5 protein-coding genes (1 of these 5 running past the window's edge) are annotated in these 57671 nt (G+C 73.8%); all 5 read right to left on the bottom strand.

What is annotated here, in order from left to right; translation table 11 throughout:
* Positions 1-5314, bottom strand: the 5' portion of a protein-coding gene (locus ACIP9H_RS32410; protein WP_401962425.1) for a type I polyketide synthase. 4331 nt of this gene lie to the left of the window's left edge; the window shows 5314 of its 9645 coding nt (coding positions 1-5314); it begins with the start codon at positions 5312-5314; its stop codon lies off the left edge, out of view.
* Positions 5315-5416: 102 nt separating this feature from the next.
* On the bottom strand, positions 5417-26566 hold the full coding sequence (locus ACIP9H_RS32405; protein ID WP_401962385.1) for a type I polyketide synthase: 21150 nt from the start codon (positions 26564-26566) through the stop codon (positions 5417-5419).
* 106 nt (positions 26567-26672) lie between these two features.
* A complete protein-coding gene (locus ACIP9H_RS32400; RefSeq protein WP_401962382.1) occupies positions 26673-42179 on the bottom strand; it encodes a type I polyketide synthase in 15507 nt (5168 codons plus the stop codon).
* A 359-nt stretch (positions 42180-42538) separates the two neighbouring features.
* A complete protein-coding gene (locus tag ACIP9H_RS32395) occupies positions 42539-47551 on the bottom strand; it encodes a type I polyketide synthase (RefSeq protein WP_401962380.1) in 5013 nt (1670 codons plus the stop codon).
* 92 nt (positions 47552-47643) lie between these two features.
* The coding region (locus ACIP9H_RS32390) for a type I polyketide synthase (RefSeq protein WP_401962378.1) at positions 47644-57671 on the bottom strand (10028 nt) is incomplete at its 5' end.

Raw genomic sequence — 57671 nt, 5'->3', positions numbered from 1 at the left:
GCAGCGCCTGGACCGCGAGGTGCAGGGCGACAAGCGAGGCGGAGCAGGCGGTGTCGACGGTGACCGCCGGGCCCTCCAGGCCGAAGGTGTACGAGATGCGGCCGGAGACGACGCTGCCGGCGCTGCCGGTGGCCAGATGGCCTTCGAGGCCTTCGGTCGCGGTGCGGGCGAGTTCGGCGTAGTCCGAGCCGTTGGTGCCGACGAAGACACCGGCCTGGCTGCCGCGCAGGGTCTGCGGGTCGATGCCGGCCCGCTCGAACGCCTCCCAGGACGTCTCCAGCAGGAGTCGCTGCTGCGGGTCCATCGCCAGCGCCTCACGCGGCGAGATCCCGAAGAACCCGGAGTCGAACTCGGCCGCACCGGACAGGAAGCCGCCCTCGCGGGTGTACGAGGTGCCCTGCGCGTCGGGGTCGGGGTCGTACAGCGCCTCGATGTCCCAGCCGCGGTCGGCGGGGAACCGGGAGAGCGCATCGCCGTCGGAGACCAGCAGCTGCCACAGCTCCTCGGGAGTGCGCACCCCGCCGGGGAAGCGGCACGCCATCGCGACGATCGCCACGGGCTCGGCGTCGAGGACCGCGGCACTCGGCGTCGGGACGGCGGACGCCGCGCCGCCCTCCCGGCCGAACATCTCCTCGCGCAGGTACCGGGCGAGGACGGTGGCCGTCGGGTAGTCGAAGACGAGGGTGGGCGGGAGCTTGAGACCGCTGGCGGCGACCAGGCGGTTGCGGAGTTCGACGGAGGTGAGTGAGTCGAAGCCCAGCTCCTTGAACGCCCGCCCGGCCTCGACCGCTTCGGGGCCCGCGTACCCCAGCACGGCGGCGACGGCGGTGCGGACGAGGTCGAGGAGCAGCCGCTCCTGCTCGGCCGCGGGCTGCCCCGCGAGCCGCCGGGAGAACTCGCCCGAGTCGCCCGCGCCTTCGGTGGCGTCGGCACGGATGCTCTCGACGGCGGCGCGCGCCTCGGGCAGGTCGTGCAGCAGCGGCCGGGACCGGCCGGAGGTGAAGGCGAGGACGAAGCGCTTCCACTCCATGTCGGCGACGGTCAGCGTCGTCTCGGCCCGGTCCAGGGCGTGCTGGAGCGCGGCGACGGCCCGCTCCGGGTCCATCTCGATGACGCCGTGGCGGCGCATGCGGTCGCCCACCGCGCCTTCCGCCATCCCGCCGTCGCCCCAGGGGCCCCAGGCGATCGCAGTCGCGGGCAGGCCCGCCGCCCGGCGGTGCTCGGCGAAGGCGTCCAGGAAGGCGTTGCCCGGCGCGTAGTTGCCCTGTCCGGGTGCGCCGAAGGTGGCGGCGAAGGAGGAGAAGAGCACAAAGGCGGACAGGTCGAGGTCGCGGGTCAGTTCGTGCAGGTGCAGGGTCGCGTCGACCTTGACGCGCAGCACCGCCTCCACCTGGTCGGGGGTCAGGGCCTCGATCACGCCGTCGTCGAGGACGGCGGCGGTGTGGACGACGGCGGTCAGGGGACGATCGGCGGGTACGGCACCGAGGAGCGCGGCGAGGGCATCCCGGTCGGCGACGTCGCAGGCGGCGACGGTCACCTCGGTGCCGAGCGCGGTCAGTTCGTCGCGCAGCTCGGCGGCGCCGGGGGCGTCGACGCCCCGGCGGCTCGTGAGCACGAGGTGCTCGGCGCCGTTCGCCGCGAGCCAGCGGGCGACATGCGCGCCGAGCGCGCCCGTACCGCCGGTCACCAGCACCGTGCCCTGCGGACGCCACGCGCGTACCGCCTTGGTCTCAGCGAGCCGCGCACGCACCAGACGGCGCGCGAACAGGCCGCCCGGGCGTACCGCGACCTGGTCCTCGGCCGCGTCGCCCGCCAGGACGCCGGCGAGCCGGGCCAGTGCCCGGTCGTCCACGTCGTCCGTGCCGGGCAGGTCCACCAGGCCGCCCCAGCGCTCGCCGTGCTCCAGCGCGGTCACGCGACCGAGACCCCAGATCAGCGCCTGCGTCGGGTGCTCCAAGCCCTCGGAGCGGGCGGCGGCGACGGCACCGCGGGTCACGCACCACAGGGGCGCGGTCACCTCGGCGTCACCGAGCGCCTGGACGACGGCGAGCGTGGTCACGACAGTGCCGGCCGCGGTGCCCGAGGGCGTCGACAGGCAGACGACACCGGACACAGCGGGCCCGTCGGCGAGCGCTTCACGTATGCCTGCGGCGAGTTCGGCGCGGGTGTCGTCGCTGTTCCGGACGATGGCGATCCGCCGCACGTCAGCGCCGCGGTCGGTGAGCGTGCGCTCGACGGCGGCCGCCCACTCCTGGTCCGCGCCGGTGAGCGTGTCGGGGACGGCGAGCAGCCAGGTTCCGGTGAGGTGGGCCGAGGCGGGCTCGGGCAGGGGCTTCCACGTGACGCGGTAGCGCCAGCCGTCGACGGTCGACTGCTCACGGCTCTGCCGGCGCCACGACGACAGCGCCGGGAGCAGCGCGGTCAGCGCCTGGTCGCCGTCCACGTCCAACTCGGCCGTCAGGGCGACCACATCGTTGCGTTCGACGGCCTCCCAGAAGCGGGCCTCCACGCTGTCGGCGGGGGCGACGGCCCCAGCGGCCTCGGGCGTTCCGCTCTCCAGCCAGTAGTGCTCGCGCTGGAAGGCGTAGGTGGGGAGGTCGACGTGGCGGGCGCCGGTCCCGTCGAAGACCGCCTGCCAGTCCACGGACGCGCCGTGGACGTAGGCCTCACCCAGCGACAGCCAGAACCGCTCCAGACCACCCTCGTTGCGGCGCAGCGAACCCAGCACGGCCGCCTCACGACCCGCGTCCTCGACGGTCTCCTGAAGACCCACGGTGAGCACCGGGTGCGGGCTGGACTCCACGAACACACCGAAGCCCTGCTCCAACAGCGTCCGAACCGCCTGCTCCAGCTCCACCGTCTGCCGCAGATTCCGGAACCAGTAACCGCCGTCCAGCTCCGGCCCGGACACCCACTCACCGGTCACCGTCGACAAGAACGGCACCTGCGCCTCACCCGGCGCGATCGGCGCAAGAAGCTTCCCGAGCTCATCTTCGAGCAGGTCGACCTGCGCGGAGTGCGACGCGTAGTCCACCGCGATCCGCCGCGCCCGCACACCGTCCGCCTCACACGACGCCAGCAGCTCCTCCAGCGCCTCAACCTCGCCGGAAACCACCACGGACGACGGGCCGTTCACCGCGGCAACCGAGATCCGGTTCTCACCCCACGCAGCGATCCGCTCCCGCACCTGCGCGGCCGGCAGCGCCACCGACACCATCCCGCCCAGACCCGCCAGCACCCGGCCGATCGCCTGACTCCGCAGAGCCACGACGCGGGCCGCGTCCTCCAGCGACAGGATCCCGGCAACGCAGGCCGCGGCGATCTCGCCCTGCGAATGCCCGATCACCGCCGCCGGACGCACACCGGCCGCCTTCCACACCTCCGCCAGCGACACCATCACCGCGAACAGCGCAGGCTGCACGACATCCACACGCTCCAACGAGGGAGCGCCCTCGACACCGCGCAGCACATCCACCAGCGACCAGCCCGTGAACGGCTCCAGCGCGCGCGCACACTCCCCTATCCGGGCAGCGAACACCGCTGAGGAATCGAGCAGTTCCACGGCCATCCCGACCCACTGCGAACCCTGGCCCGGGAACACGAACACCGTCTTGCCACCGACGACACGCCCGGTCACCACACCCGCCGCCGGCACACCCTGCGCCACCGCAGACAACCCGGTCACGTGATCGCCCAGCACCACCGCACGGTGCTCCAACGCCGCCCGAGACGACGCCAACGACCACCCCACCTCGGCCACCGAAGCCGCCGAACCGGCCTCACCGACCAGCCAGCCCGACAGCCGCTCCGCCTGACCCCGCAACGCCACCGCACTCTTGCCCGACAGCACCCACGGCACCACCGCAGGACCATCGGCCGACGACGGCGCCTCAGACTCAGCCTCCGGCTCCGGCGCCTGCTCCACGATCACGTGCGCATTCGTCCCACTGAAACCGAACGACGACACACCCGCCCGCCGTACACGCCCCGACTCCGGCCACACCACCGCATCCGAAGCCAACGACACCGCACCCGACGCCCAATCCACGTGCGGCGACGGCTCATCCACGTGCAACGACTTCGGCACCACACCATGCCGCATCGCCAGCACCATCTTGATGATGCTGGCGACGCCGGCCGCGGCCTGCGTGTGACCGATGTTCGACTTGATCGAGCCGAGCAGCAGGGGCTGTTCGGGCGTGTGCTCCTGTCCGTAGGTGGCGAGGAGGGCCTGCGCCTCGATGGGGTCGCCGAGCGTCGTGCCAGTGCCGTGCGCCTCGACGACGTCGACGTCCGCGGCCGACAGGCGCGCGTTGGTGAGCGCCTGGTGGATGACGCGCTGCTGGGACGGGCCGTTGGGGGCCGTCAGGCCGTTGCTCGCGCCGTCCTGGTTGATCGCGGAACCCCGCACCACCGCCAGCACCGGGTGACCGTTGCGCCGCGCGTCCGACAGCCGTTCGACCAGGAGCATGCCGGCGCCCTCGCCCCAGCCCGTACCGTCGGCCGCGGCCGCGAAGGGCTTGCAGCGGCCGTCCGCCGCGAGACCGCGCTGACGGCTGAACTCGGTGAACGTCGACGGGGTGGCCATGACGGTCACGCCGCCGGCGAGCGCCATGGAGCACTCCCCCGCGCGCAGCGCCTGCACCGCCAGGTGCAGCGCCACCAGCGACGACGAGCAGGCCGTGTCGATGGTGACGGCCGGGCCCTCGAGACCGAAGGTGTAGGCGACGCGCCCGGAGGCGATGCTGCCGCTGCTGCCGGTGCCGAGGAAGCCCTCGACGCCGTCGGGGACGGAGTCGAGGCGCGCGGTGTAGTCGTGGTACATGACGCCCGCGAAGACGGCCGTCCGGCTGCCGCGCAGCGAGGACGGGTCGATGCCGGCCCGCTCGAACGCCTCCCAGGACGTCTCCAGCAGCAGCCGCTGCTGCGGGTCCATCGCCAGCGCCTCGCGCGGCGAGATCCCGAAGGGGGCCGGGTCGAAGCGGCCGGCGTCGTAGAGGAAGCCGCCCTCGCTGACGTAGCTGGATCCCGCGCTGTCGGGGTCGGCGTCGTACAGCGACTCGACGTCCCAGCCGCGGTCGACCGGGAAGGCGGAGATGGTGTCCTCGCCGTTCGCGACGAGCCGCCACAGGTCCTCGGGGGTCTGCACGCCTCCGGGGTAGCGGCAGCTCATCGCGACGATGGCGATGGGCTCCTCGTTCTTCTCCTCCACCTCGCGCAGCCGCCTGCGGGCCTGGCGCAGGTCGGCGGTCGCCCGCTTGAGGTAGTCGCGAAGCTTGTCCTCGTTCTCCATTGCGTGGGCTCCATGCCTCAGAGGCGGTCGTTCCGGTCGGTCGTCGTCCGGGCGGGGCGGCGCGCCCGGCCGGGTCTCCGGTGGCGCGGATGGGTCGTGGGGCGGGTGGGGCGGCAGGAAGGGTCAGGAGGAGCCGAGTTCCTCGTCCAGCAGGTCGAAGAGCTCGTCGTCCGTGGCGGTCTCGAGGTCGCCGTCGTCGTCGGCCGTGTCAGGGGCCGTGCCGCCGGCTTCCTGCGCGTCCTTCCACTTGGCCAGGAGGGCCTGCAGGCGCATCGTGATCCGCGAAGCGGTGACGCTGTCCGCGTCGGACGCGCCCAAGGCCTCCTCGAGCCGGTCGAGTTCGCCGAGGACCGACGGCCCGTCGTCGAGGGGCAGCGCGGAGCGCAGGTAGCCGCTCAGCGCTTCGGGGGTCGGGTAGTCGAAGATCAGCGTGGCGGGCAGCCTCAGCCCGGACGCGGCTCCGAGGCGGTTGCGCAGCTCCACCGCGGTCAGCGAGTCGAAGCCCAGTTCCTTGAAGGCGCTGCCGGGTTCGATGGCGCCGGATCCGCTGTGGCCGAGGACCTGGGCCACCTGGGTACAGACCAGGTCGAGGAGGACCCGGTCCCGTTCGGCGGAGGGCAGTTGGGCGAGCCGCAGCGCGAGCGAGTCCGGGGTCGGCGCCGACGCGTCGCCCGCCCGGCGCCGCGCGGTGCCGCGGAGCAGGCCGCGCAGCAGCGGCGGTGTCCAGTCGCCGACGGCCCTGCGCAGTTCGGCCAGGTCGAGCCGGGCGGGGACCAGGAGGGACGCGGTCGCTTCCTCCCCGGCGGCACCGGGCAGGGCGGCGTCGAACAGGGCCAGGCCCTCCGCCGGGGAGAGCGGCAGCATGCCGCCGCGGCCCAGGCGCCGCCGCTCGGCCGCGTCGAGCGTCCCGGCCATGCCGGCCTCGTCGTCCCACAGGCCCCAGGCCAGCGAGACCGCCGTGAGTCCCTGCGCCCTTCGGTGCTGGGCGAGGGCGTCGAGGAAGGTGTTGCCCGCCGCGTAGTTGGCCTGTCCGGCGTTGCCGAGGACACCGGCGGCCGAGGAGAACAGGACGAACGCCGACAGGTCCAGGTCGCGGGTCAGGTCGTGCAGGTGCCAGGCCGCGTCGACCTTGGGCCGCAGGACGCGCCGCAGCCGGTCCGGGGTCAGCGCCTCGACCGTTCCGTCGTCCAGGACACCGGCCGCGTGCACGACCGCGGTGAGCGGGTGCTCCGCGGGGATGCCGGCCAGTACGGTGGCGAGCGCGTCGCGGTCGGCCACGTCGCACGCCGCCCAGGTCACCTCCGTGCCGGATGCGCCCAGTTGCTCCGTGAGCTCCGCCGCGTTCTCCGCCCCCGCGCCGCGCCGGCTCACCAGCAGCAGGCGCCGCACCCCGTGGACGTCCACCAGGTGCCGGGCGAGGAGTCCGCCCAGAGTGCCGCCGGCACCCGTGACCAGGACGGTGCCGTCCGGGTCGAAGGCGTCCGCCGATTGCGCGGGTGCGGTGGCGGCGCGCGCGAGGCGCGGCGTCCGTACGACGCCGTCCCGTACGGCCAGTTGCGTCTCGTCGGTGTCGAGCGCGGCGGTGAGCGCCCGGAGGGACGCGTCCTCGGAGTCGACATCGACCAGCACGAACCGGCCCGGGTGCTCGGCCTGCGCGGAACGGACCAGGCCCCACACCGCGGCGTGCGCCAGGTCTTCGACGTCCTCGTCGGCGTCCACGGCGACAGCACCCCGGGTGACGAGGGCCAGCCGCGACGCGGCGAACCGCTCGTCCGCCAGCCACTCCTGGACCAGCTCCAGCGCGGCGGTGACGGCGCTGTGCGTAGCGCGCGCAAGGTGGCCGGCGGTGGAGACGTCCGGCGCGAGGGCGACGAGGACGGTCTCCGGCACCTCGTCGGCCGGGACGGCGCCGATCTCTCGGTCGAGCGACGCCAGGTCCGGGTGGACGCTCTGCACGCCGAGGACGGCACCCAGCTTGAACGGGTCCCCGCCCAGCAAGGCCCAGCGGCCCGCGGCCTCCGGCTGCACGTCCCCAGACAGCGGCAGCACCGGCCAGTCGACCTGGAACAAGCTGTCCCGGAAGGCCCCACCGGGCCCGCCGGCACTGCCCGTGATCCCGTCCACGTTCAGCGGACGCAGGACGAGGGAGCCGACGCTGAGCACCGGCTGCCCCGTCTCGTCCGCGATCAGCAGGGAGACGGCGTCCTGTCCGGCCGGCGCCATGCGGACCCGCAGCGCGGAGGCGCCCACGGCGTGCAGCCGCACCGAGTCCCACGCGAAGGGCAGGCGGGCGCCCCGCTCGGCGCCGGGGAAGAAATCCCCGAGACCGGCCGCGTGCAGGGCCGAGTCCAGCAGCGCCGGATGGAGCCCGAACCGCGCGCCCTCCGGCCGGTCGTCGTCGGCGAGGGCGACTTCGGCGCAGACCTCGCCGTCGCCGAGCCGCCAGGCGCGCCGCAGGTTGCGGAACGCCGGACCGTACTCGAGGCCCATCGCGTCGAAGGACGCATAGAGCTCGTCCACGTCGCAGGGCTCGGCCCCGGCGGGCGGCCACGCGGCCGCTTCCTCCGCCGCGGGCGTCCCCTCGGTCGCGACCGCCAGGAATCCGCCCGCGTGCCGGGTCCAGGGCTCGTCCGCCGCGGACTCCTCCGGCCGCGAGTACACGTGGAAGGCGCGCCGCCCCGCCGCCTCGGGCTCCGCCACGGTGAGCCGGAGCTGCACGCCGCCCGTCTCGGGCAGCACCAGCGGCGCTTCCAGCGTCAGGTCCTCCAGCAGATCGCAACCCGCGTGGTCCCCGACGCGCACGGCCAGTTCGACGAGCGCGGCCCCGGGCAGCAGCGCGGTGCCCGCGACGCGGTGGTCGGCCAGCCAGGGGTGGGTGCGCAGGGAGATCCGGCCGGTGAAGAGGAACCCGTCGGAGTCGGGCAGCTCGACCGCCGCGCCGAGCAGCGGGTGATCCGCGCTGCCGAGGCCCGCGGACGTCACATCGCCGCTCAGGGCGTGTGCGGGGGCCTCCAGCCAGTAGCGCTGCCGCTGGAAGGCGTAGGTGGGCAGGTCGACGCGCCGCGCGCCGGTCCCGGCGAAGTAGGTCTGCCAGTCGACCGCGACGCCCCGGGTGTGGGCGTGGGCGAGGGCGGTGGTGACGGTCTCGGCCTCGGGGCGCGAGGAGCGCAGCACCGGGGCGAAGACGGCGTTCTCGCCGGTCAGGCACTCCTGGGCCATGGCGGAGAGGACTCCGTCGGGGCCGAGTTCGAGGTAGGTGGTGACGCCTGCGGCCTCCAGGGCGCGGATGCCGTCGAGGAAGCGGACGGCTTCGCGGACGTGGCGGACCCAGAAGTCGGGCGAGGTCATCTCGTCGCTGACGACGGTGCCGGTGAGGTTGGAGACGACGGGGATGCGCGGGGCGGCGTAGGCCAGGCCCGCGGCGACCTCGCCGAATTCCGCCAGCATGCCGTCCATGTGCGGCGAGTGGAAGGCGTGACTGACCGTCAGCCGCTTCGACCTGCGGTCCGGGAACAGTTCCACGACGGCCGTGGCCGTGTCCTCGTCACCCGCGATGACGACCGAGCGCGGCCCGTTGACGGCGGCGATGCTCACGCGGTCGTCCAACACCGGCAGGACCTCGTCCTCGGCCGCCTCCAGCGCGATCATCACGCCGCCGGAAGGCAGCGCCTGCATCAGCCGTCCGCGCGCCTCGACCAGCGTGCAGGCGTCCTCCAGGGACAGCACTCCGGCGACATGCGCTGCGGCGATCTCGCCGATGGAGTGGCCGGAGAGGAAGTCGGGCTTCACACCCCAGCTCTCCAGCAGCCGGAACAGCGCCACTTCCACCGCGAACAGTGCCGGCTGCGTGGAGGCGGTCTCGTTCAGCAGCTCGGCGTCGTCGCCGAACAGCACATCCTTCAGCGGCGCATCGAGGTGTGCGCAGACCGCGTCCAGGGCGTCCGCGAACACGGGACAGGCGGCGTACAGCTCGCGGCCCATGCCGAGGCGCTGGCTGCCCTGCCCGGTGAAGAGGAAGGCCACCTTGCCCGCCGCCGCCGTGCCCTGTGTCACTGCCGCGCTCGCCTCGCCGGCTGCCAGCGCTTCGAGCGCGGCGAGGAATCCCTCGCGGTCCTCGGCGACGACCACTGCGCGGCGGTCCAGCGCGGTACGGGTCGTGGTCAGGGACCAGCCGATGTCGGCCGGGGTCACGTCCGCGTTGTCGAGGGCGAACGCCCGCAGCCGTGCGGCCTGTTCGCGGAGGGCCTCGACGGACTTCCCGGACAGGGTCCAGGGAAGCGGGCCGGTCGGCCGCTCCGGTTCCTGCGGCTGTACGGGCGTGGGTTCGGGGGCCTGTTCGATGATGGCGTGGGCGTTGGTGCCGCTGAAGCCGAACGAGGACACCGCGGCGCGGCGCGGACGGCCGGTCTGCGGCCAGTCCCTCTGCTCGGCCAGCAGCGACACCGCGCCCTCGGACCAGTCCACGTGCGGGGACGGCTCATCCACGTGCAGCGTCCGCGGCAGCACACCGTGCCGCATCGCCATGACCATCTTGATGATGCCCGCCACGCCGGCCGCGGCCTGCGTGTGACCCATGTTCGACTTGATCGAACCCAGCCACAGCGGCTGCTCGTCACCGTGCTCCTGGCCGTAGGTCGCCAGCAGCGCCTGCGCCTCGATCGGGTCACCCAGCGTCGTACCCGTGCCGTGCGCCTCGACCACGTCGATCTCGGCCGCGCTCAACCGGGCATTGGCCAGCGCCTGCCGGATCACCCGCTGCTGCGACGGACCGTTCGGCGCCGTCAGACCATTGCTCGCACCATCCTGGTTCACCGCCGAACCCCGCACCACCGCCAGCACCGGATGCCCCTTGGCACGCGCGTCCGACAGCCGCTCCACGACCATCACACCCGCACCCTCGGCCCAGCCCGTCCCATCAGCGTCCGCCGAAAACGCCTTGCACCGACCGTCGGACGCAAGACCCCGCTGCCGACTGAACTCCACAAACGCCGCCGGCGTCGCCATCACCGTCACACCACCGGCCAGCGCCAGATCACACTCACCACTCCGCAGCGCCTGCACCGCCAGATGGAGTGCCACCAAGGACGAGGAGCACGCGGTGTCCACCGTGACCGCCGGGCCCTCAAGACCGAAGGCGTACGACAACCGGCCCGAGATGACACTCGCCGCGTTGCCGGTCCCGACGAAGCCCTCAACACCCTCCGGCAGCACGCTCAGCCGGGACGCGTAGTCGTGGTACATCACACCCGCGAAGACACCCGTCCGGCTGCCCCGCATCGTCGTCGGGTCGATCCCGGCGCGCTCGAACGCCTCCCATGACGTCTCCAGCAGCAACCGCTGCTGCGGATCCATCGCCACCGCCTCACGCGGCGAGATCCCGAAGAAGGCCGGGTCGAAGTGACCCGCATCCCGGACGAAGCCGCCCTCCCGCGCGTAGCTCGTCCCCTGCTGATCGGGATCGGCGTCGAACAACGCCTCCACATCCCAACCACGATCCTCAGGGAACCCCGAAATCGCATCCCGGCCCTCAAGGACCAGCCGCCACAGATCCTCCGGACTCTCCACCCCACCCGGATAGCGACAGCCCAGACCCACGATCGCGATCGGCTCGTCGTCGCGCGGAGCGACGGGCACAGCCGCAGTCACCACGGCTTCCGTACCGACCAGTTCGCCCCGCACGTACTCCGCGAGAAGCGCGGCGGTCGGGTAGTCGAAGACCAGTGTGGCGGGCAGGCGCTGCCCGATGGCAGCGGCAAGCCGGTTGCGCAGCTCGACGGCGGTCAACGAGTCGAAGCCCAGCTCACGGAACGACCGATCCGGCTCCACCCCCTCCGGACCCGCGTAACCGAGCACCGCCGCGACCTCGGAGCGCACCAGCTCCAGGACGTGAGCTTCCTGCTCGGCAACGGACAGTCCGGCCAGGCGCTCGGCCACGGACCCGGTGCCGGCCTTCGCGGCACGGCGGGCCGGGACGCGGACCAGACCGCTCAGCAGCGACGGCAGCACCCCGCCGCCCGAAGCCTGGGAGCGCAGGGCCGCCAGGTCGAGCTTCAGCGGTACGAGCACGGCCGTCGGCGAGGCGGCCGCGGTGTCGAAGAGGGCCAGACCCTCCTGCTCGGTCAGGGCATTCACGGCGCCCCGTCCGGAACGCGACAGCTCGCCGGCCATGCCGCCGTCCCACAGGCCCCACGCCAGCGACGTCGCCGCCAGACCCCGCGACCTGCGGTGCGCGGCCAGCGCATCCAGGAAGGAGTTTGCCGCCGCGTAGTTCGCCTGACCCGCATTGCCGAACACACCGGCAGCCGAGGAGAACAGCACGAACGCCGACAGATCCATACCCTGCGTCAGCGCGTGCAGGTTCCACGCCGCATCCACCTTCGGCCGCAGCACCGACGACAGACGCTCCGCCGTCAGCGACCCGACCACACCGTCGTCCAGGACACCCGCGATGTGCACCACCGCCGACAACGAACGCCCCGCCAGTAGCCCAGCCAGGGCATCCCGGTCGGCCACATCGCACGCCGCCCACGACACCGACGCACCCAGACCCGCCAGTTCAGCGGTCAGGTCCTCAGCACCAGGGGCGTCCCCACCCCGCCGGCTCACCAGCAGCAGATCCCGCACCCCGTACTCGGACACCAGATGACGCGCGAACAAACCGCCCAGCTCACCACTGGCACCCGTCACCAACACCGTGCCGTCCAGCACCAGCGCCCCGGCCTCCGGCTCCACCACCGCACGCACCAGACGCGGCACCAGGAACGTCCCCGTCCTGACCGCGACCTCCGGCTCACCCGAGCCCAACGCTGCAGTGACGGTCTCGGCGTCGATCTCGCCGTCGAGGTCGATCAGACCGAACCGGCCCGGATTCTCCGACTGCGCCGAACGGACCAGACCCCACACCGGGGCGTGCATCAGATCCGCGACCTCGTCACCCGGCACAGCAGCCACCGCACCCCGCGTCAGGAACACCAGACGCGACGCCGCGAACCGCTCGTCATCAAGCCACTCCTGCACCAGACCCAGCACACGACCGGACTCCGCATGCACCGCACCGGGAAGGTCGTCCGAAGCGGCCCGGTCCAGCGGTACCACCACGGCCTCCGGCACGGCCTGGCCGTCGCCCGCGAGGACGGCGAGTCCCGCGCTTCCGAGCCACTGCACCGTCGGCTGCCGGGTGTCCGACACGGGAGCCAGCGCCGTCCAGTCGACCTCGAACAGTGAATCCTGTCGTCGGTTGTCGTGCGCGGCGTCGATCTGGTCCGGCGAGACCGCGCGCAGCGCGAGCGACTCGACCGACACCACCGGGGCACCCGTCGGGTCCGCCAACTCCAACGACACCGCACCGTCCCCGGCCGACGCCACCCGCACACGGACCGACGACGCGCCGGCCGCATACAGCCGCACACCACTCCACGCGAACGGCAACCGCGCACCCTCATCCGAGCCCGCGAGAACACCACCCAGGGCCAAGCTGTGCAACACCGCATCCAGCAACGCCGGATGCACACCGAACGTGTCCGCGTCCCGCTGCGCCTCCTCCGGCACCGCCACCTCGGCGAACAGCTCGTCGCCGCGCCGCCACGCCGCACGCAGCCCCCGGAACAGCGGGCCGTACACAAGGCCCGCCGCATCCAACGCCTCGTACGCCGCATCGACCTCGACGGCACTCGCGCCGGCCGGAGGCCACACGGACAGATCGGCCGCACCCGGACGCACGTCGTCCGTCAGCACACCCACGGCGTGGCGGACCCACGGCGCGTCCGCGTCATCCGGACGGGAGTAGACCGCAACCGGACGACCGCCCGATCCGTCGACCTCCCCGACCACCACCTGCACCTGAACCGCGCCGGACTCCGGCAGGACCAAAGGCGCCGCAAGCGTCAACTCCGCCAGACCCGGGCAGCCCACCCGCTCACCGGCATGCAGAGCCAGCTCCACAAACGCCGTACCTGGCAACAACACCGACCCGAACACCACGTGATCAGCCAGCCACGCATGCGAACGCAACGACAACCGACCCGTGAACACCAGGCCGTCGGCGTCCGCGAGCGCGAGAGCCGCACCCAGCATGGGGTGGTCCGTCGCGCCGAGACCCGCGGACGTCACGTCCCCGGTCACGGCGAGCTCGGGGGCCTCCAGCCAGTACCGCTGCCGCTGGAAGGCGTAGGTGGGCAGATCGACGGTCTCAGCGCCGATGCCCGCGAAGTACGCCTGCCAGTCGACCGCGATGCCCCGGTTGTGGGCCTGGGCAAGTGCGGTGGTGACGGTCTCGGCCTCGGGGCGCGCAGAGCGCAGGACGGGCACGAAGGCCGCGCCTTCCCCGGCAACGCACTCCTGCGCCATCGCCGAGAGCACGCCGTCGGGGCCGAGTTCGACGTACGTGGTGACGCCCGCGGCCTCCAGGGCGCGGACGCCGTCGAGGAAGCGGACAGCCTCACGGACGTGCCGCACCCAGAAGTCCGCCGACGCCATCTCGTCCGTAACGACGGCACCGGTCAGATTCGAGACGACCGGAATGCGCGGCGCCGCGAACGTCAGCCCGGAAACGACCTCACGGAACGCCTCGAGCATGCCGTCCATGTGCGGCGAGTGGAATGCGTGACTGACCGTCAGGCGCTTCGACTTCCGGTCACCGAAGGACTCGACGATCGCGGCAGCGGCATCCTCGTCACCGGCAATCACCACCGACTGCGGACCGTTCACGGCCGCGATGCTCACGCGCTCGTTCAGCAGCGGCAGGACCTCGTCCTCCGAAGCCTGCACCGCGATCATCACACCACCCGAAGGCAGCGCCTGCATCAACCGCCCACGAGCCTCAACCAGCGTGCAAGCTTCCTCCAGGGACAGCACCCCGGCCACGTGGGCCGCGGCAATCTCGCCGATGGAGTGCCCGGACAGGAAGTCCGGCTTCACACCCCACGACTCCAGCAGCCGGAACAGCGCGACCTCCACCGCGAACAACGCAGGCTGCGCGAACTCCGTCCGGTCCAACACCTCAGCGTCATCACCGAACAGCACGTCCAGCCCCAGCCGCCCACCCACCGCGTCCAACGCCTGCGCGAACACCGGATAGGCCGCGTACAACTCACGCCCCATGCCCAGCCGCTGGCTCCCCTGACCGGTGAAGAGGAAGGCGAGCTTGCCGGTGCTCACGGTGTCCCGCGTGGCCGAGGGCGCCGAATCTCCGGCCTGCAGTGAGGCAAGGCCGCGCAGCAGTTCATCCCGGTCCGAGGCGACGACCGCCGCGCGGTGCTCGAAGGCGGTGCGCTGGGTGGCCAGGGAGGGGGCGACGGCGGCACTGACGTCGTCGGCGTCCTCGATGTGGGCGCGGAGCCGGGCCGCCTGGTCTCGCAGCGCGTCCGGGGTCTTCGCCGAAAGCACGTACGGCAGGACGTCCGTCGGGGCCTGCTCCCGTGCTTCAACCGGTGCGGGTTCGGGGGCCTGTTCGATGATGGCGTGGGCGTTGGTGCCGCTGAAGCCGAACGAGGACACCGCGGCGCGGCGCGGACGGCCGGTCTGCGGCCAGTCCCTCTGCTCGGCCAGCAGCGACACCGCGCCCTCGGACCAGTCCACGTGCGGGGACGGCTCGTCCACGTGCAGCGTCCGCGGCAGCACACCGTGCCGCATCGCCATGACCATCTTGATGATGCCCGCCACGCCGGCCGCGGCCTGCGTGTGACCCATGTTCGACTTGATCGAACCCAGCCACAGCGGCTGCTCGTCACCGTGCTCCTGGCCGTAGGTCGCCAGCAGCGCCTGCGCCTCGATCGGGTCACCCAGCGTCGTGCCCGTGCCGTGCGCCTCGACCACGTCGATCTCAGCGGCGGTAAGCCGGGCATTGGCCAGCGCCTGCCGGATCACCCGCTGCTGCGACGGCCCGTTCGGCGCCGTCAGACCATTGCTCGCACCATCCTGGTTCACCGCCGAACCCCGCACCACCGCCAGCACCGGATGCCCCTTGGCACGCGCGTCCGACAGCCGCTCCACGACCATCACACCCGCACCCTCGGCCCAGCCCGTCCCATCAGCGTCCGCCGAAAAGGCCTTGCACCGACCGTCGGACGCAAGACCCCGCTGCCGACTGAACTCCACAAACGCCGCCGGCGTCGCCATCACCGTCACACCACCGGCCAGCGCCAGATCACACTCACCACTCCGCAGCGCCTGCACCGCCAGGTGCAGGGCGACGAGCGAGGACGAGCACGCCGTGTCGACGGTGACGGCCGGACCTTCGAGGCCGAACGCATAGGAGAGGCGGCCCGAGATGACACTCGCGGCGTTGCCCGTGCCGAGGAAGCCTTCGACGCCCTCGGGGAGCACCGACAGGCGGGACGCGTAGTCGTGGTACATCACGCCGGCGAAGACACCCGTCCGGCTGCCCCGCATCGTCGTCGGGTCGATGCCTGCGCGCTCGAACGCCTCCCATGACGTCTCCAGCAGCAACCGCTGCTGCGGATCCATCGCCACCGCCTCACGCGGCGAGATCCCGAAGAAAGCGGGGTCGAAGTGACCCGCATCGCGAACGAAGCCACCCTCCCGCGCGTAACTCGTCCCCTGCTGATCGGGATCCGCGTCGAACAACGCCTCCACATCCCAGCCACGATCCTCAGGGAACCCGGAAATCGCATCCCGGCCCTCAAGAACGAGCCGCCACAGATCCTCCGGACTCTCCACCCCACCCGGGTAGCGGCAGCCCAGACCCACGATCGCGATCGGCTCGTCGTCACGGACCGGGACGGCGACCGGTGCCACCGCTGCCGGGGCAGCTCCGACGAGCTCCCCTCGCAGGTGCTCGGCCAGGACCACGGAGGTCGGGTAATCGAAGACCAGTGTGGCGGGCAGGCGCAGCCCGATCGCCGCACCGAGCCGGTTGCGCAGCTCGACGGCGGTCAGCGAGTCGAAGCCCAGCTCACGGAACGACCGATCCGGCTCCACCCCCTCCGGACCCGCGTAACCGAGCACCGCCGCGACCTCGGAGCGCACCAGCTCCAGGACGTGAGCCTTCTGCTCGGCAACGGACAGTCCGGCCAGGCGTTCCGCCTCCGGCCCCGCGCCGACAGCCTTCGCGGCGCGACGGGCCGGGACGCGGACCAGACCGCTCAGCACCGGCGGCAGCATCCCGCTGGCCGCCTGCGTGCGCAGCGCGCCCAGGTCCAGCTTCACCGGTACGAACTCCGCGTCCTGCGAAGCGGCGGCCGCGTCGAACAGGGCCAGGCCCTCTTCCTCCGACAGGGCGTTCACGGCACCGCGTCCGGAGCGCGACACCTCGCCGGCCATGCCGCCGTCCCACAGCCCCCACGCCAGCGACGTCGCCGCCAGGCCCTGCGCCCTGCGGTGCGCGGCCAGCGCGTCCAGGAAGGAGTTGGCCGCCGCGTAGTTCGCCTGCCCCGCATTGCCGAACACACCGGCAGCCGAGGAGAACAGCACGAACGCCGACAGATCCATACCCTGCGTCAGCGCGTGCAGGTTCCACGCCGCGTCCACCTTCGGCCGCAGCACCGACGACAGACGCTCCGCCGTCAGCGACCCGACCACACCGTCGTCCAGGACACCCGCGATGTGCACCACCGCCGACAACGAACGCCCCGCCAGTAGCCCAGCCAGGGCATCCCGGTCGGCCACATCGCACGCCGCCCACGACACCGACGCACCCAGACCCGCCAGTTCAGCGGTCAGGTCCTCAGCACCAGGGGCGTCCCCACCCCGCCGGCTCACCAGCAGCAGATCCCGCACCCTGTACTCGGACACCAGATGACGCGCGAACAACCCACCCAGCGCACCACTGGCACCCGTCACCAACACCGTGCCGTCCAGCACCAGCGCCCCGGCCTCCGGCTCCACCACCGCACGCACCAGACGCGGCACCTGCACCGTGCCTTCACGGGCGCGCATCTCCGACTCCCCCGCGGCCAGGGCGGCAGCAACTGCCGCCACGGGCAGCGCAGTCAGGTCGTCGACATCGACCAGGCCGAACCGGCCGGGGTGCTCGGTCGCGGCGGAACGGACCAGGCCCCAGACCGCCGCGCCGACAAGGTCCTCGGCCGCCGTAGCCCCCCGGGTGACGAACACGAGGCGGGAGTCGGCAAAGCGGTCCTCCTCCAGCCAGGCCTGCACGAGGGCAAGCGCCCGGGCGGCCCCGGCGTGCACCGCTTCCCGCACTTCGCCCTCGGCCTCTCCGAGGGTGACGAACACCAGGTCCGGCACGGCGTCGGACGCATCGGCCAGGGCAGCCAGGTCGGTGTGGATCGGGCCGTCCAGACCCGGTATCCCGGCGCCCACGACCGCCCACCTGGCCGTCACCGACGGTGAAGTACGCTCCCGCTCGGCCGGACGTCCGGTCCATTCGAGCCGGTAGAGAGAGTGCTGACGGTTGTCGTGTACGGCGTCGATCTGGTCGGGCGAGACCGCGCGCAGCGCGAGCGACTCGACCGACACCACCGGGGCACCCGTCGGGTCCGCCAGCTCCAGCGACACCGCACCGTCCCCGGCCGATGCCACCCGCACCCGGACCGACGACGCGCCAGCCGCGTACAGCCGCACACCACTCCACGCGAACGGCAGCCGCGCACCCTCATCAGCGCCGATGAGAACACCACCCAGCGCCAGGCTGTGCAGCACCGCGTCCAGCAAGGCCGGATGCACACCGAACCCCTTGGCGTCACCGTGCAACTCCGCGGGGAGCGACACCTCCGCGAACAGCTCGCCGTCACGCCGCCACGCCGCACCGAGCCCCTGGAACAGGGGGCCGTACGTGAGACCGGCGGCGTCCAGCACCTCGTACGCGCTCGCCGCGCTCACGGCGGTGGCTCCGGCGGGGGGCCACACGGACAGGTCGGTCGCCTCAGCCAGGATGCCCTCCGTCAGCAAGCCCGCCGCATGGCGAACCCAGGCCCCGTCGTCACCGTCCGGACGGGAGTAGACCGCAACCGGACGACCGCCCGATCCGTCGACCTCCCCGACCACCACCTGCACCTGAACCGCACCCGACTCCGGCACGACCAAAGGCGCCGCAAGCGTCAACTCCGCCAGATCCGGGCAGCCCACCCGCTCACCCGCATGCAGAGCCAGCTCCACGAACGCCGTCCCCGGCAACAACACCGACCCGAACACCACGTGATCAGCCAGCCACGCATGCGAACGCAACGACAACCGACCCGTGAACACCAGGCCGTCGGCATCGGCCAGGGTGACGGACGCGCCCAGCAGGGGGTGCCCAGCGGCGGCAAGCCCGAGCCCCGCGGCGTCTCCGGGAAGCGGGTGGGCGGCGTCGGGCCAGTAGCGGGCGCGCTGGAAGGCGTAGGTGGGCAGGTCGACCCGCTGCGCACCGGTGCCGGTGAAAAGGGCCTCCCAGTCCACGGCCGCACCACGAACGTGCAGGTGGGCCAGGGCGGTGAGAACGGTTTCGGCCTCCGGTCGGCCACCGCGCAGTGCCGGGGCGAAGCCCGCTCCGTCGACGGTCACGCACTCCTGCGCCATGGCCGACAGGACGCCGTCGGGGCCGAGTTCGAGGTACGTGGTGACGCCCGCGGCCTCCAGGGCGCGGACGCCGTCCAGGAAGCGCACGGTCTCACGGACGTGCCGCACCCAGAAGTCCGCCGAAGCCATTTCATCGGTGACCACGGCGCCCGTCAGGTTCGACACGACCGGGATGCGCGGGGCCCCGTACGACAGCCCGGACACCACCTCACGGAACGCGTCCAGCATCCCGTCCATGTGCGGCGAATGGAATGCGTGACTGACCGTCAGACGCTTCGACTTGCGATCCCCGAACGACTCCACGATCGCGACCGCGGCATCCTCATCACCCGCGATCACCACCGCCTGCGGGCCATTGACGGCCGCGATGCTCACGCGCTCGGTCAGCAGCGGCAGAACCTCGTCCTCCGACGCCTGCACCGCGATCATTACACCGCCCGCGGGCAGCGCCTGCATCAACCGACCACGAGCCTCGACCAGCGTGCACGCGTCTTCCAGGGACAGCACCCCGGCCACATGCGCGGCAGCGATCTCACCCACCGAATGCCCCGACACGAAGTCCGGACGCACGCCCCAGCCCTCCAGCAGCCGGAACAGCGCCACCTCGATCGCGAACAGTGCCGGCTGCGCGAACTCCGTACGGTCCAACGCCTCCGCGTCATCACCGAACAGCACATCCAGCCCGAGCCGCCCACGCACCGCGTCCAACGCCTCGGCGAACACCGGACAGGCCGCGTACAACTCACGCCCCATCCCCAGCCGCTGACTCCCCTGCCCCGTGAAAAGGAACGCCGTGCGGCCGCCCTTGCTGACCGTGCCGGCCGTGAGCCCGGGAGCGGGGTGGCCGTCGGCAAGGCCGTCGAGCGCGGCGGCGAGCGACGCGTCGTCCGAAGCGACGACGACGGCGCGGTGGTCGAAGGCGGCCCGGCCCGTGGTCAGGGAGTACGCGAGGTCGTGGAGGGAGGTGCCCGGGTGGGCGGCCAGGTGTGCGCGCAGGGCGCGGGCCTGGGCCGCCAGGGCGTCGGTGCTGCGGCCGGAGAGCCGCAGCGGCAGGGGGCCGTGCGAGGCAGTGCTCTCAGGCAGGGCAGGGGCGGCAGGAGCCTGCTCGATGATCGTGTGGGCGTTGGTGCCGCTGATGCCGAACGACGACACGCCGGCCCGGCGCGGACGGCCCGTCTCGGGCCAGGCGACGGCCTCCGTCAGCAGGGACACCGCGCCCGTCGACCAGTCCACGTGCGCCGAGGGCTCGTCGGCGTGAAGCGTCCTGGGGAGCACGCCGTGGCGCATCGCCATGACCATCTTGATGATGCCCGCGACACCCGCCGCGGCCTGCGTGTGGCCGAAGTTGGACTTGATCGAGCCCAGCCACAGCGGCTGTTCGCCGCCGCGCTCCTGGCCGTAGGTCGCCAGCAGCGCCTGCGCCTCGATGGGGTCGCCCAGCGTCGTGCCGGTGCCGTGCGCCTCCACGGCGTCCACGTCCGCCGCGGTCAGTCCGCCACTTGCCAGGGCGGCACGGATGACGCGCTGCTGGGACGGGCCGTTGGGGGCGGTCATGCCGTTGCTGGCGCCGTCCTGGTTGATCGCCGAACCCCGCACCACCGCGAGCACCGGGTGGCCCTTGGCGCGCGCGTCGGACAGGCGTTCCACCAGCAGCATGCCGGCGCCCTCGGCCCAGCCGGTGCCGTCGGCGTCGGCGGAGAAGGCGCGGCAGCGACCGTCGGCGGACAGGCCGCGCTGACGGCTGAAGCCGACGAAGGTGCCGGGGGTGGCCATGACGGTGACGCCGCCCGCGAGGGCCATGTCGCATTCGCCGTTGCGCAGCGCCTGGACGGCGAGATGCAGGGCCACCAGCGACGAGGAGCACGCCGTGTCGATGGTGACGGCGGGTCCTTCGAGGCCGAAGGTGTACGAGACGCGGCCCGAGGCGATGCTGCCGGTGCTGCCCGAGCCGAGGGAGCCGTCGGCGCCGTCGGCGCTGCGTTCGAGGAGCGTGGCGTAGTCGTGGTACATCACGCCCGCGAAGACACCGGTCCGGCTGCCGCGCATCGTGGCCGGGTCGATGCCGGCCCGCTCGAACGCCTCCCAGGTGGTCTCCAGCAGGAGCCGCTGCTGCGGGTCGGTGCCGACGGCGTCGCGCGGGCTGATGCCGAAGAAGGTGGGGTCGAACGCGGCGGCGTCGTGGAGGAAGCCGCCGTGCCGGGTGTACGAGGTGCCGGGGTGGTCCGGGTCGGGGTCGTACAGGGCGTCGAGGTCCCAACCGCGGTCCTCGGGGAAGCCGGAGACGGCGTCCTCGCCGTTCTCCAGCAGGTGCCACAGCTGCTCGGGGGTGGTGACGCCGCCGGGGAAACGGCAGCTCATCGCGACAATGGCGATCGGGTCGTCCGCGAGGGCGCCGTCGGTGACGGCTGCGCGGGCGAGGGCCGGGCGTGTGGCCGCGTCCGCCCCGGCCAGTTCCACGAGCAGGTGCCGGGCGAGGGAGAGCGAGGTGGGGTAGTCGAAGATCAGGGTGGCGGGCAGCCGTCGGCCGACCGAGGCGCCGAGCCGGTTGCGCAGTTCGACGGCGGTGAGGGAGTCGAAGCCCAGCTCGCTGAAGGCGTTTTCGGGCTCGATGGCGTCCGGGGAGCCGTGGCCGAGGACATCGGCCACGTGGCCGCGGACGAGGTCGAGGAGCAGCCGCTCCCGCTCGGCCGGGTCGAGTGCGACGAGCCGCTGCTCCAGGGCGGTTGCGGCGGAGCTGCCGGCTGCGGCACGGTCCCCGGAACTGGCGACGAGGCGCCTGGCGGGGCCGCGGACGAGGCCGCGCAGCAGGGGTGCGACGTCGGTGCCGCGCGCGCCGTGGGTCAGGGTCAGTCGCATGGGCACGAGCAGACCGCGGGGGGAACCGCCGCCATCGCTTCCCCCGGTACCGAGGGCGTCGGCGAGGTCGAGGAGCGCAAGCCCTTCGGCGGCCGTGAGGCCCTCTACGCCGCCGCGCTTCATGCGGTCCAGGTCGGCCTGGTCGAGCCGGCCCGCCATGCCGTCGGTGTCCGCCCACAGGCCCCAGGCGAGCGAGGTGGCGGGCAGGCCGTGGGCGCGCCGGTGCTGGGCGAGGGCGTCCAGGAAGGCGTTGGCGGCGGCGTAGTTGCCCTGGCCAGGCGCGCCGAAGACGCCCGCAGCCGACGAGAAGAGGACGAAGGCGGCGAGGTCGAGGCCGCGGGTGAGCTCGTGCAGGTTGAGGGCGGCGTCGGCCTTGGGACGCAGGACGCCGGAGAGGCGCTGCGGCGTGAGGGAGTCGATGATGCCGTCGTCGAGGACACCCGCGGTGTGGACGACAGCGGTGAGCGGACGCTCCGCGGGTACGGCCGCCAGCACCTCCGCCAGCGCGTCACGGTCGGCGGCGTCGCACGCCGCCCACGTCACCGAGGCACCCAACACGTCCAGCTCAGCGGTCAGTTCGCCGGCACCGGGCGCGTCGGAGCCGCGCCGGCTGAGCAGCAGCAGGTGCCGCACGCCGCGCTCCGCCACCAGGTGACGGGCCACCAGCCCGCCCAGGGTGCCGGTCGCGCCGGTGACCAGCACCGTCCCCTCGGCGTCGAACGCGGGAGCCGAGGCCTCGGCGGGCACGGCGACCCGGGTGAGGCGGGGGGCGTGCACGATGCCGTCACGCAGGGCGAGTTGGGGTTCACCGGTGGCGAGCGCGCCGGGCAGGGCGGCCAGCGACGCGTCGGTGCCGTCGGTGTCGACGAGCACGAAGCGCCCGGGGTTCTCGGACTGCGCGGAGCGCACCAGACCCCAGACGGCGGCGTGGCCCGGGTCGGGGACGCCGTCGTCGTGGCGGGCGGCGAGGGCACCTTCGGTGAGCAGGACGAGCCGGGTGTCGGCGAAGCGGTCCTCCGCCGCCCAGGACTGGAGCAGGGCGAGCGTGCGGTGCGCGGCCTCGTGGACGGCCTCGGCGGTGAGCGCCGCCGGGGCGGCGTGCGGAACGAGGACGGTGCCGGGCACGGGGGCGCCCGCATCGCGGGCCTCGATCAGCGCGGCCGTCGAGGCGTGCCGGGTGCCGGGCAGGACCGGGAGCTCGCCGGAGGCCGGGCCGGTGAGCACGGCCCAGTCTTCGGCCGTCGTCGCGGGGGTGTCGAGGGGCATCCAGTCCACGGCGAACAGGGCGTCGCGGTGGCCGCCGTACCCGGTGCCGAACTGTCCGGCGGAGACCGGGCGGAGGGTGAGCGAGGCGACGTCGGCGACCGGCCTGCCGTCCTCGTCGGCGAGCGCCAGTGACACGGCCTCGGGGCCGGCCGCCGTCAGCCGTGCGCGCAGCACCGAGCCGCCCACGGCGTGCAGGGCGACGCCGTTCCAGGAGAAGGGCAGCCGGCCGCGGCCGGTGTCCTCGACGAGTCCGGCGAGGCCGATGGTGTGCAGGGCGGCGTCGAGCAGGGCGGGGTGCAGGCCGAAGCGTGCGGCGTCGGCGCGCTGTTCGTCGGCGAGGGCGAGTTCGGCGTACGTCGTCCCGTCGGTGTCGCGCCAGGCGGCGCGCACGCCCTGGAAGGCGGGTCCGTACTCCAGGCCCGCTTCGGCGAGTCCGGCGTACAGGTCGGTCACGGGCACGGCGGTGGTGCCGGCCGGCGGCCACACCTCCGGGGCGAAGCCGGGGGCGGGGGCGCCGGTGGTGAGGACGCCGTCGGCGTTGAGCGTCCACGGTGCGTCGTTCGCGGTGTCCTGCGGGGTGTCCCCGGCCGGTTCGGGCCGGGAGTGCACGCCGAGGGTGCGGCGGCCCGTGGCGTCCGGCGCCCCGACCCACACCTGGACCTGGACGGCGCCGTCGTGCGGCAGCACCAGCGGCGCGTGCAGGGTGAGTTCTTCCAGCAGGTCGCAGCCCACCTGGTCGCCGGCGCGGATCGCGAGTTCCACGAAGGCGGTGCCGGGCAGCAGGACCGTGCCGTGGACGGTGTGGTCGGCCAGCCACGGGTGGGTGTCCAGGGAGAGGCGGCCGGTGCAGAGGAAGCCGTCGAGGCCGGCGAGCGCGACGGCGGCGCCGAGCAGCGGGTGGTCGGCGGCGCCGAGTCCGGCGGCCGAGACGTCCCCGGCGGGGCGGCCGGCGTCGAGCCAGTACGCCTCGCGCTGGAAGGCGTAGGTGGGCAGGTCGACGCGCCGGGCGCCGCTGCCCGCGTAGTAGGCGTCCCAGGCGACGGGCACGCCGCGGACATGGAGCCGGGCGAGGGCGGCCGTGGCGGTCGCCGTCTCGGGCCGGCCGGTGCGGAGCAGGGGGACGAACGCGGCCGTCTCGCCGACCGGGCCCTCCTGGGCCATGGCGGACAGCACCGCGTCGGGGCCGAGTTCCACGAAGTGCGTGACGTTGCGCCCGGCGAGGGTGCGGACGCCGTCGAGGAAGCGGACGGGCTCGCGGACGTGCCGCACCCAGAAGTCCGCCGAGCCCATCTCGTCGGTGACCACGGCTCCGGTCAGGTTCGAGACCACCGGGATACGCGGAGCCTCGAACGACAACCCGGAGACAACCGCACGGAACGCGTCCAGCATCCCGTCCATGTGCGGGGAGTGGAACGCGTGACTGACCGTCAAGCGCTTGGACTTGCGGCCCACGAACCAGGCGGCGATCTCCAGTGCCGCGTCCTCGTCACCGGCGATGACGACCGACTGGGGGCCGTTGACGGCGGCGATGCTCACCCGGTCGGTGAGCATCGGCAGGACCTCGTCCTCCGACGCCTGCAGCGCGATCATCACGCCGCCGCCGGGCAACGCCTGCATCAGCCGTCCGCGCGCCTCGACCAGCGCGCAGGCGTCCTCCAGCGACAGCACTCCCGCCACGTGTGCGGCGGCGATCTCACCCACCGAATGGCCGGACACGAAGTCCGGCTTCACACCCCACGACTCCAGCAGCCGGAACAGCGCCGTCTCGACGGCGAACAGCGCCGGCTGCGCGAACTCCGTACGGTCCAGCGCCGTGGCGTCGTCACCGAACAGCACGTCCCGCAGCGGTGCGCCGAGGTGCGAGCAGACCTCGTCCAGCGCCCGCGCGAACACCGGATACGTCCGGTACAACTCCCGCCCCATGCCGAGCCGCTGACTCCCCTGCCCCGTGAACAGGAACGCCGTCTTGCCCGCGACCGGGCGACCGCGCGTGACGCCGGGGAGGGTCGCGGTCGCCTCGTCGGCCCCCGCGTCCGCGAGGGACGCCAGTGCGTCGCGGAGCCCGGCCGGGTCGCCCGCGGCGAGGACGGCGCGGTGCTCGAAGTCGGAGCGTCCGGTGGCGAGGGAGTGGGCGATGTCCTGCGCCCCGAGATCGGGGTGGGCGGTCAGGTGGTCGCGCAGTCCGGCCGCCTGGGCGCGCAGGGCCGCGGGCGTCTTGCCGGAGAGGTTCCACAGCGGGGGCACGGGCACCGGGGCAGCGGTCTCCGGGGCCTCGGCGGCGTCGGCTTCGGGGGCCTGCTCGATGATCGTGTGGGCGTTGGTGCCGCTGATGCCGAACGAGGAGACGCCGGCCCGGCGCGGGTGGCCGGTCTCGGGCCACGCGACGGACTCGGTGAGCAGCGAGACCGCGCCCTCGGTCCAGTCGACGTTGGGCGTCGGCGCGTCGACGTGGAGGGTCTTCGGCACGACGCCGTGCCGCATCGCCATGACCATCTTGATGATGCCGGCGACACCGGCGGCGGCCTGCGTGTGACCGAGGTTGGACTTCACCGACCCGAGCAGCAGGGGCTGTTCGGGCGTGTGCTCCTGCCCGTAGGTGGCGAGCAGGGCCTGCGCCTCGATGGGGTCGCCGAGGGTGGTGCCGGTGCCGTGCGCCTCCACGACGTCGATCTGGCCGGCGGACAGGCGGGCGCCGGCGAGGGCGGCGCGGATGACGCGCTGCTGGGAGGGGCCGTTGGGCGCGGTCAGGCCGCTGCTGGCGCCGTCCTGGTTGACGGCGGAGCCGCGTACGACGGCCAGCACGGGGTGGCCGTTGCGCTGGGCGTCCGAGAGCCGCTCCAGCAGGAGCATGCCGGCGCCCTCGCCCCAGCCGGTGCCGTCGGCGGCGGCCGCGAACGACTTGCAGCGGCCGTCGCCGGCCAGGCCCCGCTGGCGGCTGAACTCGGTGAAGGTGCCGGGCGTCGACATCACCGTGACGCCGCCCGCCAGCGCCAGCGTGCACTCGCCGCCGCGCAGCGCCTGGGCCGCGAGGTGGAGCGCGACCAGCGAGGAGGAGCACGCGGTGTCGACGGTGACGGCCGGGCCCTCCAGGCCGAGGGTGTAGGCGATGCGGCCGGAGGCGATGCTGCCGGAGCTGCCGTTGCCGAGGAAGCCCTCGATCTCCTCGGGGACGCTGAACAACCGGGCGGCGTAGTCGTGGTACATGAGCCCGGCGAAGACGCCGGTGCGGCTGCCGCGCAGCGCGGCGGGGTCGATCCCGGCCCGTTCGAAGGCCTCCCACGAGATCTCCAGCAGCAGCCGCTGCTGCGGGTCCATGGCCAGCGCCTCGCGCGGCGAGATGCCGAAGAATCCTGGGTCGAAGTCGGCGGCGTCGTGGAGGAAGCCGCCGACCTTCTCGTAGGCGTCGATCCCGCTGTCGGGGTCGGGGTCGAAGAGGACGTCGGTGTCCCAGCCGCGGTCGGTGGGGTACGGGGAGACCGCGTCGCCGCCGTGGGCGACGAGCTCCCACAGCTGCTCGGGGGTGGCGACACCGCCGGGGTAGCGGCAGCTCATCGCGACGATGGCGATGGGCTCCTGGTCCTTCTCCTCCATCTCGCGCAGCCGCCGCCGCGCCTCGCGGAGGTCGGTGGTCGCCCGCTTGAGGTAATCGAGGTACTTCTCCTCGTTCACCATTTACGCCATCCCCGGGATCGAAGTCGGAAGGCTCGCGCGGAGCCGGTGGATCGGAGGCCGCGGGCCGGGCCGGGTCGTGTCGGGGAGCCGGCCGGCGCGGGGCGGTTCAGGACAGCCCCAGTTCGTCGTCGAGGAGGTCGAAGATCTCCTCGGCGGTCGCGGACTGGATCTGCCGCTCCTCGGCGGCGCTGTCCTGCGCACTGTGCGTTCCGTTCCACTTCGCCAGAAGGTCTCGCAGCCGGGACGTGATGCCGGCGCGTTCGATGTCGTCGGGGCCGACCGCCGCGAGGACCGCTTCGAGCCGGTCGAGTTCCGCGTGGACGGGCGGGCGTGCCTGGTCGTCGTGGCCGAGCCGCTCGCCGAGGTAGCGGGCGAGGGCTGCCGGGGACGGGTAGTCGAAGATGAGGGTGACCGGCAGCCGGAGTCCCGCGTGCGCGGTGAGCCGGTTGCGCAGGTCGACCGCCGTGAGGGAGTCGAAGCCCAGGTCGAGGAAGCCCCGGGCGGCGTCCACGTCGTCCGCGCCGCCGTGGCCGAGGACCGCGGCGACCTGGGTGCGGACCAGGTCCGTGAGCAGCTGGTCGCGTTCGTCGGCGGTGAGTCCGGCGAGGCGTGCCTCCAGGGACCCGGTGGCAGCGGCGCCGGGGCGGGTCCCGGCGGTGCTTCCGGTGCCGGCGGCACGGCGGGCCGGGGTGCGGACCAGGGAGCGCAGCAGCGGCGGCAGGGTGCCGTCGGCGGCCTGGGAGCGCAGGGCCGCCAGGTCGACGCGCATGGGCACGAGGACGGCGTCGTCGAGGGCGGTGGAGGTGTCGAAGAGGGACAGTCCCTCGTCGGGGGCGAGTCCGAGGACGCCGGAGCGGGCCATCCTGCTGAGGTCGGTGTCCTCCAGGGCTCCCGCCATGCCGCCTTCGGTGGCCCACAGGCCCCAGGCGAGGGAGGTGGCGGGCAGGCCGTGGGCGCGCCGGTGCTGGGCGAGGGCGTCCAGGAAGGCGTTGGCGGCGGCGTAGTTGCCCTGGCCGGGCGCGCCGAAGGATCCGGCGACGGACGAGAAGAGGACGAAGGCGGTCACCGCGCCGTCGGCGGTCAGCTCGTGGAGGTTCCACGCGGCGTCGGCCTTGGGCCGCAGGACGGTGTCGAGGCGCTGCGGGGTGAGGGAGTCGATGATGCCGTCGTCGAGGACTCCGGCGGTGTGGACGACGGCGGTCAGCGGACGCCCGGAGGGTACGGCCGCCAGCACCTCCGCCAGCGCCTCACGGTCCGCGGCGTCGCACGCCGCCCACGTCACCGCAGCGCCCGACGCGACGATGTCGGCGGTGAGTTCGGCGGCACCGGGCGCGTCGGAGCCGCGCCGGCTGAGCAGCAGCAGGTGCCGCGCACCGCGCTCCGCCACTAGGTAACGGGCCATCAGGCCGCCCAGGGTGCCGGTCGCTCCGGTGACCAGCACCGTCCCGTCGGGGTCGAAGGCGGGAGCCCCGGTCTCGGCGGCGTCGCGGGAGATGCGGCGCAGGCGAAACGCGTGGGCCTCGCCCGCCCGCAGGGCGAACTGGGGTTCGTCGGTGGTGAGCGCGGCGGGCAGGGCCGCCAGGGACGCGTCGGTGCCGTCGGTGTCGACCAGCACGAAGCGCCCGGGGTTCTCGGACTGCGCGGAGCGCACCAGACCCCAGACGGCGGTGTGAGCGAGGTCGGCGACGCGCTCGCTGTCGTCGGCGGCGACCGCGCCGCGGGTGACGAGGACGAGGCGTGCGCCGTCCAGCCGCTCCTCGGCGAGCCAGTCCTTGACCAGGGCGAGGGCGTGGTGGGCAGCCGTGCGTGCGCCCGCCGCGGGCGTGCCGTCGTCCGTGGCCGTCAGCGGTACGAGGACGACGTCCGGCGCCGGGGCGCCTGCCGCGAGCGCGGCGCGCAACGCGGGGAGTCCGGGGTGGGTCTCCAGGGACTCGCCGCCGACGCGCAGGGCGTTGGCGTCCTCGCCGAGGACGGTCCAGCGCTCGCCGGAGGGGATCGCGGCGGCCGGGAGGGGCAGCCTGGTCCATTCGACGCCGAACAGCGACTCGTGGTGGGCGGCCCGGTCCTCGCCGATCTGCCCCGCGGTGACGGGCCGCAGGACGAGGGAGTCGACGGAGGCGACCGGCGCGCCGGTCAGGTCCGCCAGGTCCAGGGCCACTCCCCCGGACTCCGCGGAGGTCAGGCGGACGCGGACGGCGGCGGCGCCGACCGCGTGCAGGCGTACACCGGTCCAGGCGAAGGGCAGGCGGGCGCCTTCCGCCTCGCCGTCGGCGGGCTCGCGCAGGCCGATGGCGTGCAGGGCCGCGTCGAGCAGTGCGGGGTGGATGCCGTACTCGGCGGCGTCGGTGGTGTGCTCCTCGCCGAGGGCGATCTCCGCGAACGTCTCGTCACCGCGCCGCCAGGCGGCCCGCAGGCCCTGGAACACCGGGCCGTAGCCGAGCCCGGCGGCCGCGGCGGCCGGGTAGAACGCCTCGGTGGGGACGGGCTCCGCGCCGGGCGGCGGCCACGCGGCCAGGTCCGGTGCGTCCGCGGCGGCGGTGGTGGGCGCGAGGATTCCGGCGGCATGCCGGGTCCAGGGCGTGTCGGAGTCCTCGTCGGCCCGCCGGGCGTAGAGGGCCAGGTTGCGCCGGCCCTCGTCGTCGGCTGCCTCCACCGCCACCTGCAGCTGGACGGCTCCCTGTTCGGGGAGGACGAGCGGTGCCTCGACGGTGAGTTCCTCCAGCGTGCCGCAACCGCACTCGCTGCCGGCGCGCAGGGCCAGTTCCACGAAGGCCGAACCGGGCAGCAGGACGGTGTCCATGACCGTGTGCTCGGCCAGCCACGGGTACGCGGCAAGCGACAGGCGCCCGGTGAGGACGAGCCCGTCGGAGGCGGGCAGTTCGACGGCGGCGCCGAGCAGCGGGTGGTCGGCGGTGCCGAGGCCGGCGGCCAGGACGTCCTCGGCGCCGAGGCCCACGTCGAGCCAGTAGCGCTTGCGCTGGAAGGCGTAGGTGGGAAGGGCGACGCGCCGGGCTCCGGTGCCCGCGAAGTACGCCTCCCAGTCGACAGTGGCGCCGTGGACGTGGGCGCGGGCGACGGCCGTGACGAGGGTCTCGGCCTCGGGCCGGTCGTGGCGCAGGACGGGGGCGAAGACCGCCTCGTCGCCGGTGTCGCCAGTGAGGCAGTCCTGGGCCATCGCGGACAGCACGCCGTCGGGGCCGAGTTCGAGGTAGGTGGTGACGCCAGCAGCTTCCAGGGCGCGCACGCCGTCGAGGAAGCGGACGGCCTCGCGGACGTGCCGCACCCAGAAGTCAGCGGAGCCCATCTCGTCGGTGACGACGGCCCCGGTGAGGTTCGAGACGACCGGGATGCGGGGGGCGTCGTAGACCAGGCCCTCGGCGAGCTTGCGGAAGTCCGCCAGCATGCCGTCCATGTGCGGGGAGTGGAAGGCGTGACTGACGCTCAGGCGCTTGGACTTGCGATCCGGGAACGACTCCGCGATCGCGACCGCCGCGTCCTCGTCACCGGCGATCACCACGGACCGCGGCCCGTTGACGGCGGCGATGCTCACCCGGTCGGTGAGCAGCGGCAGGACCTCGTCCTCCGAGGCCTGCAGTGCGATCATCACGCCCCCGGCGGGCAGCGCCTGCATCAGGCGGCCCCGGGCGGCGACCAGTTCGGCGGCGTCCTGGAGGGACAGCACGCCCGCGACGTGGGCGGCCACGATCTCGCCGACGGAGTGGCCAGCGACGAAGTCCGGCTTCAGACCGAGCGATTCGACGAGGCGGAACAGCCCGACCTCGACGGCGAAGAGCGCGGGCTGGGTCCAGCCGGTGCGGTCGAGCGGGTCCGCGTCGGCGGCGAACAGGACGTCCTTGAGCGGGCGGTCGAGGTGCCGGTCGAGTTCCGCGCAGACTTCGTCCAGGGCTGCCGCGAACACCGGGTGCGTCGCGTACAGCTCGCTGCCCATGCCGGGCCGCTGGCTGCCTTGGCCGGTGAAGAGAAAGGCCGTGCCGCCCGTGCGGGCGGTGCCGCGCAGCATTCCGGCGGTGTCCTCGCCGCGGGCGAGGGCGTCCAGGCCGCGAAGGAGGCCGTCGCGGTCCGCGGCGACGAGCGCGGCGCGCTGTTCCAGCGCGGAGCGGGTCGCGGCCAGGGAGTAGGCGATGTCGCCCGCGCCCTGGGCGGGTTCGTCGCGCAGGTGCGTGTACAGGCGGCGGGCCTGGGCGCGCAGCGCCTCCTCGCCGCGTGCCGACACGAGCACCGGGACGAGGCCGTCCTCGGCCTCCGCCTCGGGGGCGGGGGCGGGTTCGGGGGCCTGCTCGATGATGGCGTGCGCGTTGGTGCCGCTGATGCCGAAGGACGACACGCCGGCCCGCCGCGGGCGGCCGGTCTCGGGCCAGGCGGTCTGCTCGGTGAGCAGGGACACCGCGCCCGACGACCAGTCGACGTGCGGGGTGGGCTCGTCCACGTGGAGGGTCTTCGGTACGACGCCGTGCCGCATCGCCAGCACCATCTTGATGACGCCCGCGACACCGGCGGCGGCCTGCGTGTGACCGAGGTTGGACTTCACCGACCCGAGCAGCAGCGGGCGGTCGCCGGTGTGCTCCTGACCGTAGGTGGCGAGCAGGGCCTGCGCCTCGATGGGGTCACCGAGCGTGGTGCCGGTGCCGTGCGCCTCCACGACGTCGACGTCCTTCGCGGCCACACCGGCGCCCGCGAGGGCGGCGCGGATGACGCGCTGCTGCGAGGGGCCGTTGGGCGCGGTCAGGCCGTTGCTGGCGCCGTCCTGGTTGACGGCGGAGCCGCGCACGACCGCCAGGACCGGGTGGCCGTTGCGGCGGGCGTCGGAGAGGCGTTCCAGCAGGAGCATGCCGGCGCCCTCGCCCCAGCCGGTGCCGTCGGCGGCGGCCGCGAACGACTTGCAGCGGCCGTCGGCGGCCAGGCCCCGCTGGCGGCTGAACTCGATGAACGTACCCGGCGTGAACATCACGGTCACGCCGCCCGCCAGGGCCAGCGAGCACTCGCCGCGCCGCAGGGCCTGCGCCGCCAGGTGCAGGGCGACCAGCGAGGAGGAGCACGCGGTGTCGACGGTGACCGCGGGACCCTCCAGGCCGAAGGTGTACGAGACGCGGCCCGACACGACGCTGCTGGAACTGCCGGTGCCGAGGTAGCCCTCGACGCCCTCGGGCACGGCGTGCAGGCGCGCGCCGTAGTCGTGGTACATCACGCCGGCGAAGACGCCGGTGCGGCTGCCGCGTACGGAGGACGGCGCGATCCCGGCCCGTTCGAAGACCTCCCACGTGGTCTCCAGGAGCAGGCGCTGCTGCGGGTCCATGGCCAGCGCCTCGCGCGGCGAGATGCCGAAGAAGTGGGCGTCGAACTCGGCGGCGTCGTGCAGGAAGCCGCCGCCGCGGGCGTAGCTCGTGCCGCGGCTCTCGGGGTCGGGGTCGTACAGCGCCTCGGTGTCCCAGCCGCGGTTGCGCGGCAGGGGCGTGATGCCGTCCGCGCCGGCCGTCAGGAGCTCCCACAGGTCCTCGGGGCTGCGGACGCCTCCGGGGTAGCGGCAGCTCATCGCCACGATGGCGATCGGCTCGTCGTCGGCGGCCGCGGGCGCCGGGGCGGCCTCGGCCGCCGCGGGCGTGTCACCGGTCAGTTCGCCGCGCAGATGGCGGGCGAGGACGGTCGGGTCGGGGTAGTCGAAGATCAGCGTCGCGGGCAGGCGCAGCGCGGTCGCGGCGGCCAGCCGGTTGCGGAACTCGACCGCGGTCAGCGAGTCGAAGCCCAGTTCCTTGAAGGCGCGGCCCGGCTCGACGGACGCGGCGCCCGCGTGTCCCAGGGTCGCGGCGACCTCGGTGCGGACGAGGTCGAGCACGGCGCGGTCCCGCTCGGCCGCGGGCAGCGCGGAGAGCCGTGCCCGCAGTTCGGTCTGGGCCGCGCCGGTGGCGGCGGAGGCGTCGACGGTGCGCCGGGCCGTGCCGCGGACGAGGCCGCGCAGCAGCGGCGCGAGCGTTCCGGCCGCCGCCAGCACGCGCAGCGCCTCGGCGTCCACCCGCATCAGGGCGACGGACGGCTCGGGCAGGGTGAGCGCGGTGTCGAACAGCTCCAGGCCGTCGGCGGCGGTCAGCGGCGGCAGACCGGCGCGGCGCATCCGGTTGACGTCGGTGGCGGCGAGGGACCCGGCCATGCCGTCGGCGACGTCCCACAGACCCCAGGCCGTCGAGGTCGCGGGCAGTCCGCGGGCCCGGCGGTGCTCGGCGAGGGCGTCGAGGAAGGCGTTGGCGGCGGCGTAGTTGGCCTGCCCGGGGCCACCGAAGAGCCCGGAGGTGGACGAGAAGAGCACGAACGCGGTCAGGTCCGCGCCCTGGGTGAGCTCGTGGAGGTGGAGGGCGGCGTCGACCTTCGGGCGCAGGACGGCGGAGAGCCGCTGCGGGGTCAGCGAGGAGACGACGCCGTCGTCGAGGACGCCGGCGGTGTGCACGACGCCGGTCAGCGGGTGCTCGGCGGGCACTGCGGCGAGGACGGCGGCGAGCGCGTCCCGGTCGGCGACGTCGCACGCGGCCCAGGTCGCCTCGGCGCCGGAGGCGGCGAGGTCCGCGACGAGCGCGGCGGCGCCGGGCGCCTCCGCGCCGCGCCTGCCGACGAGCAGCAGCCGCCGCACGCCGTACCGGTCGGCCAGGTGCCGGGCGACGAGGCCGCCGAGCGCGCCGGTGGCGCCGGTGACGAGCACCGTGCCGTCGGGCCCGAAGGCGGGACCGCGGTCGCGGGCGTCGTCGTCCTGAGCGGTTGTGGCTGTCGTAGGGGTCGTGCGGTTCTCGACGCGTGCCAGGCGCGGCACGAGCACCGTGTCGCCGCGCAGGGCGAACCGCTCCTCGTCGCCGGCGAGGGCCGCCCGCAGGGCCCGACCGGTGCGGTCGTGGCCGTCGGCGTCGATGTCGACGAGGGCGATCCGGCCCGGGTTCTCGGTCTGCGCGGAGCGCAGCAGGCCCCACACGGTCGCCGCGGCCAGGTCGTCCACGCCGGCCGTGTCGGTGGCCATCGCGCCCCGGGTCACGACCACCAGGCGGGAGGCGGCGAAGCGGTCGTCCGCGAGCCAGGTCCGGGCGAGTTCGAGCGCCTCGTGCGCGGCCTCGTGCACGACCGGCGCGGGAACGGTCCCCGGGTGGGCGGCGAGGACGGTGACGACCTCGTCGGGGACGGCCGCCCCGGCGTCGACGGCCGCGATCAGCGCCGCGAGGTCGGCGTGGACGTCGGCGTCCGTACCGGCGAGCAGGGCGCGGGCCTCGTCGCCGAGGGCGGCCCAGCGGACCGGGGAGCCGTCCACGGGGGCGGTCAGGCCCGGCAGTTCCGTCCAGAGGGGGCGGAAGACGGACTCGTGGTAGGCGGGCCGCGCCGCCAGCTGGTCGGCGGTCACCGGACGCAGTCCCAGGGACTCGACGGCCGCGACGGGCGCGCCGGAGGCGTCCGCGATCTCCAGCCGGACGCCCTCGGCCCCGGCCGGGGTCAGGTGTACGCGCAGCGCGGCGGCACCGCCCGCGTGCAGGGACACCCCGGTCCAGGCGAACGGCAGGCGTCCCTGGCCGTCGTCGGCGCCGATGCCGCCGAGGCCGATGGCGTGCAGCGCGGCGTCGAGCAGGGCCGGGTGCAGCCCGAAGCGGCGGGCCTCCTCCTCGACGCCCTCGGGCAGCCGTACCTCGGCGAAGATCTCCTGGCCGCGCTGCCAGGCGGCCCGCAGGCCGCGGAAGGTGGGGCCGTAGGCGAAGCCGATGGCGGCGAGGCCGTCGTACCGGCCGTCCAGCTCCAGCGCTCGGGCACCGGCCGGGGGCCACTCGGCGAGGCCGCCGCCGGCCGGCGGCCGGCCCCCCTCGCAGAGCACACCGGCGGCGTGCCGGGTCCACGGCTCCTCCGCGGCGGCACCCTCGGGGCGCGAGTGCAGGGCGAGCGGACGGCGTCCGGTCTGGTCGGGGGCGCCGACCCACAGCCGCAGTTGGACGCCGCCGGTCACGGGCAGCACCAGCGGCGCTTCGAGGGTCAGTTCCTCCAGGTAGTCGCAGCCGAGCTGGTCGCCGGCACGGATCGCGAGCTCGACGAAGGCCGTACCGGGCAGCAGGACGCTGCCGAGGATGGCGTGGTCGCCCAGCCAGGGGTGGGTGGACAGGGCGAGCCGTCCGGCGAACACCATCCCGTCGGACTCCGGCAGGGCGACCCCGGCGGTCAGCAGCGGGTGCGCGGTGTCGTCGAGGCCGATCGCCTCGACGTCGCCGAGGTAGAGGGAGGGCAGGGCCGGCCAGTAGCGCTGCCGCTGGAAGGCGTAGGTGGGCAGGTCGACGCGGCGCGCGCCGGTCCCGGCGAAGTACGCGGCCCAGTCCACCGCCACGCCTCGCACGTATGCCTGCGTCAGCGCCGCGACGGCGGTCTCGGCCTCGGGGCGCGAGGAGCGCAGCACCGGGGCGAAGGTCGCGTTCCCGCCGGTCAGGCACTCCTGGGCCATCGCGGACAGCACGCCGTCGGGGCCGAGTTCGAGGTACGTGGTGACGCCCGCGGCCTCCAGCGCACGGACACCGTCAAGGAAGCGTACGGCGTCGCGGACGTGCCGCACCCAGAAGTCGGGCGTGGCCATCTCGTCGGTGACCTGGGCGCCGGTGAGATGGGAGACCACGGGGATGCGCGGGGCTTCGAAGGAGAGCCCGGACACCACCTCGCGGAAGGCGTCGAGCATGCCGTCCATGTGCGGCGAGTGGAACGCGTGACTGACCGTCAGACGCTTGGACTTCCGGTCCCCGAGGGAATCCACGATCCCGACAGCGGCATCCTCGTCACCAGCGATCACCACCGCCTGGGGGCCATTGACGGCCGCGATGCTCACGCGCTCGGTCAGCAGCGGCAGAACCTCGTCCTCCGAAGCCTGCACGGCGATCATCACACCGCCGCCCGGCAGCGCCTGCATCAACCGCCCGCGAGCGGCGACCACCGTGCACGCGTCCTCCAGCGACAGCACCCCCGCCACGTGCGCGGCGGCGATCTCACCGATGGAGTGGCCCGACACGAAGTCCGCCCGCACGCCCCACGACTCCAGCAGCCGGAACAGCGCCACCTCGACGGCGAACAGCGCCGGCTGCGTGAACTCCGTGCGGTCGAGGAGGTCCGCGTCGTCGCCGAACAGCACGTCCTTCAGAGGCACTTCGAGGTGCGTGTCGATGTGCGCGCACACCGCGTCGAGCGCGTCCGCGAACACCGGGTACGTCGCGTACAGCTCCCGGCCCATGCCGAGCCGCTGGCTTCCCTGGCCCGTGAACAGGAACGCCGATCTGCCGCCCGCCGGGGAGCCCGTCAGCACCTGTGCGGCCGACCGGCCCTCCGCGAGTGCGGCGAGCCCGGCCAGCAGTCCGGCGGCGTCGGCGGCGACGACCGCGCCGCGCCGTTCGAAGGCGGTGCGGCCGGTGGCGAGGGAGAACCCCAGGTCCTCCGGGCGCAGAGCGGGGTCGGCCTCGGCGCGGGAGTGCAGGAGGCGTGCCTGGTCGCGCAGGGCGTCGTCGGTCCTGGCGGAGAGCACCCACGGCACGGGGCCGGCGAGGTACGCCGCGGGAGCCGCCGACTCAGCGGCGTCCGGGGCCTGTTCGACGATCGTGTGGGCGTTGGTGCCGCTGATACCGAAGGAGGAGACACCGGCCCGCTTGGGCCGCCCGGTCTCGGGCCACTGCCGGGCCTCGGTGAGCAGGGTGATGTCGCCGGTCGTCCAGTCGACGTGCGGGGTGGGCGCGTCCACGTGCAGGGTCGCGGGGAGCACGCCGTGCTCCATGGCGAGCACCATCTTCATGATGCCCGCGACACCGGCCGCGGCCTGCGTGTGCCCGAGGTTGGACTTGACGGACCCCAGGAACAGGGGCTGTTCGGGCGACCGGTCCTGGCCGTAGGTGGCGAGCAGGGCCTGGGCCTCTATGGGGTCGCCGAGCGTGGTGCCGGTGCCGTGCGCCTCGACGGCGTCCACGTCGCCGGCCGCCAGACCGGCGCTCGCCAGGGCCTGGCGGATCACCCGCTGCTGGGACGGGCCGTTGGGCGCGGTGAGGCCGTTGCTGGCGCCGTCCTGGTTCACGGCCGAGCCGCGGACGAGCGCGAGCACCGGGTGGCCGTTGCGCCGCGCGTCCGACAGGCGCTCGACGAGCAGCATGCCGACGCCCTCGCCCCAGCCCGTGCCGTCGGCCCCGGCCGCGAAGGCCTTGATCCGGCCGTCCTCGGCCAGGCCCCGCTGACGGCTGAAGTCGATGAAGGAGGCGGGCGTGGACATCACGGTGACGCCGCCCGCCAGGGCCATGGAGCACTCGCCGGCGCGTAGCGCCTGCATCGCCCAGTGCAGGGCGACCAGTGACGAGGAGCAGGCGGTGTCGACGGTCACCGCCGGGCCCTCCAGCCCGAGGACGTACGAGATGCGGCCGGAGACGACGCTCGCGGTGTTGCCGGTGCCGATGAAGCCCTCGGCGCCGCCGGGGGCGGCCAGGATGACGTTCAGGTAGTCCTGGCCGTTGGTGCCGGTGAAGACGCCGATCTGCTCGCCGCGGACGGTCGTGGGGTCGATGCCGGCGCGCTCGAAGGCCTCCCAGGATGTCTCCAGCAGCAGCCGCTGCTGCGGGTCCATCGCCAGCGCCTCACGCGGCGAGATCCCGAAGAACGCGGGGTCGAAGTCAGCCGCGTCCTGGAGGAACCCGCCCTCGCGGACGTAGCTGGTGTCGCCGGCGGCCTCGGGGTCGTAGAGCCCGTCGAGGTCCCAGCCGCGGTCGGCGGGGAAGCCGGTGATGGCGTCGCGGCCGCCGGCGAGGAGCTGCCACAGGTCCTCGGGGCTGCGGACGCCGCCGGGGAAGCGGCAGCTCATCGCGACGATGGCGATGGGGTCGTCGTCGGTGGCCGGGGCGGCGGTGACGCGGGCGCGGCGGGCCGCGTCCGTGACCTGGCCGCCGAGCACCTCGCCGCGGAGGAAGTCCGCGAGGGTGTGGGAGTTGGGGTAGTCGAAGATCAGCGTGGCGGGCAGCCGCAGGCCGGTGCGGGCGGCGAGGCGGTTGCGGATCTCCACGGCCGTGAGCGAGTCGAAGCCGAGGTCCCGGAAGACGGTGCCGGGGTCGACGGACTCCGGTCCGGCGTGGCCGAGGACGGCCGCGACCTGGGCACGGACGAACTCCAGGGCGAGGGCGTCGCGTTCGCCTTCCGGGGCGTCGGCCAGCCGGTGGGCGAACGTGTCGCTGTCGCCCGCGGGGTCGGCGGCCGTCCCGGGCGCGGCGGCGAGCGCCTGCGCGGCCTCGGGGAGGTCGGCGATCAGCGGGCAGGGACGCACGGAGGCGAGCCCGGGGGCGAGCAGCTGCCAGTCGATGTCGGCGACGACGGCGGAGGTCTCGTCCAGCGCGAGCGCCGAGCGCAGCGCCGCGACGGCGAGGTCGGGCGGGAGCGCCGGCAGGCCCGCGAGGCGCAGCCGCTCGGTGACGAGTTCGCCGGTGGCCATGCCGCCCTCGGCCCAGGCGCCCCAGGCGAGCACGGTGGCGGGCAGTCCGTCGGCGCTCCGCTGCTCGGCGAGGGCGTCCAAGTGGGCATTGGCGGCCGCGTAGTTGGCCTGGCCCGCCGCGCCGAAGGTGGAGGCCACGGAGGAGAACAGCACGAACGCGGACAGGTCGAGGTCGCGCGTCAGCTCGTGCAGGACCTGCGCGGCGTACGCCTTGGGCCGCAGGACGTCCGCGAGGCGGCGCGGCGTCATGGCGTCCAGGACTCCGTCGTCGAGGACGCCTGCGGCGTGGACGACGGTGGTCAGGGGGTGCTCGGCGGGGATGCCCGCGAGCAGGGCGGCGACCGCCTCGCGGTCGGCGACGTCGCACGCGGCGAAGGTGACCTCGGCGCCCAGGGCGCCCAGTTCTGCGGCAAGTTCGCCGGTGCCCTCGGCGTCCGCGCCGCGGCGGCTTACGAGCAGGAGGTGGCCGGCACCCGCGCGGGCGAGCAGGCGTGCCACATGCCGGCCGAGGGCTCCCGTGCCGCCGGTGACCAGCGCGGTGCCGGTGGTCGTCCACTCGGCGGCGGGGCGCTCCTGGCGGGTGGCCCTGACGAGCCTGCGGACGAGGACCCCGGTGGAGCGCACGGCGAGGTGGTCCTCGGTGCCGGGGGCGCCGAGGATGTCGGCGAGCCTGCCGGCGGCGCGGTCGTCGGGCGTCTGCGGCAGGTCGACCAGGCCGCCCCAGCGGCCGGGCAGTTCGAGTGCGGCGGTGCGGCCGAGGCCCCAGACCGCGGCCTGGGCGGTGCTGGCGAGGCGGTCGGAGCGGCCGGTGGAGACCGCGCCCCGGGTGGCGTTCCACAGCGGCGCCTCGGCTCCGGCGTCGCCGAGCGCCTGGACGAGGGCGGCGGTGGCGGCGAGGCCGGCGGGCAGGGCCGGGTCCTCGGGGTGCGGCCGCTCGTCGAGGGCGAGGAGGGACAGGACGCCGGCGAACTCGCCCGGCGCGGTGCCGTCCTCCTCGAGGCGCCGGGCGACGGCCGTACGGTCGTCGGCGGCCGGGTCGAGAACGAGCGTGCGCACGGTGGCGCCGCGCGCGGTCAGGATCTCGCGGGCGGCGCGCGCCCACGGGTCGTCCTCGTGCGCGGTCGGCAGCACGAGCAGCCACTGCCCGGTGAGCCGTCCGGGCGGCAGGTCGGTCAGCGGCTTCCACTGGACGCGGTAGCGCCACTGGTCGATCCGGTCGCTGTCGCGGTGGCGGCGGTGCCAGGCGGACAGGGCGGGCAGCACGGCGCTGAGCGGCTGGTCGCCGTCGATGCCGAGGGTGTCGGCGAGCGCGGCCAGGTCCTCGCTGTCGACGACCTCCCAGAACCTGGCGTCGGTGGCGGAGGGCCGGCCGTCCTCGGGGAGTTCGGTCAGGTAGGAGAAGGCGTCGCGCGGCCAGTACGCCTCGCGCTGGAAGGCGTAGGTGGGCAGGTCGACGCGCCGGGCGCCGGTGCCGGCGAACAGCGCGGTCCAGTCCGGGGACTGCCCGCGCGCGTGGGCGCCGGCGACGGCCGCCACCAGCGACCGGGCCTCGGAGCGGCCGGTGCGCAGCGCGGGCAGGAAGGCCGCGGCCCGGTGCCCGGTGACGGTCCGGCACTCCTGGCCCAGGGCCGAGAGGACTCCTCCGGGGCCCAGTTCGAGGTACGTGGTGACCTCGCGGCTCTCCAGCCGACGGATGCCGTCGAGGAAGCGGACGGCTTCGCGGACGTGGCGCACCCAGTAGTCGGCGGAGGCCATGTCCTCGCCGGCCAGGTCGCCGGTGAGGTTGGAGACGACCGCGATGCCGGGCGCGTGGAACGACAGCCCGGCCACCACGTGGCGGAACGCTTCGAGCATGCCGTCCATGTGGGGCGAGTGGAAGGCATGGCTGACCGTCAGCCGCTTGGACTTGCGGCCCTCGAACCGGTCGACGATGCGGGCGGCCGCGTCCTCGTCACCGGCGATGACCACCGACCGGGGGCCGTTGACGGCGGCGATGCTCACGCGGTCGGTGAGCAGCGGCAGGACCTCGTCCTCCGACGCCTCCAGCGCGATCATCACGCCGCCGGTGGGCAGCGCCTGCATCAGCCGGCCGCGGGCCGCGACCAGCGTGCACGCGTCCTCCAGCGAGAACACCCCGGCCGCATGCGCGGCGGCGATCTCGCCGATCGAGTGCCCGGCCAGGTAGTCCGGCCGGATGCCCCAGGACTCGACGAGCCGGAACAGGGCCACCTCGACGGCGAACAGCGCCGGCTGGGTCCATTCGGTGCGGTCGAGGAGGTCCGCGTCGTCGCCGAACAGCACGTCCTTCAGCGGCCTGTCGAGGTGTGCGTCCATGTGCGCGCACACCGCGTCCAGCGCCTGCGCGAACGCCGGGTACGTCTCGTACAGCTCCCGGCCCATGCCGAGCCGCTGGCTGCCCTGGCCGGTGAAGAGGAAGGCGAGCTTGCCCTCGCCGGCGCTCCCCTCGACCACGTCGGCGGAGGTGTCCGCCCCGGCCAGTGCGGCGAGTCCGGCGAGCAGTCCGTCGCGGTCGTCGGCGACGACCGCGGCCCGGCGGTCGAGGGCGGCGCGGGTGAGCGCCTGCGAGTACGCGACGTCGCCGACGCGGAGGTCCGGGTGGGCGGTGACGTGGGCGTGCAGCGCGGCGGCCTGCGCGCGCAGGACGGCCTCGGTCCGGCCGGACAGGACGACGGGCAGGACGGCCGGCGCGGTCGACTGACCGGTGTGATCGGCGGGTTCCGCCGCCTCCGCCGGGTCGGACGCGGTCTCGGCGCTCTCCAGGATGACGTGCGCGTTGGTGCCGCTCATACCGAAGGACGAGACGCCGATGCGGCGCGGCCGGTCGCCCTCGGGCCACGGGCGCGCCTCGGCGAGCAGCGACACCTCGCCCGCCTCCCAGTCCACGTGGGGCGTCGGCTCGGTCAGGTGGAGCAGGCGCGGCAGCACGCCGTGCCGCATCGCCATCACGCTCTTGATGACACCCGCCACACCGGCGGCGGCCTGGGCGTGGCCGATGTTCGTCTTGAGCGAGCCGACCCACAGCGGCTCGCCGTCGGGGCGGTCCTGGCCGTAAGTGGCGAGCAGGGCCTGCGCCTCGATGGGGTCGCCGAGGCTGGTGCCGGTGCCGTGCGCCTCGACGGCGTCGACCTCGTCAGGGGTGAGCCGGGCGTTGGAGAGCGCCTGAAGGATGACACGCTGCTGGGACGGGCCGTTGGGAGCGGTGAGGCCGTTGCTGGCGCCGTCCTGGTTCACGGCCGAGCCGCGGACCACGGCGAGGACGGGGTGCCCCTTGCGGCGGGCGTCGGACAGCCGCTCCACCAGGAGCACGCCGACGCCTTCGGAGAGGCTGAAGCCGTCGGCCTCCGGGGAGAACGCCTTGCAGCGGCCGTCGTCGGCGAGGCCCCGCTGCTTGCTGTAGTCGACGAAGGTGCCGGGGGCGGACATGAGCGTGGCGCCGCCCGCGAGCGCGAGCGTGCACTCGCCGTTGCGCAGCGCCTGGACGGCCAGGTGCAGGGCGACCAGCGAGGACGAGCAGGCGGTGTCGACCGTCAGCGCCGGCCCCTCCAGGCCGAAGGTGTACGAGAGCCGGCCGGACGCGACGCTCGCCGCGTTGCCGATGCCGATGTAGCCCTCGATGTTCTCGGACGAACTGAGCAGCGCCGCCAGGTAGTCGTGGTTGCTGGTGCCGACGAACACGCCGACCTGCTTGCCGCGCATCGACGTCGGGTCGATGCCGGCCCGCTCGAACGCCTCCCACGACGTCTCCAGCAGCAGCCGCTGCTGCGGGTCCATCGCCAGCGCCTCACGCGGCGAGATCCCGAAGAGCGACGGATCGAAGCGGGCGATGTCGGAGACGAAGCCGCCCTGGTCGGCGTAGCTGGTGCCCGGGTGGTCGGGGTCCGGGTGGAACACCGCCTCCAGGTCCCAGCCGCGGTCCGCGGGGAAACCGGAGATCGCGTCGACGCCCTCGGCGGCGATCCGCCACAGGTCCTCGGGCGACGTCGCGCCGCCGGGGTAGCGGCACGCCATGCCCACGATGGCGATCGGCTCCTGGCTCTTCGCCTCGGCGTCCCGCAGCCGCTGACGCGTCTGATGCAGATCCGCCGTCACCAGCTTCAGGTAGTCCCGCAGCGTCTCTTCATTCGCCATTTAACGCAACCACCTATTTTGCAGCAGGCGCCGTCAGAAAATTATCGGAAATCCGGGAATCGCATCTGGTACGCAGCAGCCGCTTTGGTGATCAAATCGGCTGGCCAGCGGTCAGAATATTCAGCTCGCGATTCGGCGGACAACCCCTAACAGCCCCCTACGGACCCCTGGATCGCAGGTTGCACGGGACATGGCTGCGGTGCCGCAATTCAAGGGGTGTCGACCATGGTGACCGGCGAAGACTTCCCCGTCAATAATGCCCCGCGATCTGTTCGGTAATTCGCGGGACCGGGCGGGACCGGCGGTCCGGGATTCGGGTATTCGGCCGCCGGGCGGCGGCCGAATACCCGGTCCGCGGTTCAGGCCCGGCCGAGGCCCTTGTTGATGAACGCGAACAGCTCCTCGTCGCTGGCGTCCTGGAGCTGCGCCACGTCGTCCAGCGCGGTGCCGGCCGGGTCCGCGCCGCCGCCCTCCGTGCCCGCGGGCAACGCCGCGGCGGCCGGCTCGGGCTCGTCGCTCTCGTTCCACTTGGCCAGCAGCGACTGGAGCCGCATCGTCACCCGGGCCCGGACGACGTTGTCGCCGGTCCCCCGCTGCAGCACGGCCTCCAGCTTGTCCAGTTCCTCCAGCAGCGGAGCGCCGCCCGCCGCGGCGTCGGGGACGATCCCGGCGCGCAGGAAACCGGCGACGGCGGCCGGGGTGGGGTGGTCGAAGACCAGGCTGGCGGGCAGCTTGAGCCCGCTCACGGCCCCGAGGCGGTTGCGGAGTTCGACCGAGGTGAGCGAGTCGAAGCCGAGCTCCTTGAACGCCCGGTTCGCCTCCACGGCCGACAGGTCCGCGTGCCCGAGAACGGCGGCCACGGCGGTCCGGACGAGGTCGAGCAGCAGGCGCTCCTGCTCGGCCTCCGGGAGACCGGCGAGCTGCCGGGTCAGCGGCACGCCCCCGGCCAGGTCGTCGGCGGACTCGCGCTCGGCGGACTCGATCACCCGCCGGGCCTCGGGGAGTTCCCCGAGCAGCTGCCGGTCGCGGTCCGCGGTGAAGGCGAGGGTGAAGCGCTTCCAGTCCATGTCGGCGACGGTCAGCGTCGTCTCGTCCCGGTCCAGCGCGTGCTGGAGGGCGGACAGCGTGCGCTCCGGCGCCATCGTCAGGATGCCGTGCCGGCGCATGCGGTCGCCCACCGCGCTGCCGTCGCCCTCGCCGCTGCCCCAGGGGCCCCACGCCACGGACGTGGCCGGCAGGCCGGCCGCCCGGCGGTGCTCGGCGAACGCGTCCAGGAAGGCGTTGCCCGGCGCCTGGTTGCCCTGTCCGGGTGCGCCGAAGGTGGCGGCGAAGGAGGAGAACAGCACGAAGGCGGACAGGTCGAGGTCGCGGGTCAGTTCGTGCAGGTGCAGGGTCGCGTCGACCTTGACGCGCAGCACCGCCTCCACCTGGTCGGGGGTCAGCGCCTCGATCACGCCGTCGTCCACCGCCGCGGCCGCGTGGACGACGGCGGTCAGGGGACGGTCGGCCGGGACGGCACCGAGGAGCGCGGCGAGGGCGTCGCGGTCGGCGACGTCGCAGGCGGCGACGGTCACCTCGGTGCCGAGCGCGGTCAGTTCGTCACGCAGCTCGGCGGCGCCGGGGGCGTCGACGCCCCGGCGGCTCGTGAGCACGAGGTGCTCGGCGCCGTTCGCCGCAAGCCAGCGGGCGACATGCGCGCCGAGCGCGCCGGTGCCGCCGGTCACCAGCACCGTGCCTTGCGGTCGCCACTCACGGACCGTGCTGGTCTCCGCCAGCCGCGCGCGCACCAGACGGCGACCGAGGATCCCGGAAGCCCTCAGCGCGACCTGGTCCTCCGCGCCGTCGCCGCCGAGGACAGCCGCCAGGCGCGTCAGCGTACGGTCGTCCGCGGTGTCCGTACCGGGCAGGTCGACAAGGCCGCCCCAGCGGCCGCCCTGCTCCATCGAGGCGACCCGCCCGAGACCCCAGATCAGTGCCTGCGCGGGATCGGTCACCTGCTCGGCGCGGCCGGCGGCGACGGCGCCGCGCGTCACGCACCACAGGGGCACGGTCACCTCGGCGTCACCAAGCGCCTGGACGAACGCGAGTTCACCCGCGAACGCGCCTTCGCCGCCGAGAGCGAGGAGGGACAGGACGCCACTGGGCGCGGTGCCGTCGAGTGCGGCCTTCACGGTCGCCGTCAGCTGCTCGCGGTCGGCCGTGCCGTGCTCGACACGCACCGTGCGCACCTGCGCCCCGCGCTCGGTGAGCATGCTTTCGACGGCGGCCACCCACTCCTCGTCCGTGCCGGTGAGCGTGTCGGGGACGGCGAGCAGCCAGGTGCCGGTGAGGTGGGCCGAGGCGGGCTCGGGCAGGGGCTTCCACGTGACGCGGTAGCGCCAGCCGTCGACGGTGGACTGCTCACGGCTCTGCCGACGCCACGAGGACAGACCGGGCAGGACATCGCCCAACGAACCGATCGCTTCCGGGGTGTCGAGAGCGAGGGTGCCCGCGAGGGCTTCGAGGTCCTCACGTTCGACGGCCTCCCAGAAACGGGCGTCGATCGCGTTCTCCACCGGCATGTCGGCGTCGGGGCCCGCGGTGATCTCGGGCCAGAACCGCTGCGGCTGGAAGGCGTAGGTGGGGAGGTCGACACGCTGTGTGCCGGTCCCGGCGAACACCGCCTGCCAGTCCACGGACGCGCCGTGGACGTAAGCCTCACCGAGGGAGAGCCAGAACCGCTCCAGCCCGCCTTCGTTGCGACGCAGCGAACCCAGAACGGCGGCGTCACGACCGGCGTCCTCGACGGTCTCCTGCAACCCGACGGTGAGAACGGGGTGCGGGCTGGACTCCACGAACACACCGAAGCCCTGCTCCAGCAGCGTCCGAACGGCCTGCTCCAGCTCAACGGTCTGACGCAGATTGCGGAACCAGTAACCGCCGTCCAGCTCGGGCCCGGTCATCCACTCGCCGGTCACCGTCGACAGGAACGGCACCTGCGCCTCACCCGGGGTGATCGGCGCAAGAAGCTTCCCGAGTTCTTCTTCAAGGAGGTCGACCTGAGCGGAGTGCGACGCGTAGTCCACCGCGATCCGCCGCGCCCGAACGCCATCCGCCTCACACGAGGCCAGCAACTCCTCCAGCGCCTGCACTTCACCGGACACCACCACGGAGGACGGGCCGTTCACCGCAGCAACCGAGATCCGCTCCTCGCCCCACGCCGCGATCCGCTCCCGCACCTGCGCGGCGGGCAGTGCCACCGACACCATCCCGCCCAGACCCGCCAGCACCCGGCCGATCGCCTGACTGCGCAGAGCCACGACGCGGGCCGCGTCCTCCAACGAGAGGATCCCGGCGACACAGGCCGCCGCGATCTCGCCCTGCGAATGCCCGATCACCGCCGCCGGACGCACCCCGGCCGCCTTCCAGACCTCCGCCAGCGACACCATCACCGCGAACAGCGCAGGCTGGACCACGTCCACGCGCTCCAGCGACGGAGCGCCCTCGACACCGCGCAGCACATCGACCAGCGACCAGCCGGTCAACGGCTCCAGGGCTCGCGCGCACTCCCCTATCCGGGCAGCGAACACCGGCGACGAATCGAGCAGTTCCTCGGCCATGCCGACCCATTGCGAGCCCTGGCCCGGGAAGACGAACACCGTCTTGCCACCGACGACACGCCCGGTCACCACACCCGCCGCCGGCACACCCTGCGCCACCGCCGACAACCCGGTCACGTGATCGCCCAGCACCACCGCGCGGTGCTCCAACGCCGCCCGCGACGACGCCAACGACCACCCCACCTCAACCACCGACGCCGCCGAACCCGCCTCACCCGCAAGCCAGCCCGACAACCGCTCCGCCTGACCCCGCAACGCCACCGCACTCTTGCCCGACAGCACCCACGGCACCACCGCAGGACCAACGGCCGACGACGGCGCCTCAGACTCAGCCTCGGGCTCCGGCGCCTGCTCCACGATCACGTGGGCGTTCGTCCCACTGAAACCGAACGACGACACACCCGCCCGCCGCGCACGCCCCGACTCCGGCCACACCACCGCATCCGAAGCCAACGACACCGCACCCGACGCCCAATCCACATGCGGAGACGGCTCATCCACGTGCAGCGACTTCGGCACCACACCATGCCGCATCGCCAACACCATCTTCATCACGCCCGCCACACCGGCCGCGGCCTGCGTGTGACCGATGTTCGACTTCACGGAGCCCAGGAGCAAGGGCCGCTCCGCCGGCCGGTCCTGGCCGTACGTGGCCAGCAGCGCCTGGGCCTCGATCGGGTCGCCCAGCGCCGTGCCCGTGCCGTGCGCCTCCACCACGTCCACGTCGCCTGCCGAAAGGCGCGCGTTGGCCAGGGCGGCACGGATCACCCGCTGCTGCGAGGGACCGTTGGGCGCCGTCAGGCCGTTGCTCGCGCCGTCCTGGTTGATCGCCGAACCCCGCACCACCGCCAGCACCGGGCGGCCGTTGCGCCGCGCGTCCGACAGCCGCTCCAGCAGGAGGAGCCCCACGCCCTCCGCCGGTCCGAAGCCGTCGGCAGCGGACGAGAACGCCTTGCAGCGTCCGTCCGGAGCGAGGCCGCGCTGCCGCGAGAACTCGATGAACAGGCCCGGCGTCGACATCACGTGGACGCCGCCGGCCAGCGCCAGCGAGCACTCCCCCGCCCGCAGCGCCTGCACCGCCAGGTGCAGCGCCACCAGCGAGGCGGAGCACGCGGTGTCGACCGTCACCGCGGGGCCTTCGAGGCCGAGGGTGTACGAGATGCGGCCGGACATCACACTGGCGGCGTTTCCGGTGCCCAGGTGACCGGCGTAGTCCTGGGCGGCCTCCAGCAGCGGGGTCAGGTAGTCGGATCCGTTGACCCCGACGTACACGCCGGCCTGGCTGCCGCGCAGGGTGCCCGGGTCGATGCCCGCCCGCTCGAACGCCTCCCACGCCGTCTCCAGCAGCAGCCGCTGCTGCGGGTCCATCGCCAGCGCCTCTCGCGGCGAGATCCCGAAGAACCCGGCGTCGAAGACCGGGGCGTCGGTGAGGAATCCGCCCTCGCGGGTGATCGACGTGCCGGGTTCGTCGGGGTCGTCGGAGAACAGCCCGTCGAGCTCCCAGCCCCGGTCCGCGGGGAACGCGGTGAGCGCGTCGCCGCCGGCGGCGAGCAGGTCCCACAGGTCCTCGGGGGAACGTACGCCGCCCGGGAAGCGGCAGCTCATCGCCGTGACGGCGATGGGCTCGTGAGCCTGGCTCTCGATGTCCCGCAGGCGTCCGTACGCCTCGTCGAGATCGGTCGTGACCTTCTTGAGGTACTCGCGGAGCTTCGCTTCGTTCGCCACTGGCGCTTCACCTATTCGCGTGGTCGAGACCGTGGAGTCTTCTCGCACGTGCTCGGGATGTCTCGGTTCGGGGGTCGGAGGTTCGGGGGTCGGGGCGGACGCACCGCCGGGAGGCGGCGGTGCGTCCGCGACGTGTCGGGTCAGGCCTTGCCGAACTTCTTGTCGATGAGCGCGAACAGCTCGTCGTCGCTGGCCTCTTCGATCTCGTCGGCCCCGGACTCGCCGGCCGTCCCGCGGGCCTCGTTCCACTGCGCCAGCAGCGCTTGCAGGCGCACCGCCACGCGCGCGTGCGCGGCGTCGTCCGCCGCCGCCTCGGACAGTTCCTCGGGGGTCAGCGCGGAGAAGGTGCTCTCCAGCCGGCCGATCTCCTCCAGGACCGAGAGCCCGCGCTCGGCCGGCTCGGGGGCCATCTCGTCCAGCAGGTGCTCTGCCAGTGCGGCGGGGTTGGGGTAGTCGTAGACCAAGGTGGCCGGCAGCCGCAGGCCGCTCGCGGCGCTCAGGCGGTTGCGCAGCTCCACCGCCGTCAGCGAGTCGAAGCCGAGCTCCTTGAACGCCTGCCCGTCGCCGACGACTTCGGCCGACCGGTACCCGAGTACGGCGGCCACCTGGCCGCGCACCAGGTCCAGGACGGTCCGCTCCCGCTCCGCCGCCGGGAGCCCGGTGAGGCGCTCGGTCAGCGTGCGCTCGTCCGCGGTCCCGTCCGCGGCCGTGGCCGCCGCGTTCCCCGTGCTGCCCTGCACCGTCCTGCGCGCGGTGGTGCGCACCAGGCCCCGGAACATCGGCAGGAGCGCGCCGTCCGCGGCCCTCGCCCGCAGCGTCGGCAGGTCGATCCCGACCGGTACGAGCACGGGCTCCCCTGCGGAGAGTGCCGCGTCGAGGAGCGCCAGGCCCTCCTCCGCCGACAGCGGCACGATGCCGCCGCGGGCGACCCTGCCCCGCTCCGCCTCGGTCAGCCGGCCCGCCATGCCGCGCTCCTCGGCCCACATGCCCCAGGCCAGGGACAGCGCGGGGAGTCCGTCGCGGCTGCGGCGCCGCGCGAGCGCGTCGAGGAAGACGTTCGCGGCGGCGTAGTTGGCCTGCCCGGCGCCGCCGAGCGTGCCCGCCGCGGCGGAGAAGAGGACGAACGCCGACAGGTCGAGGTCCCGGGTCAGCTCGTGCAGGTGGAGGGCCGCCTCGGCCTTGGGCCGCAGCACCCGGTCCATCCGCTCCGGGATGAGCAGGTCCACGATCCCGTCGTCCAGGACGCCCGCGGTGTGCACAACCGCGGTGAGCGGATGCTCGGCGGGAACCCCCGCGAGCACGGTGGCGAGCGCGTCACGGTCGGCCACGTCGCACGCCGCCCACGTCACCTCCGCACCCGACGCCCGCAGTTGCGCGGTGAGTTCCGCCGCGTGCTCCGCCCCGGCGCCGCGCCGGCTCACCAGCAGCAGCCGCCGCACCCCGTGCGCCTCCACGACATGCCGGGCGACGAGCCCGGCCAGGCCGCCCCCGGCGCCGGTGATCAGGACGGTGCCCTCGGGGTCGAAGGAGCGAGCGCCGGTCTCCGTCACCTCGGTCCTGACCAGGCGGGACGCGAACACCGCCCCGCCGCGTACGGCGAGTTCGGGCTCCGTGGAGGCGATGGCGTCCGGCAGCACACGGCAGGAGGCGTCGGTCCCGTCGACGTCGACGAGCACGAAGCGCTCCGGGTTCTCCGTCTGCGCCGTACGCACCAGGCCCCACACCGGCGCCTGTGCCAGATCCTCGGCCTCTTCGGCGCCTACGGCCACCGCGCCGCGGGTCACGACGACGAGCCGCGCCCCGGCGAACCTGCCGTTGCCCAGCCAGTCCTGCACCAGGGCCAGGGCCTGGTGCGCCGTGTCGCGCACCTCGCCCGCGAGGCGTGCGACTCCGTCGGCCGTGTCGATGCCGGCCCGCGCGCCGGTCGTCCCGGTCAGCGTCCCGGTCAACGGCACGAGCACCGTGCCCGGCATCGTCCCGCCCGCCGCGACGGCCGCGTCGAGCGCCGCGAGGTCGGCGTACGTCTCCCTGCCGACGCCCGCCTGCTCCAGCGCGCCTGCGGAGTCCCCGACGACCGCGAAGGGGGCGGCAGCGGCTGCTCGGGCTCCGGCCGTCCGCACGGGGGTCCAGTCGAGCCGGAACAGCGACTCGCGGGCCCCCGCGGGTGCCGGTGCGAAGCGGGTGGTGTCGGGCTGCCCGGTCACCAGCGCCTCGACGGAGGCGATCCGCCCGCCTGTGCTGTCGGCCACGACGACGGAGACGGTGTCCTCACCGGCCGGCGCGACGTGGAGCCGCACGGCGGCCGCGCCCACGGCATGCAGGCGCAGACCGCGCCAGGCGACGGCCGTCCGGCCCGTGCCGGCGGGGCCGGCGGCCAGCGCCTGCGAGGCGGCGTCGAGCAGCGCCGGGTGCAGCGCGTACCGCCCGGCCGCCGCCTGCTGCTCCTGCGGCAGCCCGGCCTCGGCGAAGACCTCCTCGCCGCGCACCCACACCTGGGTCAGCGTGCGGAAGGCGGGGCCGTGGTAGAGCTCGGCGGCCACCAGCCGGTCGCGGACCGCGTCCAGGGCGACCGACTCGGCACCGGCGGGCGGCCACTGCCCCGCCGTCTCGTCGTTCGCGACGTCGGCAGCCAACTGGTCCACGCTGTCGGCGGAGAGCAGACCGTCGGCGTGCCGGGTCCACTCCCCTTCCGCGAGTCCGTCCGGGCCCACCACTGCGTCGGGCCTGCTGTGCACCTGCACGGGGCGGAGCCCCTGTTCGTCGGGCCCGCCCACGGTGACGCGGAGTTGCACCGCACCCTTCTCGGGGAGCACGAGCGGCGCTTCGACCGTCAGCTCGTCCAGGCCGCCGCACCCGGCTTCCTCACCGGCGCGCAGGGCCAGTTCGACGAAGGCCGCGCCCGGAAGGACGACCGTGTCGGCAACGACGTGGTCGGCGAGCCAGGGGTGCGTCCGGGTGGACAGGCGCCCGGTGAAGACGAAGCCGTCCGAGCCCGGCAGCTCGACCGCGGCCCCGAGCAGCGGGTGTCCGGCGGTGCCGATGCCGACCGACGCCACGTCCTCGTACTCGGGCAGGTACTCCGCCCAGTAGCGCTCGCGCTGGAAGGCGTAGGTGGGCAGGTCGACGTGGCGGCGGGCGCCGGTCCCGGCGAAGAACCGCGCCCAGTCGACTCCGATGCCTCGGGTGTGGGCCTGGGCGAGGGCGGTCACGGCCGTCTCGGCCTCGGGGCGGCCCTTGCGCAGGACGGGAACGAAGGCGGCGCCTTCCCCGGTCACACAGTCCTGGGCCATGGCCGAGAGCACGCCGTCCGGGCCGAGTTCGACGTACGTGGTGACGCCTGCGGCCTCCAGCGCGCGGACGCCGTCCAGGAAGCGAACCGCCTCACGCACGTGCCGCACCCAGAAGTCCGGCGACGTCACCTCGTCCGTGACCAGGGAGCCGGTCAGGTTCGAAACCAACGGGATGCGGGGCGTGGCGTAGGACAGCCCCTCGGCGACCTTCCGGAAGTCCGCCAGCATCCCGTCCATGTGCGGCGAGTGGAAGGCATGACTGACCGTCAGCCGCTTGGACTTCCGCCCCTCGAACGACGCCGCAATGCCGACCGCGGCATCCTCGTCACCCGCGACAACCACCGACCGCGGACCGTTGACCGCCGCGATACTCACCCGCTCACCCAGCAGCGGCAGAACCTCGTCCTCCGACGCCTCCAGCGCGATCATCACCCCGCCGCCCGGCAGCGCCTGCATCAACCGCCCACGAGCCGCGACCAGCGCGCACGCATCGCCCAGCGACAACACCCCCGCCACATGCGCGGCAGCGACCTCACCGATGGAGTGACCGGAGAGGTAGTCCGGTCGCACACCCCACGACTCGACGAGGCGGAACAGCGCCACCTCTACCGCGAAGAGCGCCGGCTGCGCGAACTCCGTGCGGTTCACGACATCGGCGTCGTCCCCGAACAGCACGTCCTTGAGCGGCACTTCGAGATGACGGTCCAGGTGCGCACACACCGCGTCCAGTGCCTCGGCGAACACGGGGTACGTGTCGTACAGCTCGCGGCCCATCCCGAGACGCTGGCTGCCCTGCCCCGTGAACAGGAACGCGACCCGTTGTTCCGTGTCCGCCACGCCCCGGACCACCTGTGCGGCGGAGTCCCCCGCCGCCACGGCGGCGAGTCCGTCGGCGAACGCCTCGCGGTGATCGGCGACGATCGCGGCGCGGTGGTCCAGCGCCGCCCGCCCGGTCGCCAGCGCGAAGGCGACGTCGAGCGGACGCGGCTCCCCGTGGGCGGCGAGATGGTCGCGCAGGCGTTCCGCCTGGTCGCGCAGGGCGGCCTCGGTCCTGCCGGACAGCACCCACACCGAGGGCGTCGCGGCGCCCTCCACGTCCGTCCGATCGGGCTCCGCGTCAGCGACCTGCGGGGCGGGCGGGGCCTGTTCCACGATGGTGTGCGCGTTGGTGCCGCTCACCCCGAAGGACGAGATGCCGGCGCGACGGGGGCGACCGGTGTCCGGCCACTCCCGCTGCTCGGTCAGCAGGGCGATCTCGCCGGCCGACCAGTCGACATGCGGGGTCGGCGCGTCCACGTGCAGCGTCTGCGGCAGCACGCCGTGCTGCATCGCCAGCACCATCTTCATCACACCGGCGACACCGGCCGCGGCCTGCGTGTGGCCCATGTTGGACTTGATCGAGCCGAGCAGCAGCGGCTGCTCCGGCGAGCGGCCCTGCCCATAGGTGGCCAGCAGGGCCTGGGCCTCGATCGGGTCACCCAGACGGGTGCCGGTGCCGTGCGCCTCGACGACGTCCACATCGGTGGCCGCAAGACCCGCGCTCGCCAGTGCCTGCCTGATCACGCGCTGCTGCGACGGGCCGTTCGGCGCCGTCAGGCCGTTGCTGGCGCCGTCCTGGTTGACCGCCGAGCCCCGGACGAGGGCGAGCACCGGGTGGCCGTTCCGCCGCGCGTCGGACAGGCGCTCGACCAGCAGCATGCCGACGCCCTCGGCCCAGCCCGTGCCGTCGGCGGCAGCGGCGAAGGCCTTGACCCGGCCGTCCGCCGCCAGGCCGCGCTGGCGGCTGAACTCCACGAAGGCGCCGGGCGTCGACATGACTGTCACGCCACCGGCCAGGGCGAGCGAGCACTCGCCGTTGCGCAGCGCCTGCGCCGCGAGGTGCAGCGCCACCAGGGACGCGGAGCACGCCGTGTCGACCGTCACGGCCGGCCCCTCCAGGCCGAAGACGTACGAAATACGGCCCGACACCACGCTCGCGGAGTTGCCGGTGCCGAGGAAACCCCCGTCACGATCGGCGGAGTTGAGCACGAGGGAGAGGTAGTCCTGGCCGTTCGTGCCGACGAAGACGCCCGCCTGGCTGCCGCGCAGCGAGGCCGGGTCGATACCGGCCCGCTCGAACGCCTCCCACGACGTCTCCAGCAGCAGCCGCTGCTGCGGGTCCATGGCGACGGCCTCGCGCGGGGAGATCCCGAAGAAGCCGGGATCGAAGTCCGCCACGTCGTAGAGGAATCCGCCCTCCTGGGCGTACGGCGGCACCTCCTCGCCGGCCGTCTGCGAGCCGAACAGCGCCTCCGCGTCCCAGCCGCGGTCCGCCGGGAACTCCCCGACCGCGTCCGTTCCGGTCGCCAGCAGGTGCCAGAGGTCCTCCGGGGTCCGTACGTCGCCCGGGAAGCGGCAGCTCATCGCGACGATCGCGATGGGATCGTCGTCCACCGGTACGGCGGCGACGACGGGGCCCGGCACCGCGGGCTGCGTGCCGAACAACTCCCCTCGCAGGTAGTCGGCGAGGGCCGCCGACGTCGGGTAGTCGTAGACCAGGGTCGCCGGCAGCCGCATCCCGGTCGCCGCAGCCAGGTGGTTGCGCAGCTGGACGGCGGTCAGCGAGTCGAAGCCGAGTTCCTTGAACGCCCGCTCCGCGCCGACGGTCTCCGTTCCGGCGTGACCGAGGACCGCCGCCACCTCCCCGCGCACGAGGTCGAGCAGCGCCCGCTCCCGCTCCGGCTCGTTCAGCTTCCCGAGCCGTTCCGCGAGCGAGTCGGAACCGTGTGCCGCGTCCCCGTCGCCCCGGCCGTCGCCGGCCTCGCCCGCACGCGGAGCGAGGGCCCGCTGGGCCTCGGGCAGTTCGGCGAGGAGCTTGCTGTCACGGACGGAGGTGAACCCGGGGGCGAAGCGCCCCCAGTCGATGTCCGCGATGGCGACGGCGGCGTCCCCCGCCTCCAGCGCGCGCCGCAGGGCCGAGACGGCAAGCGCCGCGTCCATCGGCGGTATGCCGCCGCGGTGCATGCGGGCGGCCATCGCCTCGTCGGCGGCCATGCCGCCCTGGGCCCAGGGACCCCAGGCGATTGATGTCGCGGCCAGGCCGTCGGCGCGGCGCTGCTCGGCGAGGGCGTCGAGGTAGGCGTTCGCGGCCGCGTAGTTGCCCTGGCCGGCGGCACCGATCGTGCCGCTCGTCGAGGAGAAGAGGACGAAGGCGTCGAGGGTGATGCCGAGTTCGGTCGTCAGCTCGTGCAGGTTGCGCGCCGACGTGGCCTTGGCCCGCAGGACGGTGTCGACACGGTCCGGGGTGAGCGAGTCGAGGACGCCGTCGTCCAGGACGCCGGCGGTGTGGACGACCGCGGTCAGCGAGCCTGCGTGCTCGGCGAGCACGCCGCGCAGCGCTTCGCGGTCGGAGGCGTCACAGGCGACGACGGAGACGTCGACGCCCAGCTCGGCAACGAGTTCCGCGGCACCGGGCGCCTCCATGCCGCGCCGGCTGGTCAGCACCAGCCGCTCCGCGCCCGCACCCGCCAGCCACCGCGCGATATGACGTCCGAGCGCCCCCGTGCCACCGGTCACCAGCACCGTGCCCGACGGCGACCACGACGCCGTGCCCTCCGGCAGTGCCGCGCGGACCAGCCGTCGCCCGAACACTCCGGAGGAGCGAACGGCCACCTGGTCCTCGCCGGAGCCGGCCAGGACACCGACCACGCGCGACAGCGCGCGTTCGTCCAGTACCTCGGGCAGGTCGATCAGACCGCCCCAGCGCTCCGGTACCTCCAGGGCGGCGACCCGGCCCAGTCCCCACAGCTGAGCCCGCTCCGGCGAGGTCAACCTGTCCGACCGGCCGACGGAAACGGCTCCACGGGTCAGGCACCACAACCTGGCGTGCACCCCGGCATCGCCCAGCGCCTGGATCAGGCTCACCGTGTCGACGAGTCCCAGCAGCGAGACCACACCGGCGTACTCACCGGCGACCAGACCCGCCAGCGTGCCGCGGTCCGTGCCCGGCTCGACCTCGACCCGGTGAACCTCGGCGCCACGCCCCGCCAGCGCGCCCACGACCGCTTCGTCGTCCGCGCCCCCGGTCGGCACGACCACCAGCCACGCCCCGGACTGGCGCGCAGCAGAGGCCTCGGCCAGCGGCTTCCACACCACCCGGTAGCGCCAGCCGTCCACCTCCGACCGCTCCCGGCCCTGCCGGCGCCACGCCGACAACGCCGGAAGCGCCTCGACCAGCGAGGCATCGCCGGCGACATCCAACTCCGCCAGCAGCGAGGTCAGATCCTCGCGCTCGACGGCGTCCCAGAACCGGGCATCGATGGTGTCCACGGTCCCGCCGGCGGGAACGTTGCCGGTCAGTGCCGCGTCCGGCCAGTACCGCTTCCGCTGGAAGGCGTATGTCGGCAGATCGACAAGCCGTCCGCCGGTCCCGGTGAAGAATCCGGTCCAGTCCACTTCCACGCCTCGGACGTACGCCTGCGCGAGCGCCGTGACAGCGGTCTCCCCCTCGGGGCGGCCCTTGCGCAGCACCGGGGCGAAGGTCGCCGCCTCGCCCGTCAGGCACTCCTGCGCCATCGCGGACAGGACGCCGTCCGGGCCGAGCTCCAGGTAGGTCGTGACGCCGGCGGCCTCCAGGGCCCGGACGCCGTCCAGGAAGCGGACAGCCTCGCGGACGTGCCGCGCCCAGAAGTCCGCCGACGTCAGCTCGTCGGTGACGACGGCGCCGGTCAGGTTGGAGACCACGGGGATGCGCGGCGCCTCGAAGGACAGCCCGGACACCACCTCGCGGAAGGCGTCGAGCATGCCGTCCATGTGCGGGGAGTGGAAGGCGTGACTGACCGTCAGTCGCTTCGACTTCCGGTCAACGAAGGACTCCACGATCGCCGTGGCGGCGTCTTCATCACCCGCGATCACCACCGCCTGCGGACCGTTGACGGCGGCGATGCTCACCCGGTCGGTGAGCAGCGGCAGGACCTCGTCCTCCGACGCCTGCACCGCGATCATCACGCCGCCGCCGGGCAGCGCCTGCATCAACCGACCCCGCGCCGCCACCAGCGTGCAGGCGTCCTCGAGAGACAGCACCCCGGCCACATGGGCAGCGGCGATCTCACCGATGGAGTGGCCGGACAGGAAGTCGGGCTTCACGCCCCACGACTCGACCAGCCGGAACAGTGCCACCTCGACGGCGAACAGCGCCGGCTGGGTGAACTCCGTCCGGTCCAGCGCCTCCGCGTCATCCCCGAACAGAACCGTCTGCAGGGGACGTTCGAGCTGGGTGTCGAGGTGAGCGCTGACCGCATCCAGGGCTTCGGCGAATGCCGGGTAGATGCCGTAGAGCTCCCGGCCCATCTCCAGGCGCTGGCTGCCCTGGCCCGTGAACAGGAAGGCGAGTTTGCCCGCGAGCGGGGATCCGGTCACGGTGCCGGGCACGGGGGTTCCCTCGGCCAGCGCCTCAAGCGCGGCCAGCACATCGTCACGGCCCTGCGCCGTCACCACCACACGCCGTTCGAGAGCCGAACGGCCCGTCGTCAGCGTCCGCCCCACGTCGGACAGCCGCACCTCGGGAGCCGCGACCAACCGCGCACGAAGATTCCCGGCCTGCTCACGCAGGGCACCGTCACTCTTCGCCGAGAGCGCAAGGGGGAGGTACCGCTTCTCCTCGTCCTGCGGAGCGACCTGCTCCACGTCGTCGTTCAGCGGTGCCTGTTCGATGACGGTGTGGGCGTTGGTGCCGCTGAACCCGAACGACGAGATACCGGCCCGACGCGGACGGCCTGTCTCCGGCCACGCCTGCTGCTCGGTGAGCAGCGCGATGTCACCGGCCGACCAGTCCACGTGCGGGGTCGGCTCGTCAACGTGGAGGGTCTGCGGCAGCACTCCGTGCTGCATCGCCAGCACCATCTTCATCACACCCGCAACACCGGCCGCGGCCTGCGTGTGCCCGATGTTCGACTTGATCGAGCCGAGCAGCAGCGGCCGGTCCTCGGGCCTGCTCTGGCCGTAGGTGGCCAGCAGCGCCTGGGCCTCGATCGGGTCACCCAGACGCGTGCCGGTGCCGTGCGCCTCGACCGCGTCCACATCGGTCGCCGACAGGCCGGCACTCGCGAGGGCCTGGCGAATCACCCGCTGCTGCGACGGGCCGTTCGGCGCCGTCAGACCATTGCTCGCGCCGTCCTGGTTGATCGCCGAACCCCGCACCAACGCCAACACCGGGTGGCCGTTGCGCCGGGCGTCGGACAGCCGCTCGACCAGCAGCAGACCAACACCCTCACCCCACCCCGTGCCATCAGCAGCCGCCGCGAACGCCTTGACCCGACCGTCCTCCGCCAAGCCGCGCTGACGGCTGAACTCCACAAACGTGCCCGGCGTCGACATCACCGTCACACCACCAGCCAGCGCCAGCGAACACTCACCCTGCCGCAGCGCCTGCACCGCCCAGTGCAACGCCACCAACGACGCCGAACACGCCGTGTCGACCGTCACCGCCGGACCTTCGAGACCGAAGGTGTAGGAGATGCGGCCGGATACGACGCTGGCCGCGTTGCCGGTCCCCAAATGGCCTTCGAGGCCCTCGGAGTCCTCCAAGAGCACCGACAGGTAGTCCTGGCCGTTCGTGCCGACGAACACACCCGTCTGACTGCCCTGCAACGAAGCCGGGTCTATGCCGGCCCGCTCGAACGCCTCCCACGACGTCTCCAACAGCAACCGCTGCTGCGGATCCATCGCCAGCGCCTCGCGCGGCGAAATCCCGAAGAAGTCCGCATCGAAATCCGCCGCGTCATAAACGAAGCCGCCCTCACGCGTATACGACGTCCCCTGCGCACCAGGATCAGCGTCATACAACCCCGCGACATCCCAGCCACGGTCCAACGGCAACCCCGAAACCGCATCCGTCCCCG

It is taken from the genome of Streptomyces sp. NPDC088732, assembly GCF_044751205.1.
Taxonomy (GTDB): Bacteria; Actinomycetota; Actinomycetes; order Streptomycetales; family Streptomycetaceae; genus Actinacidiphila.
Note: the sequence above shows the minus strand (reverse complement) of the source record. Positions and strands in the feature narration are given on the sequence as shown.

Bases quoted from the DNA above. Each gene is read 5' to 3' on its own strand.
- ACIP9H_RS32405 (WP_401962385.1), bottom strand. From the start codon at position 26,566: ATGGTGAACGAGGAGAAGTACCTCGATTACCTCAAGCGGGCGACCACC.
- ACIP9H_RS32400 (WP_401962382.1), bottom strand. From the start codon at position 42,179: ATGGCGAATGAAGAGACGCTGCGGGACTACCTGAAGCTGGTGACGGCG.